General features: G+C 67.8%; 60 protein-coding genes and 1 tRNA gene (2 of these 61 cut by a window edge). 25 read left to right on the top strand and 36 right to left on the bottom strand.

Translation table 11 applies throughout. The features are described from left to right. The 5 genes from ACW171_RS02220 to ACW171_RS02240 form a co-directional block, all read left to right on the top strand. A protein-coding gene (locus ACW171_RS02220) for an efflux RND transporter periplasmic adaptor subunit (protein ID WP_492095478.1) crosses the window boundary here: on the top strand, positions 1–737 show its 3' portion. 442 nt of this gene lie to the left of the window's left edge; the window shows 737 of its 1179 coding nt (coding positions 443–1179); its start codon lies beyond the left edge, outside the window; it ends in the stop codon at positions 735–737. After that, on the top strand, positions 737–3964 hold the full coding sequence (locus ACW171_RS02225) for an efflux RND transporter permease subunit (RefSeq protein WP_492095479.1): 3228 nt from the start codon (positions 737–739) through the stop codon (positions 3962–3964). The genes ACW171_RS02220 and ACW171_RS02225 overlap by 1 nt, the downstream gene beginning before the upstream one ends. Before the next feature lie 94 nt (positions 3965–4058). Next, positions 4059–4343, top strand: coding sequence for a FeoA family protein (locus ACW171_RS02230; protein ID WP_492095480.1), 285 nt, complete (start codon positions 4059–4061; stop codon positions 4341–4343). Further along, complete coding sequence (gene feoB / locus ACW171_RS02235; protein WP_492095481.1) at positions 4343–6229, top strand: ferrous iron transporter B; 1887 nt, start codon at positions 4343–4345, stop codon at positions 6227–6229. The genes ACW171_RS02230 and feoB overlap by 1 nt, the downstream gene beginning before the upstream one ends. A 176-nt stretch (positions 6230–6405) precedes the next feature. Next, positions 6406–7164, top strand: coding sequence for a prepilin peptidase (locus tag ACW171_RS02240; protein WP_492095482.1), 759 nt, complete (start codon positions 6406–6408; stop codon positions 7162–7164). A gap of 155 nt (positions 7165–7319) precedes the next feature. Here the strand turns inward: ACW171_RS02240 and ACW171_RS02245 are convergent, their stop codons facing one another. Then, the gene (locus ACW171_RS02245; RefSeq protein ID WP_492095483.1) at positions 7320–7952 is read right to left on the bottom strand and encodes a TetR/AcrR family transcriptional regulator; all 633 of its coding nucleotides are present in this window, start codon (positions 7950–7952) and stop codon (positions 7320–7322) included. Between the two features lie 21 nt (positions 7953–7973). Beyond that, positions 7974–8049: transfer RNA gene (locus ACW171_RS02250), tRNA-Thr, on the bottom strand. 52 nt (positions 8050–8101) lie between these two features. Here ACW171_RS02250 and ACW171_RS02255 point away from each other — a divergent pair. Further along, positions 8102–8452, top strand: a complete 351-nt coding sequence (locus tag ACW171_RS02255) for a DMT family protein (RefSeq protein ID WP_492095484.1) — start codon at positions 8102–8104, stop codon at positions 8450–8452. A gap of 66 nt (positions 8453–8518) precedes the next feature. Here the strand turns inward: ACW171_RS02255 and ACW171_RS02260 are convergent, their stop codons facing one another. Together ACW171_RS02260 and ileS are read right to left on the bottom strand one after the other, a co-directional pair. Continuing rightward, positions 8519–8953 carry an HIT family protein gene (locus ACW171_RS02260; RefSeq protein WP_492095485.1) on the bottom strand — a complete coding sequence of 145 codons (435 nt, stop codon included), beginning with the start codon at positions 8951–8953 and terminating at the stop codon, positions 8519–8521. 64 nt (positions 8954–9017) lie between these two features. Then, entirely contained in the window at positions 9018–11936 is a 2919-nt protein-coding gene (gene ileS / locus ACW171_RS02265) for an isoleucine--tRNA ligase (RefSeq protein ID WP_492095486.1), read from the bottom strand. A 234-nt stretch (positions 11937–12170) separates the two neighbouring features. On the opposite strand from ileS, the gene ACW171_RS02270 reads away from it, so the two are divergent. Further along, complete coding sequence (locus ACW171_RS02270) at positions 12171–12716, top strand: DUF3828 domain-containing protein (protein ID WP_492095487.1); 546 nt, start codon at positions 12171–12173, stop codon at positions 12714–12716. A 15-nt stretch (positions 12717–12731) separates the two neighbouring features. Further along, positions 12732–13295 carry a DUF3828 domain-containing protein gene (locus ACW171_RS02275; RefSeq protein ID WP_492095488.1) on the top strand — a complete coding sequence of 188 codons (564 nt, stop codon included), beginning with the start codon at positions 12732–12734 and terminating at the stop codon, positions 13293–13295. Between the two features lie 4 nt (positions 13296–13299). On the opposite strand, the gene ACW171_RS02280 is transcribed toward ACW171_RS02275, so the two are convergent. The 6 genes from ACW171_RS02280 to ACW171_RS02305 form a co-directional block, all read right to left on the bottom strand. Next, the gene (locus tag ACW171_RS02280) at positions 13300–14235 is read right to left on the bottom strand and encodes a bifunctional riboflavin kinase/FAD synthetase (protein WP_492095489.1); all 936 of its coding nucleotides are present in this window, start codon (positions 14233–14235) and stop codon (positions 13300–13302) included. A gap of 9 nt (positions 14236–14244) precedes the next feature. After that, on the bottom strand, positions 14245–14700 hold the full coding sequence (locus ACW171_RS02285) for a MaoC family dehydratase (RefSeq protein ID WP_492095490.1): 456 nt from the start codon (positions 14698–14700) through the stop codon (positions 14245–14247). Between the two features lie 144 nt (positions 14701–14844). Beyond that, positions 14845–15093 (bottom strand): HepT-like ribonuclease domain-containing protein, encoded by a 249-nt coding sequence (locus ACW171_RS02290; protein ID WP_492095491.1) that lies wholly within the window; start codon positions 15091–15093, stop codon positions 14845–14847. Further along, positions 15083–15379, bottom strand: a complete 297-nt coding sequence (locus tag ACW171_RS02295) for a nucleotidyltransferase family protein (protein WP_492095492.1) — start codon at positions 15377–15379, stop codon at positions 15083–15085. Before ACW171_RS02295 ends, ACW171_RS02290 begins: the two co-directional genes overlap by 11 nt. Positions 15380–15421: 42 nt before the next feature. After that, positions 15422–16291, bottom strand: a complete 870-nt coding sequence (locus tag ACW171_RS02300) for a TIGR01459 family HAD-type hydrolase (protein WP_492095493.1) — start codon at positions 16289–16291, stop codon at positions 15422–15424. Between the two features lie 188 nt (positions 16292–16479). Continuing rightward, on the bottom strand, positions 16480–17583 hold the full coding sequence (locus ACW171_RS02305) for a DUF2855 family protein (RefSeq protein WP_492095494.1): 1104 nt from the start codon (positions 17581–17583) through the stop codon (positions 16480–16482). 113 nt (positions 17584–17696) lie between these two features. On the opposite strand from ACW171_RS02305, the gene lspA reads away from it, so the two are divergent. The 3 genes from lspA (at position 17697) to ACW171_RS02320 (ending at position 19426) form a co-directional block, all read left to right on the top strand. Further along, a complete protein-coding gene (gene lspA / locus ACW171_RS02310; protein WP_492095495.1) occupies positions 17697–18203 on the top strand; it encodes a signal peptidase II in 507 nt (168 codons plus the stop codon). Between the two features lie 72 nt (positions 18204–18275). Further along, positions 18276–18857, top strand: coding sequence for a DUF3035 domain-containing protein (locus tag ACW171_RS02315; protein WP_492095496.1), 582 nt, complete (start codon positions 18276–18278; stop codon positions 18855–18857). Between the two features lie 116 nt (positions 18858–18973). After that, the gene (locus tag ACW171_RS02320; RefSeq protein ID WP_492095497.1) at positions 18974–19426 is read left to right on the top strand and encodes a PaaI family thioesterase; all 453 of its coding nucleotides are present in this window, start codon (positions 18974–18976) and stop codon (positions 19424–19426) included. Between the two features lie 368 nt (positions 19427–19794). Here ACW171_RS02320 and tipF read toward each other — a convergent pair whose 3' ends face one another. After that, positions 19795–21069, bottom strand: a complete 1275-nt coding sequence (gene tipF / locus ACW171_RS02325; RefSeq protein ID WP_492095498.1) for a flagella assembly cyclic-di-GMP phosphodiesterase TipF — start codon at positions 21067–21069, stop codon at positions 19795–19797. A 109-nt stretch (positions 21070–21178) separates the two neighbouring features. On the opposite strand from tipF, the gene ACW171_RS02330 reads away from it, so the two are divergent. After that, entirely contained in the window at positions 21179–21949 is a 771-nt protein-coding gene (locus tag ACW171_RS02330; RefSeq protein ID WP_492095499.1) for an SDR family NAD(P)-dependent oxidoreductase, read from the top strand. Then, positions 21939–22871 (top strand): lysophospholipid acyltransferase family protein, encoded by a 933-nt coding sequence (locus ACW171_RS02335; RefSeq protein ID WP_492095500.1) that lies wholly within the window; start codon positions 21939–21941, stop codon positions 22869–22871. The genes ACW171_RS02330 and ACW171_RS02335 overlap by 11 nt, the downstream gene beginning before the upstream one ends. 3 nt (positions 22872–22874) lie before the next feature. Here ACW171_RS02335 and ACW171_RS02340 read toward each other — a convergent pair whose 3' ends face one another. The 4 genes from ACW171_RS02340 to xseA form a co-directional block, all read right to left on the bottom strand. Next, positions 22875–23408 carry a response regulator gene (locus tag ACW171_RS02340; protein WP_492095501.1) on the bottom strand — a complete coding sequence of 178 codons (534 nt, stop codon included), beginning with the start codon at positions 23406–23408 and terminating at the stop codon, positions 22875–22877. Positions 23409–23506: 98 nt separating this feature from the next. Next, positions 23507–24361, bottom strand: coding sequence for a M23 family metallopeptidase (locus ACW171_RS02345; protein WP_492095502.1), 855 nt, complete (start codon positions 24359–24361; stop codon positions 23507–23509). Beyond that, positions 24358–24552, bottom strand: a complete 195-nt coding sequence (locus tag ACW171_RS02350; RefSeq protein ID WP_492095503.1) for a DUF2093 domain-containing protein — start codon at positions 24550–24552, stop codon at positions 24358–24360. The genes ACW171_RS02345 and ACW171_RS02350 overlap by 4 nt, the downstream gene beginning before the upstream one ends. 41 nt (positions 24553–24593) lie before the next feature. Then, positions 24594–26186, bottom strand: a complete 1593-nt coding sequence (gene xseA, locus ACW171_RS02355) for an exodeoxyribonuclease VII large subunit (protein ID WP_492095504.1) — start codon at positions 26184–26186, stop codon at positions 24594–24596. A gap of 59 nt (positions 26187–26245) precedes the next feature. On the opposite strand from xseA, the gene ACW171_RS02360 reads away from it, so the two are divergent. From ACW171_RS02360 to ACW171_RS02380, 5 genes are all read left to right on the top strand, one after another. Beyond that, on the top strand, positions 26246–26407 hold the full coding sequence (locus tag ACW171_RS02360) for a hypothetical protein (RefSeq protein ID WP_492095505.1): 162 nt from the start codon (positions 26246–26248) through the stop codon (positions 26405–26407). Positions 26408–26426: 19 nt separating this feature from the next. Further along, complete coding sequence (locus tag ACW171_RS02365) at positions 26427–26858, top strand: hypothetical protein (protein WP_492095506.1); 432 nt, start codon at positions 26427–26429, stop codon at positions 26856–26858. 69 nt (positions 26859–26927) lie between these two features. Continuing rightward, entirely contained in the window at positions 26928–28205 is a 1278-nt protein-coding gene (gene purD / locus ACW171_RS02370) for a phosphoribosylamine--glycine ligase (RefSeq protein ID WP_492095507.1), read from the top strand. 21 nt (positions 28206–28226) lie between these two features. After that, positions 28227–28424: a CopG family transcriptional regulator gene (locus ACW171_RS02375; protein WP_492095508.1), complete on the top strand. Its 198-nt coding sequence runs from the start codon at positions 28227–28229 to the stop codon at positions 28422–28424. Next, on the top strand, positions 28412–28687 hold the full coding sequence (locus ACW171_RS02380) for a type II toxin-antitoxin system RelE/ParE family toxin (protein ID WP_492095509.1): 276 nt from the start codon (positions 28412–28414) through the stop codon (positions 28685–28687). The genes ACW171_RS02375 and ACW171_RS02380 overlap by 13 nt, the downstream gene beginning before the upstream one ends. Positions 28688–28691: 4 nt before the next feature. Here the strand turns inward: ACW171_RS02380 and ACW171_RS02385 are convergent, their stop codons facing one another. Beyond that, positions 28692–29366 (bottom strand): murein L,D-transpeptidase catalytic domain-containing protein, encoded by a 675-nt coding sequence (locus ACW171_RS02385; protein WP_492095510.1) that lies wholly within the window; start codon positions 29364–29366, stop codon positions 28692–28694. Between the two features lie 127 nt (positions 29367–29493). Between ACW171_RS02385 and ACW171_RS02390 the strand changes: the two genes are divergently transcribed. Continuing rightward, a complete protein-coding gene (locus tag ACW171_RS02390; RefSeq protein WP_492095511.1) occupies positions 29494–30813 on the top strand; it encodes a metal-dependent hydrolase family protein in 1320 nt (439 codons plus the stop codon). On the opposite strand, the gene lpxK is transcribed toward ACW171_RS02390, so the two are convergent. From lpxK to ACW171_RS02415, 5 genes are read right to left on the bottom strand one after another with little or no spacing between them, the layout of a single operon-like run. After that, on the bottom strand, positions 30798–31805 hold the full coding sequence (gene lpxK / locus ACW171_RS02395) for a tetraacyldisaccharide 4'-kinase (RefSeq protein WP_492095512.1): 1008 nt from the start codon (positions 31803–31805) through the stop codon (positions 30798–30800). The two genes, ACW171_RS02390 and lpxK, sit on opposite strands and share 16 nt — an antisense overlap. After that, a complete protein-coding gene (locus ACW171_RS02400) occupies positions 31802–33085 on the bottom strand; it encodes a 3-deoxy-D-manno-octulosonic acid transferase (protein WP_492095513.1) in 1284 nt (427 codons plus the stop codon). Before ACW171_RS02400 ends, lpxK begins: the two co-directional genes overlap by 4 nt. Beyond that, entirely contained in the window at positions 33082–33768 is a 687-nt protein-coding gene (locus ACW171_RS02405; protein WP_492095514.1) for a lysophospholipid acyltransferase family protein, read from the bottom strand. The genes ACW171_RS02400 and ACW171_RS02405 overlap by 4 nt, the downstream gene beginning before the upstream one ends. 1 nt (position 33769) lies before the next feature. Continuing rightward, positions 33770–35596, bottom strand: a complete 1827-nt coding sequence (locus ACW171_RS02410) for an ABC transporter ATP-binding protein (RefSeq protein WP_492095515.1) — start codon at positions 35594–35596, stop codon at positions 33770–33772. 39 nt (positions 35597–35635) lie between these two features. Continuing rightward, complete coding sequence (locus ACW171_RS02415) at positions 35636–36193, bottom strand: COG3650 family protein (RefSeq protein WP_492095516.1); 558 nt, start codon at positions 36191–36193, stop codon at positions 35636–35638. An 83-nt stretch (positions 36194–36276) separates the two neighbouring features. Here ACW171_RS02415 and ACW171_RS02420 point away from each other — a divergent pair, with 83 nt between their 5' ends. Beyond that, entirely contained in the window at positions 36277–36942 is a 666-nt protein-coding gene (locus ACW171_RS02420) for a fused DSP-PTPase phosphatase/NAD kinase-like protein (RefSeq protein WP_492095517.1), read from the top strand. 14 nt (positions 36943–36956) lie between these two features. Here ACW171_RS02420 and ACW171_RS02425 read toward each other — a convergent pair whose 3' ends face one another. The 15 genes from ACW171_RS02425 to folE form a co-directional block, all read right to left on the bottom strand. Then, the gene (locus ACW171_RS02425) at positions 36957–37166 is read right to left on the bottom strand and encodes a hypothetical protein (RefSeq protein ID WP_492095518.1); all 210 of its coding nucleotides are present in this window, start codon (positions 37164–37166) and stop codon (positions 36957–36959) included. Beyond that, positions 37163–37420 carry a hypothetical protein gene (locus ACW171_RS02430; protein WP_492095519.1) on the bottom strand — a complete coding sequence of 86 codons (258 nt, stop codon included), beginning with the start codon at positions 37418–37420 and terminating at the stop codon, positions 37163–37165. Before ACW171_RS02430 ends, ACW171_RS02425 begins: the two co-directional genes overlap by 4 nt. A 75-nt stretch (positions 37421–37495) precedes the next feature. Next, positions 37496–37741, bottom strand: coding sequence for a DUF4170 domain-containing protein (locus ACW171_RS02435; protein ID WP_492095520.1), 246 nt, complete (start codon positions 37739–37741; stop codon positions 37496–37498). Between the two features lie 25 nt (positions 37742–37766). Further along, positions 37767–38561 (bottom strand): 3'(2'),5'-bisphosphate nucleotidase CysQ, encoded by a 795-nt coding sequence (locus tag ACW171_RS02440; protein ID WP_492095521.1) that lies wholly within the window; start codon positions 38559–38561, stop codon positions 37767–37769. After that, entirely contained in the window at positions 38558–39904 is a 1347-nt protein-coding gene (locus ACW171_RS02445; RefSeq protein WP_492095522.1) for a TldD/PmbA family protein, read from the bottom strand. Before ACW171_RS02445 ends, ACW171_RS02440 begins: the two co-directional genes overlap by 4 nt. Before the next feature lie 187 nt (positions 39905–40091). After that, on the bottom strand, positions 40092–40505 hold the full coding sequence (locus tag ACW171_RS02450; protein ID WP_492095523.1) for an MAPEG family protein: 414 nt from the start codon (positions 40503–40505) through the stop codon (positions 40092–40094). 5 nt (positions 40506–40510) lie between these two features. Then, positions 40511–42331 (bottom strand): M14 family metallopeptidase, encoded by a 1821-nt coding sequence (locus tag ACW171_RS02455; protein WP_492095524.1) that lies wholly within the window; start codon positions 42329–42331, stop codon positions 40511–40513. A gap of 42 nt (positions 42332–42373) precedes the next feature. Beyond that, positions 42374–43000, bottom strand: coding sequence for a hypothetical protein (locus tag ACW171_RS02460; RefSeq protein ID WP_492095525.1), 627 nt, complete (start codon positions 42998–43000; stop codon positions 42374–42376). Positions 43001–43069: 69 nt separating this feature from the next. Further along, positions 43070–43405 (bottom strand): hypothetical protein, encoded by a 336-nt coding sequence (locus ACW171_RS02465; protein WP_492095526.1) that lies wholly within the window; start codon positions 43403–43405, stop codon positions 43070–43072. A gap of 161 nt (positions 43406–43566) precedes the next feature. Continuing rightward, positions 43567–45096: a UbiD family decarboxylase gene (locus ACW171_RS02470; RefSeq protein WP_492095527.1), complete on the bottom strand. Its 1530-nt coding sequence runs from the start codon at positions 45094–45096 to the stop codon at positions 43567–43569. A gap of 9 nt (positions 45097–45105) precedes the next feature. Then, on the bottom strand, positions 45106–45771 hold the full coding sequence (locus tag ACW171_RS02475; RefSeq protein ID WP_492095528.1) for a Pr6Pr family membrane protein: 666 nt from the start codon (positions 45769–45771) through the stop codon (positions 45106–45108). Further along, the gene (locus tag ACW171_RS02480) at positions 45771–46019 is read right to left on the bottom strand and encodes a helix-turn-helix domain-containing protein (protein WP_492095529.1); all 249 of its coding nucleotides are present in this window, start codon (positions 46017–46019) and stop codon (positions 45771–45773) included. Before ACW171_RS02480 ends, ACW171_RS02475 begins: the two co-directional genes overlap by 1 nt. A gap of 39 nt (positions 46020–46058) precedes the next feature. Further along, the gene (locus ACW171_RS02485; protein WP_492095530.1) at positions 46059–46904 is read right to left on the bottom strand and encodes an aldo/keto reductase; all 846 of its coding nucleotides are present in this window, start codon (positions 46902–46904) and stop codon (positions 46059–46061) included. Between the two features lie 134 nt (positions 46905–47038). After that, complete coding sequence (locus ACW171_RS02490) at positions 47039–47479, bottom strand: biopolymer transporter ExbD (protein WP_492095531.1); 441 nt, start codon at positions 47477–47479, stop codon at positions 47039–47041. 183 nt (positions 47480–47662) lie between these two features. Beyond that, entirely contained in the window at positions 47663–48280 is a 618-nt protein-coding gene (gene folE / locus ACW171_RS02495) for a GTP cyclohydrolase I FolE (RefSeq protein ID WP_492095532.1), read from the bottom strand. Positions 48281–48435: 155 nt separating this feature from the next. On the opposite strand from folE, the gene cysS reads away from it, so the two are divergent. The 5 genes from cysS to metG form a co-directional block, all read left to right on the top strand. Further along, entirely contained in the window at positions 48436–49845 is a 1410-nt protein-coding gene (cysS, locus tag ACW171_RS02500) for a cysteine--tRNA ligase (protein WP_492095533.1), read from the top strand. 67 nt (positions 49846–49912) lie between these two features. Then, positions 49913–51898 (top strand): acetyl/propionyl/methylcrotonyl-CoA carboxylase subunit alpha, encoded by a 1986-nt coding sequence (locus tag ACW171_RS02505; RefSeq protein WP_492095534.1) that lies wholly within the window; start codon positions 49913–49915, stop codon positions 51896–51898. 8 nt (positions 51899–51906) lie between these two features. After that, the gene (locus tag ACW171_RS02510) at positions 51907–52305 is read left to right on the top strand and encodes a DUF1489 family protein (RefSeq protein ID WP_492095535.1); all 399 of its coding nucleotides are present in this window, start codon (positions 51907–51909) and stop codon (positions 52303–52305) included. Positions 52306–52514: 209 nt separating this feature from the next. After that, the gene (locus ACW171_RS02515) at positions 52515–53870 is read left to right on the top strand and encodes an MATE family efflux transporter (RefSeq protein ID WP_492095536.1); all 1356 of its coding nucleotides are present in this window, start codon (positions 52515–52517) and stop codon (positions 53868–53870) included. A gap of 83 nt (positions 53871–53953) precedes the next feature. Further along, positions 53954–54149, top strand: the 5' end (the start) of a protein-coding gene (metG, locus tag ACW171_RS02520) for a methionine--tRNA ligase (protein WP_492095537.1). It continues 1508 nt past the right edge of the window; the window shows 196 of its 1704 coding nt (coding positions 1–196); the start codon lies at positions 53954–53956; the stop codon falls past the right edge of the window.

The raw sequence follows: 54149 nt of genomic DNA on the forward strand, positions 1-54149 counted from the left end.
CCGAGGATTCCGAGACTGCTCTGGAGACCGCGCGGGCGACCCTGGCGGCCGCGGAAGCGCGTCGGGGCGACCGCCTGATCCGCGCGCCCTTCGCCGGGACGCTGGGCCTGACGACGGTGACGGCGGGGACGCTGATCAGCCCTGGAGCCGTGATCGCAACGCTGGACGACACCTCGGTGATCCGCGTCGACTTCCCGGTGCCGGAACGTTACCTCGGCGTGCTTCGTCAGGGTCTGCCGATCGTGGCCACGGCCGATGCCTATGGTTCGGAGCAGTTCTCGGGTCGGATCGCCCTGGTCGATACCCGGATCAACGAAACCACCCGCGCCGTCACGGCCCGCGCCGAGTTCCCCAATCCAGGCGGTCGCATCCGCCCCGGCATGCTGATGCGTGTGGGCATCCAGCAGGGTCAACGCCAGACCCCGGCCGTGCCCGAGTCCGCCATCCAGTACGAAGGCGACGGGGCCTTCGTCTATCGCATCGCTGGAGGCGAGCGGGGCTCGACCGCCCAACGTGTGACCGTCGAGACGGGCGCGGTCGAAAACGGCTTCGTGGAGATCGTGTCGGGCCTGAGCGCCAACGACCGCGTCGTCGGCACCGGCCTGAATCGCATCCAGCCCAATGCGCCCGTCACCGTGGCGGGCGCAGGCGCGAGGGCGCCGGCCGGCGAACGCGCTGCCGCACCGCAGGCGGCCGCGCAGGTTGCCGGCGCGTCACCGCAGGCGGCGACGCGATGATGCTCTCCGACGTTTCCGTCCGGCGACCGGTCTTCGCGGCGGTGGCCGCGATCGTGCTGTGCGTGATCGGGGCCGCGGCCTTCTTCTTCCTGCCCGTGCGCGAGTTGCCGGACGTGGACCCGCCGATCGTCTCGGTTTCGACCTCCTATGCCGGAGCGTCGGCCGAGGTCATCGAGAACCGGATCACCGAGCCGATCGAGCAACAGGTGGCGGGCGTCCAGGGGATCGAGCGGATCACCTCGTCCAGCCGTGACGGCCGATCCAATGTGACCATCGAGTTCGCCCTGGACCGCGACATCGACGTCGCCGCCTCGGACGTGCGCGACCGCGTCAGCCGGGTGCAGGGACGTCTGCCCGATCAGGCCGATCCGCCGGAAGTCGCCAAGGCCGATTCCGACAGCCAGCCGATCATGATCCTGTTCCTCCGTTCCACGACGATGAACCGGCTGGAGCTGACGGACTATGCCGACCGGACCCTGCTGGACCGTCTGGCGACGGTGCCGGGCGTGGCCCAGGCCCAGATCTATGGCGAGCAGCGCTACGCCATGCGGATCTGGCTGGACGCCGCTTCCATGGGCGCGCGTGGGCTGACCGTCTCGGACGTCGAACAGGCGCTGACCAGCCAGAACGTCGAACTGCCGGCCGGCGCGCTGGAATCGACGGACAAGGATTACACTGTCCGCGTGGCCCGCACCTATGCGCGGGCTGAGGACTTCGCCCAACTACCCATCGGCACGGCTGGCTCGGCCTCCATCGGATCGGCCGGCGCATCCGGCGCCGTCTCGACCGGGTCCATTCCCAACGGCTCGGGCGCCAGCGGCGCCCTGCAGGCCCGCGCAACCTATGTCACGCGATTGGGCGACATAGCCCGCGTTGAGGAAGGCCCGGAAGAGAGCCGGCGCCTGTTCCGAGGCAACGGCCTGGACCAGATCGGTCTGGCCGTGACCCGGCAGGCCCAATCGAATGACCTTGAAATCTCCAAGGGTGTCGAGGCTCTTGTCGAAGACCTTCAGGGAAGTCTGCCGCCGGGAACCGAACTGGTCGTCGGCTCCGACAATTCGGTCTTCACGTCCCACGCCATCGACGAGGTGTGGATCACGATCGGCATCTCCATGGTGCTGGTTGCGCTGGTCAACTTCATTTTCCTGGGCAGTCTGCGCGCCGCCCTGATCCCCTCGATCGTGGCTCCTATCTGTCTTCTGGCGACCTTCATGGTCCTGGCGCCGCTCGGGTTCTCGCTAAACCTGCTGACCCTGCTCGCCCTGGTGCTGGCCATCGGTCTGGTGGTGGATGACGCCATCGTGGTGGTCGAGAACATCCAGCGTCGACTGGACCACGGGGAGCCGCCTCTGGTCGCCGCCGAGCGGGGCGCGCGACAGGTCTTCTTCGCCGTCATCGCCACGACCATCACCTTGCTGGCCGTGTTCGCGCCGCTGTTGTTCCTGCCTGGATATGTGGGCCGCCTGTTCGTCGAACTGGCGGCGACGATCGCGGCGGCCGTGGCCTTCTCCGCCTTCCTAGCCTTGAGCCTGTCGCCGATGCTGGCGTCCAAGATCCTGAAGCCTGCACAGGGTGGGGGCTGGATCGCCCGCAAGGTTGACTGGGCCATGGACGCGCTCAAGAATTCCTATGCCAATTCTCTGAACGCCATGGTCGGCACGCGCGTGGCCGTCATCGGCATCGCGGCCTTGATACTTGTGGTCGGCGGGGGTTCGGCCCTCATGTTCGTCACCCTGCCGGACGAGCTGGTTCCCCCCGAGGACCGTGGCCGCGTCGGTGTGCGTGTCGCCGGGCCGGAGGGGGCGGGCTTTGAATACACCCGCGAGATCATGCTCGGTCTGGAGCCCATCCTGGCTGAATACAAGGACGCGGGAGAGGTCGAGAGCTTCCTGATCTCCGCGCCTGGCTTCGGCGGCGGCAGCTTCAACACCGGCAACGCCTCGCTGATCCTGAAGGACTGGTCCGAACGCGAACGCTCGGCCGACGAGATCGCCCAGGAACTGAACGGCAAGCTCCGATCCCAGACGGACGCCCAGGTCAACGCCTCGACGCCCGGTTCCTTCCAGCGAGGCGGCGGCGGCAACTCGATCGAACTGATCGCGACAGGCGCCGAGTACGAGGAAATCTACGCCTGGCTGCAGCCTCTTCTGGCGGCGTCGCTGGAGAACCCCGGCTTCTCGCGTCCGCGCCTGAACTATGAGCCAAATGCGCCGCGACTGCTGGTCGATGTCGACCCTCAGAAGGCCGCCGCGTTGGGCGTTTCTGCGCAAGAGATCGGCCGCACCCTGGAGACCATGTTCGGATCTCGCCGGGCCACGACCTACATCCGGGCGGGCCAGGAGTACGATGTGATCCTGCAGACGGATCTGTCGCGCCGCACCTCGGTCAGCGATCTGGAGCAGCTTTATGTAGGGGCGGGATCCGGCGCTCTGGTGCCCCTGTCTTCGGTGGTGACGACCGAGACGTCCGGCGATACGCCCGACCGTCGTCGTCTGGACCGTCAGCGCGCCATTACCCTGTCGGCGGATCTGAACCCCGGCATGACCATCGCCGACGCGGTCACCTTCATGGAGGAGCAGGCCGCGCAGCAGCCCCAGGGCGTCGTCACCCTTCAGTACGGCGGCGCGGCGCGCGATCAGCAGGAGGCCGGCGGCGCCGTGGCCTGGGCGTTCGGTCTCGCCCTGCTGCTCGTCTTCCTGGTGCTGGCGGCCCAGTTCGAAAGCTGGATCACGCCGGCGGTGATCATGCTGACCGTACCTCTGGCGGCAGCCGGCGGCCTGTTCGGCCTGTTGATGGCCGGCTCAAGCCTCAACATCTACTCGCAGATCGGGCTGATCATCCTGATCGGGGTTGCGGCCAAGAACGGCATCCTGATCGTGGAGTTCGCCAACCAGCTGCGAGATCAGGGTCGGTCGATCAAGGAGGCCATCGTCGAGAGCTCGTCGCTGCGCCTGCGTCCGATCATCATGACCTCGATCGCCACGGCCTTCGGCGCCCTGCCGCTGATGCTGTGGCAAGGCGCAGGGGCGGGTAGCCGCCAGACGATCGGCGTGGTGATCTTCACGGGCGCCATGTTCGCGACCCTGCTGACCCTGTTCGTTGTGCCGGTGATCTATGGCGCGCTGGCTCGCTTCACGCGGTCGCCGGAATATACGACCCGCAAGATCGAAGAGTGGGAGGCGCAGGAGGCGGCCGCCAACGACCCGATCCCTGCGGCTGCCGAATAGGTCGCACTGGACGGGCCGTCATCGCGCCTGATAAGCGTTCGCAGGTAACGGACCGCTCCCTTGGGGCGAGCGGTCCGCAGCCTGTGAGCGTCGAATGTCCAATGTCATCAAGCTGAGCGACGCCCGTGTGGGCGATCGCGGAACCATCGTCTCGGTCGGGGCCCATTGCCACCATCAGACCGAGGAGATGGAGCTGGAGCGCAGGCTGCTCGAGCTCGGCCTGGTCGAGGGCGCGAACATCGAACTAATCCACGAGGGCCTGTTCGGCCGCGATCCGATGGCGCTGAAGGTCGACGACATGCGCGTCGCCCTGCGTCGCAAGGAGGCCGCCAGCCTGTCGATCGAGCTGGCAGGCGAACTGGCCCAGGCGGCCGAATAATGGACATCGCTGTACGGCCCGTGCGGGTCGCTCTGGTCGGCAATCCGAACTCGGGCAAGACCGCCCTGTTCAACGCCCTGACCGGCGCCCACCAGAAGGTCGCCAACTACGCCGGCGTCACCGTCGAACGGAAAGAAGGCCGGATACAGTCGGCGACCGGCCGATCGATGTCGGTGCTCGACCTGCCGGGGACCTATTCGTTGCGCGCGCGCAGCCCGGATGAGGAGGTCACGCGCGACGCGGTGCTGGGCCGGCTGAAGGGCGAGACCCCGCCGGATGTGATCGTGGCTGTCGCCGATGCGACCAACCTGCGGCTGGTGCTGCGGCTGATCCTGGAGCTGAAGGCCGTGGGGCGGCCGATGGTTCTGGCGCTCAACATGTACGATATCGCCCAGCGTCAAGGGCTGCGTATCGACCTGGACAGGCTGCGCGCCGAGCTGGGCGTGCCGATCGTGACGACGGTGGCGACGCGGAAACGCGGAATCGACGAGCTGGTCGCCGAGATCGATACGGTGGCCGGTGCGAGCTGGACGTCGGAGGGCGAGGCCTGGACCGCGCCGGACGCCGCGGCGATCCGGACCGCGCACAGCCGGGCCGAGCAGATCATGCGCGCGACGGTGCGTCCGCCCGAGCGGCCGGATACGCTGACCGGCAAGATCGACGGTGTTCTGCTGCATCCGGTGGCGGGTCTGGTCATCCTGATGGCCCTGCTCTTCGTCATGTTCCAGGCGGTGTTCGCCTGGGCCACGCCGGCGATGGATATGATCGAGGCGGGCTTCGGCCTCTTGGGTTCGGGCGTGGCGGCGGTCGTGCCGGACGGCGGGCCCGTGTGGCCGCTGGTCGAGAGCCTGATCGTCGATGGCCTGATCGCGGGGGTCGGTGGCGTGCTGGTCTTCCTGCCGCAGATCGTGATCCTGTTCGCCTTCATCATCCTGCTGGAAGACTTCGGCTATATGGCCCGGGCCGCCTTCCTGATGGACAGGATCATGGGCGGAGCGGGGCTGCACGGGCGGGCCTTCATTCCGCTGCTGTCCTCCTTCGCCTGCGCCATTCCGGGCGTGATGGCGGCCCGGGTGATCGACGCCAAGCGGGACCGGCTGACGACCATCATGGTCGCGCCCCTGATGACCTGTTCGGCGCGCATCCCGGTCTACACCCTGATCATCGGAGCCTTCATTCCGCAGGAGACGGTCTGGGGCTTCGCCAACCTGCAGGGGCTGGTGATGTTCGGCCTCTATGCGGCGGGGATCGTGTCGGCGCTGGCGGTGTCCTTCGTCATCCGCAAGATCTTCTGGAGAGGGGCGGTTGAGCCCTTCATGATGGAGCTGCCGGCCTACAAGACGCCGGATGCCAAGTCCGTGCTGCTGAACCTGTGGCTGCGGGCCAAGATCTTCATGGAGCGGGCGGCGCGGATCATCCTGCCGCTGATGATCCTGGTCTGGGCCGCCTCGACCTTCCCCTATCCGCCCGAAGGCGCGACGCTGCCGGCCATCGACTATTCCTTCGCCGGAATGATCGGCCATGCGCTGGAGCCCCTGTTCGCGCCCATCGGCTTCAACTGGCAGATGGTCGTGGCCCTGGTGCCCGGGATGGCGGCGCGCGAAGTCGCGGTGGCGGCGCTCGGCACCGTCTATTCGGTGGCGGATGCGGAGAGCGCCGGTAGCCTGCTGGGTGCGACCCTGGCGGCCCAGTGGTCGCTGGCGACGGGGCTGGCCTTCCTGGCCTGGTATGTGTTCGCGCCTCAGTGCGTGGCGACGCTGGGGGTGGTGAAGCGGGAGCTGAACAGCTGGAAATGGATGTGGGTCATGGTCGTCTACATGTTCGCCCTGGCCTATCTGGCGTCGTTCGCCACCTATCGGATCGCGGTGGCGCTGGGCGGCGGCTGATCCCCTTTCCTCCGTGCATCCCGGCGAAGGCCGGGGCCCAGAGGGGCATATGCTGACGCTTCAGCTCTCTGTGCCGACACCCTGTCTGTAAAACTGGATCCCGGCCTTCGCCGGGATGCACGGTGAAAGGGGCCGGGCTCTCGGGACAAGGCCGAGGGTGCCGGGTATGGGGAGGGATGAGCATTGCGTTTGCCTCCATCGTCATGGGCCTTATGGGCCTGATCTTCGGCAGTTTCATCGCCGCGGTGACCGTGCGCATGCCGAGGGAGGAGGACATCGTCTTCGGCCGCTCGCGCTGCATGAGCTGCGGCGAGACGCTGAAGCCCTGGCAGCTGGTTCCGGCGGTCAGCTGGCTGGTGCAGCGGGGGCGGTGCGCCCTGTGCGGGGCGGCGGTGTCGCCGCGCTATATCCTGATCGAGTGCGGGGCGGCGGCCATCGGGGTCTGGGCCGCGCTGTGGGGCCATGACGGCGGCTGGCTGATGGTCGGGGCGACGGCGGTCCTGGGGTGGCAGCTGCTGCTCATCGCCCTAATCGACGCCGAGAATTTCTGGCTGCCGGATGAGCTGACCCTGCCGCTGATCGGGACGGGGCTGGTGGCGGGCGGGCTGCTGGCCTGGGGCTGGCCGATCCCGCAACTGATCGGGGCCGGGGCCGGGTTCGGCATCCTGTGGCTGCTAGCCGAGGTCTATCGGCGGCTGCGGGGGCGCGAAGGTCTGGGCGGGGGCGATCCGATCCTGTTCGCGGGAGCGGGGGCCTGGGTCGGGTGGACGGGCCTGCCGACGGTGCTGCTATGGGCCTGCGCGGCGGGGTTCAGCATCGTCCTGACCCTGCTGATCACGCGGCGAAAGGTGGGGATGACCGACAAGCTGCCGTTCGGGACCTTCTTGGCGATCGGGATCTGGCTGACCTGGCTCTATGGGCCGATCGGGGGCTGACGATCAGACTCCGGCGAAACGGAGTCCAAGTCGTCCACTGAGTCCCGTCGGTCCCGGAAACGGAGTCCAGATCGTCCACTGAGTCTTGCCTGCAATGTCAAAGACCAACGATATTCAGCCCCGCATGTGGGTGCGTCCGCAGCCGACGCAAGGGTTCAGCGGCCTGTCACCAGTTTCACGACGATGTGGGCGGTGGTGTCGATGATGGCGTCGGGCGGGGTGTCGCCGCGCCGCATCAGGTCGAAGCCCGCTGCGACCGATTCGACCAGGTTGGCGACCTCGTAGGAGGTCAGGCGCGGGTCGAGGCCGGGGGCGTGGTAGCCGGTGGCGTGGGCGACGGCGATGCGGCGTTCCAGCGACAGGTGGACCCGGCGCAGGCGGCGGATGCGGGCCTCGACAAAGCCTTCCTCGCCCTTGTCGGCCAGCATGTGTTCGATGCGCAGCACGGGGCCATGGTCACGCCAGATCAGCAGCACGTCCATGACATAGGCGCGTGCTGCGGCGAAGGCGTTCTCCGTCGACCAGTCGCCTTCCAGATGGCGCGACAGGGGGGCGAAATCGACGGCTGCGGCTTCGCATAGGGCCAGAACCGGCTCCTCCACCGTCTTGAAATAGGTGTAGAAATTCGAGGGCGAGACGCCGGCTTCCAGCGCGACGTCGGCGACGCGGATCTCGCCCAGATGCTGGCGATCCAGCAGGCGGCGGGTGGCGTCCAGGATCGCGGCGCGCGTCTTTCCCCCGCGCGCGCCGATGCGGTGTCCCAGCTTGTTGATCGCGCGTTCGGCCATGGGGAGGCGGCCCGGAGAGAGTGGTGCCGGCTGCAGGAATCGAACCCGCGACATCCAGTTTACAAAACTGGCGCTCTACCAACTGAGCTAAGCCGGCCGTCACGAGGCTTTAACTGGCGGGCGAGGTTCGGCGCAAGCTATGAAAGCGGATGCCGAACGCCTCCTACATCCTGCCTGTGGTCATGCTGGCGCTGTCGAACGTCTTCATGACCTTCGCCTGGTACGGGCACCTGAAGTTCGGGTCCAAGCCGCTGTGGATCGTGGTCATCGTCAGCTGGGGCATCGCCTTCTTCGAATACTGCCTGGCGGTGCCGGCGAACCGGATCGGGCATCAGGTCTATTCGGCGGCCGAGTTGAAGACGATGCAGGAGGTGATCACGCTTCTGGTGTTCGCGGTGTTCTCGGTGACGGTGCTGGGGGAGAGGCTGACGCTGAACCACGCCTGCGGTTTCGCGCTGATCTTCGCCGGAGCGTGGTTCGTGTTCCGGGGGCCGTTCTAGCCTTCGTCATCCCCCGGTCTGCGCCGCCCAGCGGCGGCTTGCCGGAGGATGACGAGAGAAAGAAGGTTACAGCGCCGCCGCGATCTTCGCCGCCGTCGCCTTCAGGTTTTCGACGTCGGCCATGGCGGCGTGGGCGTGGCCCTTCATCTCGCGGTCGGACCAACGGGGGATGACGTGGAAATGCAGGTGGAAGACGGTCTGGCCGCCGGCTTCGCCGTTGAACTGCATGATCGAAAAACCGTCGGGCGACAGGGCCTTTTCGACCGCGCGGGCGGTGCGCTGGGTGGCGGCAACGAGGGTGGCGAGGACGTCCGGCTCGATCTCCAGCAGGGTCCGAGCGGTGGAGGTCTTGGAGATGATCAGGACGTGGCCCTCGCTTTGCGGGAAGACGTCCATGAAGGCGAGGACGGCGTCGTCCTCCCATACGGTGACCTTTGGGATCTCGCCGCGAAGGATCTTGGCGAAGATGTTGGACGGGTCGTAGGGGGCGTGCAGGGTCATCAGCGACGAATATCCCTTCTCCCCCTGACGGTCGACGAACGATCGCAGGGGGAGAGGGGCTTGGTCAATGCGTCGCGTCCCAGGCCCTGACCGCATCCGCATCACGGGCGGACAGATCGGGATATTCCGCGTCCAAACCGACGTCCGGCACCCGGCGCCAGGAGCGGGCGCATTTCGGATAGTCGGCGAGATTCACCGTGACCGAGAGGGCGTCGCCGCCCTCGACCAGTTCGGCGCCCGAGGTGCGGAAGACCTCGGCCGGGTCGAGGCCTTCGAAGGCCGCGAACGAACCGGCGGGGCCGGTGACGGTCGGCCAGGCGTCGAGGGCGCCGCCGATGGTCTTCTCGCGGCGGGCGCCTTCCAGGGCGTCGTTGACGACCTCGAGCACCGTCTGAACCGAGGCCCAGCGCGCGGCTTCTTCAGGGTTCTTCCACTGGTCCGGCGTCTGCGGGATCACGCGGGCGCAGTTGGAACCGCCCTGCGGATAGAGGGTCGTCCAGGCCTCTTCCATCGTGAAGGGCGTCAGCGGGGCGAGCCAGGCGGTCAGGCGCACGAAGACCTCGTGCATCACCGTGCGGGCCGCGCGACGACGCAGGGCGTCCGGGCGGTCGCAGTAGAGGCTGTCCTTGCGGATGTCGAAATACAGGGCCGAGAGGTCGTTGGAGCAGAACTCCAGCACCGGACGGACGACGTCCTGGAAGCGGTAGGTGTCGTAGGCCGCGCGGACCTGGCCATCCAGTTCGTGCAGGCGGTGGAGGATGAACCTCTCCAGCGGCGGCATGTCGGCGTAGGCGACGCGCTCGGCCTCGTCGAAATCGGCCAGGGCGCCCAGCAGGTAGCGGACGGTGTTGCGCAGCTTGCGATAGGCGTCGACCGTGGTCTGGAGGATCTGTTTGCCGATCCGCTGGTCGTCCGAATAGTCGACCAGGGCGACCCACAGACGCAGGATGTCGGCGCCCGATTCCTTGATGATGGTCAGGGGATCGGTCGTGTTGCCCCGCGACTTCGACATCTTCTCCCCGTTCTCGTCGAGGGTGAAGCCGTGGGTCAGGACCGCCTTGAACGGAGCGCGACCACGCGTGCCGCAGCCTTCCAGCAGGGAGGACTGGAACCAGCCGCGATGCTGGTCCGAGCCCTCCAGATAGAGGTCGGCGGGCCAGTGGGCCGGGCGGTCGCCGGTATAGCCGTGCTCGGGCAGGCGCGGGTCCAGGGTGAAGGCATGGGTCGAGCCGGAATCGAACCAGACGTCGAGGATGTCCTCGACCTTTTCGTAGCGGGCCGGATCATGCTGTCCGAGGAAGTCCTCGTCGGGGGCGGTGAACCAGACGTCGGCGCCGCCTTCGGAGACGGCCTTGACGATGCGGGCGTCGACCTCTGCGTCATGCAGGGGCTGGCCCGTCTGCTTGTCGACGAACATGGCCAGAGGCGTGCCCCAGGCGCGCTGGCGGCTGACCAGCCAGTCGGGGCGGCCCTCGACCATCGAGCGGATACGGTTCTTGCCGGCGGCGGGGTGGAAGGCGGTGTCGTCGATCGACTGCAGGGCCGTCTCGCGCAGACTGTCACCGGACTTCAGAGGCTGATCCATGCGGATGAACCACTGGGGCGTGTTGCGGAAGATGACCGGCGCCTTGGAGCGCCATGAGTGGGGATAGGAGTGCTCCAGACGGCCGCGCGCCAGCAGGTTGCCGGCCTCGATCAGTTTCTCCATGACCGCGCCGTTGGCGGGGCCGAACTTACCGGTCTTCTTGCCCTCGGTTTCCAGGACCTTGAGGCCCGCGAACAGGGGGACGCCGGGGTAGTAGGCGCCGTCGGGGTCGACGGTGTCGGGCACCTCGTGATGACCGTGGGCCTTCCACACCTCGAAGTCGTCGGCGCCGTGGCCGGGCGCGGTGTGGACGAAGCCCGTACCCGCGTCGTCGGTGACGTGGTCGCCGCTGAGCAGGGGCACGGAGAAGCCGTAGCCGGGATCCAGCGCCGCCAGCGGGTGGGCGCATTCCAGGCCCGAGGGGTTCAGGTCCGACAGGCGGGTCCAGGTCGCGATCTTGGCGGCCTTGAAGACCTCTTCCGCCAGCTTGTCGGCGACGATCAGGCGGTCTCCGGGCGCGGCCCAGGGTTCGAACTCCAGGCCCGTCTCCATGGCCGTGACCTCGTACAGGCCATAGGCGATCTCGGGGCCGTAGCTGATGGCGCGGTTGGCCGGGATGGTCCAGGGCGTGGTCGTCCAGATGACGATCGACGGCGTCGGATTGCGGAAGGCCAGAAGGTCGTCGTCATGGTCGTCCGACGCCGCGATGACCGGGAACTTGACCCAGATCGTGGGCGAGACGTGGTCGTGGTATTCGATTTCGGCGTCGGCAAGCGCCGTGCGCTCGACCGGCGACCACATCACGGGCTTGGAGCCGCGATAGAGCTGGCCCGAGTTCTTGAACTTGTGGAACTCCGCGACGATGGCCGCCTCGGACGTGAAGTCCATGGTGGCGTAGCGGTTGGCGAAGTCACCGACGATGCCCAGGCGTTTGAACTGGTCGCGCTGAAGGTCGATGTATTTGCCGGCGTAGGCGCGGCAGGCGGAGCGGAACTCGGCCTTGGAGACCTCGTCCTTGCGACGGCCCTTGGAACGGAACTCTTCTTCGATCTTCCACTCGATCGGCAGGCCGTGGCAGTCCCAGCCGGGGACGAAGTCGACGTCGTAGCCCAGCAGGAAGCGCGACCGGACGACGAAGTCCTTCAGCGTCTTGTTCAGGGCATGGCCGATGTGGATGTCGCCGTTGGCGTAGGGCGGACCGTCGTGGAGGACGTAGAGCGGGGCGTTCTCGGACTGACGCTGGGCGCGGAGCTTGCCGTAGAGGTCGCCCCACTGTTCCAGGATCAGCGGCTCCTTCTGAGGCAGGCCGCCGCGCATGGGGAAGGGCGTCTCGGGCAGGAAGACGGTGTCGCGATAGTCGCGCGAGGTCGATTCGGGAGTCTGGGCGTCGTCAGCCATGGTCTTGTCTCGGGCAATCGTGTGGGCGTCGGGTGAGATAGTCAGGCGGTCCCGGCGTAAGCGGAGGCGATGAGGCCCCGTCGGCGCTACGCCGGGCGGCTAATCTCGATCGGAATGATCCGGCGCGCGTCCATGGGCCATCGTCCTATCAGGGCGCGGGGGCTGGGAAAAGCGCGGGCTTGCGGTAACGTCGCTTTGAAGCGGCGCTTTTCGGGTCGCGAGAGGGAAGACCGGATGCGTACGATCCTGATGCTGGCGGCAGCGAGCCTGGCGCTCGTCGCCTGCGGCCAGCCTGCGGAGACGGCCGAGGCCGCGCCCAAGGCCGAGACCCAGACCGTCCAGCCGTCGCTGACGCCGGAAGCCTTCATCCGCAGCCTCTATGGCGAGTCACCGGACCATGTGGAGTTCGTGGAAGAAAGCCCGATGTGGTCGGCCCGGACGCGCGCCCTTCTGGACGAGACCGTGCGGCTGACCCAGCAGGGCGACCAGGGGTTCTTCGACGCCCAACCGATCTGCGACTGCCAGGACGGGACGCCCGTCTTGCAGTCGGCGACCGCGACCTCGACCGGTCCGACCACAGCCGACGTGGCGACCGTCCAGACCTTCGCCGAGCCGGGCAACGCCGTTCACAACAAGACCTACAAGCTGGTGCTGGAGGACGGTCGGTGGAAGATCGACGACATCACCTATCAGGACATGGGTGACGCGTTCGAACGCGAGCCGCTGGTCCAGCGACTGACCGCCTGGATCGCCGAGGCCAGGACCCAGCCTGCAACCTGATAAGGGACGATGACGATGCGCAGTTTGATGATGATTTCGGCCGCGGCCCTGGCGCTCGCGGCGTGTTCGCAGGAGCCGGAGGCCAAGGCGCCCGAGACGGCTTCGGCGTCCGCCACGGCGCAGGCCCCGGCGCCGACCGGACCGGTCTCGCGCGATCAGGTCTATGCGGCGGCGGGCGAGGGGCCCGAGGCCTTCGTGCGGACGATCTACGCCCAATATGTGAACGGCGGACCGCAGGGGGAGCCGCCGGCGCCGGGGCGGGATCCGATGTTCTCGCGCACGATGAACGCCTTGATCGGGACGGACTTCCGGGCCGCGAAGGGAGAGGTTCCGACCCTGAACTACGACCCGTTCTGCGGCTGTCAGGATCAGGGCGACTTCGTCGTCACGGCGACGGCGGTGGCGCAGGCGGACGCGAACACCGCCGAGGCCGATGTCGCCTTCACCAACATGGGCGAGCAGAAGTCACTGAAGCTGAAACTGGTGCGCGAAGGGCCGAACTGGAAGGTCGACGACATCATCGACGGCACGACCTCGCTGCACGACACCCTGATGGCGGTGGCCGAGGCGGCGGGGTGATCCGTCAGGCGGCGAGGATGGCCCTCGCCGCCGCCGCATCGGCGTCGATCTGGACCTTGAGGGCGTCCAGACCGTCGAAGTTCATCTCGCCACGCAGGAGGGCGACGAGCTCGGTCTCGATGGTCTGGCCGTAGACGTCCTCGGCGAAGTCGAACAGCCAGACCTCGAGCAGGGGCTCGGCGATCTCGAACATCGGGCGGACGCCGAGGTTGGCGACGCCGGCGATGAGGCGGCCGTCGGGAAGCCGGGTCCGGGTCGCGTAGACGCCGTAGGCGGGGCGCATGTAGTCCCCGAGGCGGACGTTGGCGGTCGGGATGCCGATCGTGCGGCCGCGCTTGTCGCCGTGCACGACCTCGCCCTCGATGGCGAAGGGACGTCCCAGGATCGCGGCGGCGCGGGTCATGTCACCGGCGTTCAGGGCCTCGCGGACGGCGCTGGAAGACAGTTTCAGGCCGCCGACGTCGTCGACCCGCTCCGTCACGGAAACGGAGAACCCCAACTGACGGCCGATGCGGGCGAGGGCCTCGGGCGACCCGGTCCGGCCCTTGCCGTAGGTGAAGTCGAAGCCGACAGAGGCGTGTCTCAAGCCCAAGCCATCCGAAATGACGTGGGTGGCGAAGGCCTCGTCCGACATGGCGGCCATGTCGGCTTCGAAGGGCAGGAGGTAGAGGCGGTCGACGCCGAGCGGCTCCAGAGCACGCGCCATCTGAGCCGGCGTCATCAAACGGAAAGGCGCGGCCTCGGGCTGGAACCAGCGGCGCGGGTGCGGGTCGAAGCTGACCACGGCGAGGGGGGCGTTCAGCCGGTCGGCGGCCTCGCGCGCCGAGGCGATTACGGCCTGATGGCCCCGGTGAACGCCGTCGAAGGCCCCGAGTGCGGCGGCGCCGCCCTTCTGCGAGGCGGGCAGGTCGCGCCAGTCTCGGATGATATCGATGGGCACGACCGGCTGTCAGTCCTTGGCGGGGCGGCGGCGGCGGGGGACGCGGACCACGGCCTCGCCCTCCATGATCATGTCCTCGCCGACATAGCCCTCGGTGCGCAGGGTCACGCGGGCCGACTCGGGATCGACGGCGGCCACGGTGATCTGGGCCCGGACGATGTCGCCGATGCGGACCGGCTTGTGGAAGGCCAGCGATTGCGAAAGGTAGATGGCCCCGGCGCCCGGCAGGATGGTGCCGACGACGGCGGAGCCGAAGCTGGCCGACAACAGGCCGTGGGCGATTCGGCCGCGATAGGCGGTCTTGGAGGCAAAGGCCTCGTCCATGTGCACCGGGTTGAAGTCGTCAGACGCCTCGGCGAACTGTTCGATACGGGCCTCGGTGACCTCGACCTCCTTGATCGCCACCATGCCGGGCGAGAGTTCTTCGAGGATATAGCCGCCCGAGGGGTGAGGTCCGGTGTTCATCCGCCGGTGTTAGCTGCGCCGCACTGATTTGGCGATAGCGACGCGGCTTCAGTCGAGCCGCGCAAGTTCAGCACGCGCCATCGACAGGATGGCCGTCAGATCGTGCGTCGTCGTCCGATAGACGAACTCGGCCGCGACGTTGTCTTACTCGTGGCGATAGATGTTTCCCGCGTCGGCGATATCGCGCCACGGCAGATGCGTATGGCGGGCCTTGAGATCGTCCGGCAGGCGCCGCGTCGCTTCGCTGATGACTTCGAGACACCGAGTGACGGCGTGATAGGTTTTCCGGTCGTTCCGAAAGGTCGTCTGATCGATATCGACAACAAACGCCTGGGCTTCCTGTGCGTGCAATTCAATCGCAGCCAACGCCCGCGCGACGCGATCAGAAGGCATAGATGGCGTCACGTTCCGCCGAAGGCCGAACATGGGGTTGGAGCGTCGCGCGATTGGCGACGTCGACCTTTACGGGGAAGAGCCCGCCGAGGAAGCGGGTCAGGGCGACGTACTGATAAACGCCCAGCTCGGCCGCTGGATCAATCTCGACAAGTAGGTCGAGGTCGCTGTCAGGGCGATTCTCTTGCCGAGCTGTTGAGCCGAACACAGCCGCATGCGCCACCCCGCGCCTTTGCAACTCGGCGCGGTGTCCAATCAGAATGGCGATCGCTTGGCGACTGTCCATGCGACCAGCATAGCGCAGACCCGCGAATTTCGCATCAGGTCCTCACCACTTCAGTTCCAGCGCGGCGTAGCGGGCGTAGGCGGTCTCGGGTGTGAGGAGGGCGGCGGCGCGGGCGGGGTCGATCAGGCCGTCGTCGCCTTGGGCGGCGTCGCCGTGGATGCCCTGGGCGATGAAGAGGCAGTCGAGCGCCTGCTGATTGGCGCCGAGGACGTCGGTGATGACGCCGTCGCCGATGCACAGGACCCGCGAACGGTCCACGGGCCGGCCCAGCAGAGTCTCCGCCTCAATCAGCGACAGGGCGTAGATCGGGGCGAAAGGCTTACCGGCCATGGTCACCCGACCGCCCAGCGATTCGTAGACATCGGCCAGGGCGCCGCCGCAGTAGATGATCTTGTCGCCGCGCTGGACGATCCGGTCGGGGTTGGCGCAGATCAGCTCCAGACCGCGCGCGGCGGCCTCGGACAGCTGTTCGACATAGTGCTGGGGCGTCTCGGTCTCGTCGTCGATCATGCCGGTGACGGACAGGAAGGCGGCGTCGGCGACGGTGTCGGCGCGCTGGAGGTCGAGACCCTCGTAGAGGATGTCGTCGCGGGCCGGGCCGATGATCAGGGCCGGCCCGGGTGCGCGCCGGGCCAGTTCCATTCGGGTGGCGTCGCCGGAGGTCACGAAGGCCTTCCAGCTGTCGCGCGGAACGCCGAGGGCGTCGAGCTGGGCGATGACGTCGTGCGACGGGCGCGGCGAGTTCGAGATCAGGACGACGTGGCCGCCCTGTTCATTGAACTTCGTCAGGGCCTCGCAGGCTTCGGGCCAGCTTTCGCGGCCGTTGTGGATCACGCCCCAGACATCGCACAGCAGGATGTCGTAGTAGGCGGCGACGGACGACAGGCCGGGGAGGGCATGGGGAAGTGTCATGCCCTGCATATGGCCCGGTGAGGCCGTGAGGGCTAGCTTCGCTCGACCAACTCCGTTCACCCCGGCGAAGGCCGGGGTCCAGATCACGGACGCGGGCGTCGGGGATCGCTCACCGACTTCACTCCTCCAACCAACGCATTCGCCATCTGGACCCCGGCCTTCGCCGGGGTGAACGGTGAGAAAGAAGATTAGCGGATGATGCGGACGATCGCCCCCTCCGCCGGGTCGGAGACGCCGTCGGCCAGGTCGCGGACGACAGCGGCGGCGGCCTCCAGCCCGTGATGTTCGACAATGCGGATCCAGGGCGAGGCCGGATCGACGACGCGTTCGAAGAAGGTCTTCTGGTCGGCGAGGAAGCGGTCGTAGAAATCGTGCAGGGTCCCGCGTTCGCGATGCTGGTCCAGGCAGGTGGCGGCGAAGAAGAAGACGGGCCTGGGGCCGATCAGCTGCGGGTCGTCGGCGGTGAACCCGTCGCTCTGGGTCGAGCCGACCAGGCAGTCGTATTTCAGCGCCTCGCCGAAGCGCGCGTGGACCCGGCGGCGAAGCTCCGCGTCGCCCGCCAGGTCGAGATAAAGGGTCGGGATCCCGGTCGGCAGGGTCTGCACCGCGTCATAGCCGTGGACGGCGTCATAGGCGCCCAGTCCCTCGACGAAGGCACGGTTGCGGTCGCCGGTCAGGCCGATCACCTCGACGTCGTCGTTCGCCAGACACCAGGCCGAGCCATAGGCGGTCTTGGACGAGGCGCTGGAGATGACGATCCGCTTCGCGCCGAAGAAGCCGTTGTCACGCAGGAAGTCGACGGCCGTGTAGGAGGTGATGAACAGGGGGCGGAACAGGGCCTCGGCATTCTCGAGCTCGGACGCATAGTTGCGGTCGGCGGCGCACAGGACATAGCGGTTGTAGATGTCGGGCACGGCCTTTCGCCACGGCGAGGCGTCGGCGAACCCGCCCCGGCTGATCTTCTCGGCCTGGACCAGGAGCGAATCGGCCATAGGGAAATAACCGAAGACGCGCGCGCCGACCTCGACGCCAGGTGCGCGAGAGGCGGCCACGTCCGCGAAGCCCCAGACAGGCATCATGCCGTAGGCCGTGTCGTCGGTGGGGAAGACCTTCCAGTAGCCGATGGCGTCGCCATAGGCGGCATAGGTGATGTTGTTGGTGGTCAGGGAGAAACGATCCAGCGCCAGAAGAACCTCGCCCTCGGCCAGATCGGGCGGCGTCGGATCTGGCGAAATACGGGTCTCGCGCGGGGACGACTTCAGGCTCATCAAGCGGTGGTCGACGTCGGACATCGAAGGGCTCCCTGGCGATTTTCCGGACAGACTAACCCCATCCACGGTTGACGTAGGAGAAGCCTGGAACAGCAGCGTTGGCGGGGCGCGCCGAGCCTGCTAACCGGACGCGCATGAAGATCCCTCGCATCGCCTGGGCGGCTTACGGATTCGCCGTCGTCGTCATCGTCCTGGACCAGCTGACCAAATACTGGATGCTGGATGGCCTGAGCCTGCGCGAGGTCGGTCGGGTGCTGGTCTGGCCCCCGATCCTGAACTTCTCCTATGTCGAGAACACGGGCGTCAGTTTCGGCCTGTTCGGCGGCGGCGCGGCGCGTTGGGCGCTCAGCGTCTTCTCGATCATCGTCGCGGCGGCCCTGGCCGTCTGGGCCCTGAAGGCGGAGCGGCGGATGCTGGTCTCGGCCATCGGCCTGGTCATCGGCGGGGCGATCGGAAACGCCATCGACCGCATCCAGTACGGCTATGTCGTCGACTTCATCGATTTCTCGGGGACCGGGGTATTTCCCTGGGTCTTCAACATCGCCGACAGTGCGATCACCATCGGCGTCATCCTGCTGATTCTCGACAGTGTGATGTCGGAGCGGAAAGCGACCGTTGGCGCGGCCCCTGAAAAGGCGTAATCACCCGCTCTTTCCTTGAGTATTCTCACCGTCCGACCTGGGCGCCCAGCCGCGCCGGAGCCGAACCGACCCATGCGAACTGCCCCAATCCTTACGTCACGTATCCTGACCGTTTCCGCCATCGCCGTTTCGGCCGTCGCCCTGACTGCCTGTGGAGGCATGCGCCAGTCCATCGGCCTGACCAAGGTCGTCCCGGACGAGTTTCTGACCGTGTCCTCGGCCCCGCTGACCGTGCCGCCTGAGTACGGCCTGCGTCCGCCGGCGCCGGGCCAGCCGCGCCCGCAAGAGCTGGCGCCGGAAAGCGCCGCCCGCCAGATCCTGTTGGGTCAGCGTCAGGCCGTGACCCGCACGCCGGGTGAACAGGCCCTGGTCACCGCCGCCGGCGCCGACCGCGCCGACCCCCTGGCCCGGTACGTCGTCGACGACGAGTTCGGCGACCTGGCGCACAAGGAAGAAAGCTTCGCCAACCGCGTCCTGTTCTGGCGCCGCGACGATACGGCCTCCCAGGCCCCGACCCAGACCCAGACCGCCCAGGGCGCCGTGACCATCGACGCCGCCAGCGAGAACGCGCGCCTGCAGGCGCTGACGGGCAGCCAGAGCACGATCGTGATCGCGCCTCGCCGTTCGGGCGGGTTCAAGCTGCCGGGCCTGTAAGGACGACAGAGCCTGTGATTTTTGAGGGGCGCGCCGGCGACGGCGCGCCCCTTTTGCTTGCGCGGAGACGGAGACCGTCCTTATTGTAGACGGACCCGTTTCAAGGACCGTTTCCGATGACCGATCTCCGTGCGCTCAGCCACCTGTCCGGCGTCGAACAGCTGCGGCTGGGTTTCCAGAGCGACGATGCGGCGCCGATCGCCAGGACGCTCGACTACCGCATCGTCGAAATCGAGGAAGGGCGGGTGGTGTTCGAGGGCACGCCGACGCGGGCGGTCTACAACCCCATCGGCACGGTCCACGGCGGCTGGATGGCGACCCTGCTGGACTCCGCCTGCGCCTGCGCGGTGCATTCGATGCTGAAGCCTGGGCAGGTCTATACGACGCTGGAGATTAAGACGGTCTTCCACCGCGCCCTGACCGAAGGCGTGCCGGTCAAGGCCGAGGGCCGCATCGTGCAGATCGGCCGCCGCGCGGGCTTCGCCGAGGCGGACCTTAAGGGCCTGGACGGCAAGCTCTATGCGACGGCGACCTCGACCTGTCTGGTGATGGAGGCGAAGCCCGCCTAGCGCGGTGCTCGTATCGCCGGAGCACCGCTACGGACCGGCCAGAACAGGCGGAAGCTTAGCCCACCCCATATTAGTGCCGCCCCGTATGCAAGTGCCCAAAGGAGCGCGGCACCTGAGGACCCGACGGTGATCACCGGGGCGAACAGAAGGACGACAGCGATCAAAGCCACGGCTCCAGGCAGCGGAGCAATGATCCTTCCGCGACGCCACCAAGCGAGGATGAAGAAGGCAACGACCACTGCCGGTGCGATGCTCCATACCCAACCGGGTCGATACAGCAGGAACACGAATGTAAGCAGGCTAGTCAGCGCCAGTGCACATCCGAGACTGATCAAACCGAGTGTAAACCGCATCACGCTCAACCAGGTTTAAGCGAACCGCCGCCGCTTCTCTGCACTGATCAGCGTTGACCGCACGAAGTCCGCCGGCGGATCGGTTTCGGCCAGGACGGCTTCCTTGATGGCGCGGGGCTCTCCGAACAGGTGGCCCTGGCCCATGGAGATGTCGAGCTCGAGGATGTCGACGATCTGGCGCTCCGATTCGCACTTCTCGGCGATGACCTCGATGCCGTAGCGGCGGGTCAGCTGGGCGAAGTCGGCGGCCTGGATGTCGCGCAGCGACGGGATCGGCGAGCCGCCGTCCAGATCTAGCAGCTGTTCGATCAGCAGGTCCGCCGCGACCTTGATGAAGCGCACGTCCGAACGCTGCAGGTCGTTGAAGTCCAGGTCCAGGGTCTGGACCTTGTCGATCGAGAAACGGAAACCGAGGTCCGCCAGCTTGGCCATGTTGCGGGCCTCGACCGCGCCGCGCGCGTCGAAGGTCGCCTGACCCAGTTCGAAGATCAGCGCCTGGTTCAGGTCGCGGTTCTCGGACAGGAACTCCAGGAACTGCGGGAAGAAGGTCTCGTCGCCCAGGGACGACAGGGCGACGTTGCAGAAGACGCCGACCTTGCGGTCCTGGCGAGCCAGACGCCGCACGATCTGGGCGCAGCGGAACAGCAGCAGGTTGTCGATGGCGGGGACCAGGCCTTCGCCCTCGGCGATGGACAGATACTCGGCCGGCATCATGACCCGGTCGGTCGAATCGCGCAGGCGGGTGAAGCTCTCGTAGAAGACCGTGCGGCGCTGGGGCAGGGTGACGACGGGCTGCAGATACAGGTCGACGCGGTTGTCGGAGAGGGCGTCGTGGACGGTCTTGAGCAGCAGGTTGGACTGCTGGTGACGGCGCGCTTCGACGCTGTCGGGCGCGACCATGGGGGCGACCTTCAGTCGCTCGTCGATGGACAGGCTCATCTGCTGGATCAGGTCTTCCAGCATGCGGACTTCGCCGGTCAGTTCGTCGGTGCGCGACAGGGCGCCCGCTTCGATGGCGGTGGCCAGGTCGCCGAGCGCGGTCTGGGTCTGCTCCATGGCATCCGCGAGCAGGCGATGGGCCTCACGGACCTGGCCGATCTCGGCGCGCAGGGCCTTGCGTTCGCCGATGCCGGTCAGGATGGCGTGGGCCGAGCCCAGTACGCCGAGCACGCCGAGCGTCGCCGCCACGCCCGGGCCGATGCCGAGGCCGGCACGCCACAGGAAGGCGCCGACCGTCATCGCCAGGAAGACGTAGCCGAAGAACAGAAAACCGTTGGTCAGTGCGCGCATGGGAACGGCTTTGTCCGTCTTCCCGGATGGAATCGTCCGAGTATCGGGGTATCAGAACCAAACAGCTAGGGCGTGGCGGAAGAAACCGCGCCGATAACAGGGGATACGCATGGAATTGTTCGATCTGACCGGCAAGGTCGCCGTCATCACCGGCTCGTCGAGGGGGATCGGCAAGGCCATCGCCGAACGGATGGCCGAGCATGGCGCGAAGGTCGTCATCTCCTCGCGCAAGGCCGGGCCCTGCGACGAGGTCGCCGCCGAGATCAACGCCAGGTATGGCGAAGGCCGCGCCATCGCGATTCCGGCCAGTATCTCATCGAAGGAAGAGCTCCAGCGGCTGGTGGACGAAACCAACGCCGCCTTCGGCAAGATCGACATCCTGGTCTGCAACGCCGCGTCCAACCCCTATGCCGGGCCGATGGCGGGGATCGCCGACGAGCAGTTCGAGAAGATCTTCCACAACAACGTCTTGGCCAACCACTGGCTGACCCAGATGGTCTCGCCCCAGATGCTGGAGCGTAAGGACGGGGCGATCGTGATCATCTCCTCGATCGGTGGGCTTCGCGGCAACGGGATGATCGGCGCCTACAACGTGTCGAAGGCGGCGGACATGCAGCTGGCGCGGAACCTGGCGGTCGAGTGGGGACCGTCGAACGTGCGGGTCAACTGCATCGCGCCCGGCCTGATCCAGACCGACTTCGCCCGCTACCTGTGGGAGAACGAAGAGGTGCTGAAGGTCACGGTCGAGCCGAATCCGATGAAGCGCATCGGTCAGCCGGACGAGATCGCGGGCACCGCCGTCTATCTGTGCTCCAAGGCGGGCTCCTATGTGAACGGCCAGACCCTGGTGGTCGACGGCGGGCTGACGATTGCCTGGTGACGGCGACAAAGGGCCGGGCCTGCGCCAAGACCTGATCTGGCGGCTGGAGGCGGCGGCGTTTGCGGGCTTCATCGGCCTGATGCGGCTGATCGGGCTGGAGGCGGCGTCGAACTTCGGCGGCTGGGTGCTCAAGACACTCGGGCCCATCACGGGGACGCAGAAGACCGTGCTGAGGAACCTGCGCATCGCTTTCCCGGAGATGGGGGAGGACGAGCGTCGGCGTCTGGCGTTGGAACAGTGGGAACAGACCGGGCGGACCTTCGCCGAGACAGCGGTCATGGACCGGCTGACGCCCTCATCCGGGCGTATCGACGTCGTGGGGGCCGAGCGGCTGGAGGCCATCCGCGCGTCGGGCAAGCCGGTGGTGTTCGTGTCCGGCCACATGGCCAATATCGAGACGATGGCGGCGGTGCTGGTCGCCTCTGGCGTGCCGGTTCAGGTGACCTATCGCGCGGCCAACAACCCCTATGTCGACGCCCAGATCATCGCGGCGCGAGCGCGGTACGGCGTCAAGCTGTTCGCGCCCAAGGGCGGGGACGGTGCGCGCGAACTGCTGGCGGGCCTGGGGCGGGGCGAGAGCGTCGCCCTGATGAACGATCAGAAGTTTTCAGAGGGGCCCGAGGTGATCTTCTTCGGTCAGCCGGTGAACGCCGCCCCGGGACCCAGCCGGCTGGCGCTGCGGTTCGGCACGGTGCTGCAGCCGATGTCGGTGGTGCGGTTGCCCGGCGTGCGGTTCCGGGTGACGGCGCACGAGCCGATCGAGGTGGCCGACACAGGCGACCGCCAGGGCGACATCGCGCGCGGGGTCCAGTCCGTCACCACCTTCGTCGAGGAACGCGTGCGCGAAAATCCGGTGGACTGGTTCTGGGTCCACAAGCGCTGGCCAGACAAGGTCTACCGCGCGCTCGAACAGCCCGACTGACGGTCAGACCTCGTGCGAGGCGGACCGCTGTTCGGACAGCGCATCGGCCGCATCGGTGGATCGCCGCCTGGGACCGCTGTAGCCGACGGCGGTCGCGGTCCGTCGCCGGTCGGGGCCGAAGTAGCCGTTGGTCTTCACGAACGGGCGAGGGCGCAGAATGACCGCCTGGATACGGTCGAACACGGCCTTTGCGGTGATCGGCTTGACCACGAACTCGGTGACGCCGGCGTCGCGCGCCTCGACCACACGATGCTTCTCGGAATGGCCGGTCATCATGATGATGGGCAGATAGGGATTGGCGCTGTCGGAGCTGTTGCGGACCAGGCGGGTGAACTCCACCCCGTCCAGCGGAAACATGTTGAAGTCGACGATGGCCAGATCGACGGCATGATCGCGCAAGACGTCGAGCGCCATGGCGCCGTCCGAGACTTCGCGGATATTGCGAATTCCGGCGGACTGGAGAATCGCGGACGTGATCGTCCGCATATGCTGGTTGTCGTCGGCCAGCAGGATGTTCAGTGATTGAAGGGCAGACATTGAGCAATGGGCCGACGCCGCCCCCACGGCGGTCAAGCAAATCCTCTATGAGGAAACAGCAGCCTGGTCCACGCGGAACAAAAGCTTAGCCATAAGAACTAGGCGTTTTCCGGAGCGATCCGGCCGATCAGCAACGACGGGTCACAGTTCCGGTCGCGCCATTTCATCCGCCAGCACAGATGCGGTCCGGTCGCCCGGCCGGTCATGCCGACACGACCGATGATCTCGCCGCGCGTGACCCTCTGCGTCGGCAGGACGTCGATGCGCGACTGATGCAGATAGGCGGTGATCAGGCCCTGGCCGTGATCGATCAGGGTCAGGCCGCCTTCGAAATGCATGCCGGATCGGGCGAAGGTGACGATGCCGTCGGCCGGGGCGCGGATCGGCGACCCTGCAGGCGCAGCCAGATCGATGCCGTAGTGAGACCGGGCGGGCGTGCCGTTCAGCACGCGCTGGGAACCCCACCGGCTGGTGACGCGGTAGCTGTCCAGCGGCCAGGCGAAGCCCAAACGGAAGTCGTCGGCATCGGTGCGGCTGGCGAAGCCTTCGGTCTTGAGCGCGATTTCCTGCTGGATCCGAGCGAGCAGGGCGGGGTCGCTCGGCTGGACGGTCGACTGAGGCAGGCCGTTGATGCGGGTCGAGGGAAAGTCGCCGGCCGCGATCGACAGGGTGCGCCGCGCGACGCGGCCGCGGTCGCGGTCGCGGACCTCTATGTCGACATAGGGCGGCGCATCCCGGTCGAAGCCGACGACGAACAGACCGGAGGCCGAGGCGGTGGTCAGGGCCTCCCCGTTGACGAAGACCATGGCGCGGGCCGCGGCCCGACCCATGGCGAACCCGCCCTGGACGAAGCGACCGTTCAGGGCGAGGCCGTCACTGGCCTGGCCCAGGGCTGGGCCGGAAAGGCTGGCGGCCCCGGCCCCGAGAATCAGGCCGCGCCGCGATGGGGTCACTGATCGACCATCCGCGACAGGGCTTCGGTCGGGCCGGCGTAGGGCTCCTGATGCTCGACGGACCAGTAGCGCAGGATCTCGAGCGGGATCGGCTTGCCGGAGACGGCGCACAGCACGAACGGGCCGGGTTTCAGCACGGCGAATTCGCCGTCGCCATAGTGGAGGGTCGCGGGGGAGGGGGCGGAGGTCATGGGCGGGAGGATAGCCTGATCCCTCTCCCGGCGGGAGAGGGTCAGAACAGATCGCCCTGTCCGGCGGGCGTCGCCTTCGGTTTGACGACGGGCTTGGGCCGCATCGGCGCGTCGCCGTCGATCCGCGCGCCCTTCGAACCATCGGGGAAGACCAGGGTCACGGCCTGCCCCGGCGACAGAGCCGCCGCCGACGACACCATGGCGCCGGTCTCGTCGTCGATCCGGGCGAAACCGGGCTTGGGCCGTTTCGGGTCGAGAGTGGCGAGGGCGCGGGCGAGGGCGGCGAGCCGGGCCTCGGCCCGTTCCAGCGATTGCGGTATCGGGCGGGACAGGCGGGCCGAGACGGTCTCAAGCCGGGCGACGCGCTGGTCCAGGCGGCGATGGATCGGATCGAGCGACAGGCGGCCTGCGACTCTCAACAGGCGACGCTCATGGACGGCGGCATTGGCGCCCAGGGCCGCGCCGAGCCGGGCGGACTGTCCCTCCAGCCGCGCGGTGCGCTGTTCGAGCGCGCGATCCAGGAGGGCGGGAGAGAAGCGGCTGCCCGCCGTGACCAGTCGGCGATGGTGCAGTTCGGTGTTGCGGCTGAGGCCCGAGGCGAGGCGGCTGGACGCGTGGTCGAGGCGCTGCTGGGCCAGGGCGACCAGTTCCTCCGGTCGAGCCGGCAAGCCCCGCGCGACCGCTCGCAGACGGACGCGACGGTCCTCCAGCAGGCGGGCGCCCGCGCGGTCCAGACGACGCTCCAGATCGCTGACGAAGGCGCGCAGGTCCGCCAGCACAGGCGTGGCGAGTTCCGCTGCGCCCGTCGGCGTGGGCGCACGACGGTCGGAGACGAAGTCGATCAGGGTGGTGTCGGTCTCATGCCCCACGGCCGAGATGATCGGGATGGTCGCCGCCGCGACCGTGCGGGCCAGCCCCTCGTCGTTGAAGCACCACAGGTCCTCCACCGACCCGCCGCCGCGCGCGACGATCAGCAGGTCGGGACGGGGAATCACCCCCTCCCGCGTCATGGCGTCGAACCCGCGGATGGCGTTGCCGACCTGACCGCAGGCCGCGTCGCCCTGGACCACCACCGGCCAGACGATGACACGGCACGGCCAGCGCTCGGCGACCCGGTGCAGGATGTCGCGGACCACGGCGCCGGTCGGGCTGGTGATGACGCCGATGGTGCGGGGATAGAGGGGGATGGGCTTCTTGCGGGCCGTATCGAACAGACCCTCGCCCGACAGTTTGACCTTCAGCCGTTCAAGCTGGGCCAGAAGGGCGCCGGCGCCGGCCGCCTCCATCGATTCGATGACGATCTGATACGACGACCGGGCCGGGTAGGAGGTGATTTTGCCGGTGACGATGACCTCAAGACCGGTTTCCGGCTGGACGCCGAGGCCGCGAGTCGAGCCCTTCCAGACCACGCCGTCGATGGCGGACTTGTCATCCTTGAGCGTCAGATAGATGTGGCCCGAGGCGTGGCGGTTGACCTTGGACACCTCGCCCCGCAACCGGACATGGCCGAACCGGTCCTCCAGCGTGCGCTTCAGGGCGAAGGACAGCTCGGAGATCGACAGGGGCGGATTGTTGTCGCGTGCGGGGGCCGGCTCGGGGTCGGCGGGGCCGGCAAAGACGTAGTCGTCGGTCATTCGCCCAGCATAGGCTGCGTCATCAAGGACGGGAACGGGCCAACAGACGCATCGTTGTCATGATCATGCCCGCCCCCGAACCGATCCATGACGACACGCCGGACCCGCGCGAACAGGATCTGTCGCGCCGCAGTCGGACGCCGTCCGTCGGCATCTGGCTGATCGTGGCGTTGATCCTGATCGGTGCGGCGGTGGTCTACGGCGTCTCCGCCATCCTCTAGAGAAATGAAGAGAGTTCCGATGAACCGACTGTTCCTGCTGCCCCTGATGTCCGCATCCATGATCGGCCTGGCCGCCTGTGGAAGCCCGGAGCCGGAGGCCGTGGAGGTCGCGCCGGGCGCCGCTCCCGCCGTCGTCAGCGACACCCGCGCCGAAGTCGCCACGACCCAGACGGCTCTGGCGCTCGGCCTGACGCGCGACGAACTCGAGGATGCCGACCTCGTGTCGCCGGCGCCGGCCTTTACCGATCTGGGCGACGTGGAAACCCTGGTGCTGGACGCTGCGGGCCAGGTCACGGGCCTGGTGATCGATCTCGAAGGCGTGGACAAGGACGTCGTCGTGCCGATCTCCGACGTCACGTCGCTGCGTCGCAACGACGACGTCGACCTGAGCACGACCATGACGGCTGCCCAGTTGCAGGCCTTGCCGGCCTACACCGGCCCGGGCGCCTAACCTGCGCTAAACCACGCTTGAACCGCGCCGGGCCTTGACCATCAGGCCCGGCGCGGCCATTCCGCGCGCATGGACATATTGCTGGTCGGAGCGGGAGGGCGCGAACACGCCCTGGCCTGGAAAATGCGGCAGTCGCCGCTGGTGGACCGGCTGTTCTGTGCGCCTGGAAACCCCGGCATCGCCCGCGTCGCGGAGTGCGTGCCCGAGGTGAACGCCGACGACGCCGAGGGCCTGGCCCGTCTGGCCCGCGAACTGAAGGTCGGACTGGTGGTCGTGGGGCCTGAGATGGCTCTGGCGGCGGGTCTTGCCGACCTGTTGGCTGCGGCCGGCATTCCCTGTTTCGGCCCCAGCGCCAAGGCGGCGCAGTTGGAAACCTCCAAGGCCTTTTCCAAGGCGTTTCTGGAGCGGCACGAGATCCCGACGGCTCACTACGGCGTCTACGATCGTGTCGCCGACGCCAAGGCCGCCCTGTCGGTCTTCAAGCCCCCCTATGTGATCAAGGCCGATGGACTGGCCGCCGGCAAGGGCGTCGCCATCAGCCCCGACCGCCACGACGCCGAGGCCGAGATCGAGCGGATGCTGGGCGGCCGTTTCGGCTCGGCCGGATCGCGCGTCGTGATAGAAGAATTCATGGAAGGCGAAGAGGGCTCGCTCTTCGCCCTGTGCGATGGCAAGCGCGCCGTCCTGTTCGGCGGAGCACAGGACCACAAGCGCGCCTTCGACGGGGACCTGGGCCCCAATACGGGCGGCATGGGCGCCTATTCGCCGGCGCCGGTGTTCGACGAGGCCCTGGTCACTGCGGCGGATCGCCTGATCGTGCAGCCGACGCTGGCGGCGATGGCGGCCGAGGGGGCGCCCTACAAGGGGGTCCTCTATGCCGGACTGATGGCGACCGAGGACGGCCCCAAGGTCGTGGAGTTCAACGCCCGCTTCGGCGATCCGGAATGCCAGGTCCTGATGATGCGGATGGCCGGGGACATCGTGCCCTATCTGCTGGCCTGCGCGCGCGGGGACGTGTCGCGCCTGCCCGAGCCCGAGTTCAAGCCGCAAACGGTGATCTGCGTGGTCATGGCGGCGCGCGGCTATCCCGACAGTCCGATCGAGGGTTCGATCATCCGCGGCGCGGATCAGGACTTCGGCCCTCATGTCCAGGTCTTCCACGCCGGGACGAAGAAGCGCGACGACGGCACCCTGGTCGCGGCCGGCGGGCGTGTTCTGAGCGTCTGCGCCGAGGGCGACGACATCGCCGAGGCGCGCGAGCGGGCCTATGCGGCGGTACGCAAGATCGACTGGCCGGGCGGCTTCAACCGCACCGACATCGGCTGGCGCGCGTTGGATCGCGACTGAAGGTTGTGTTAGGGTTGGGTCATGGCAAACCCGGCGATCCAGCCTGAAGACGACGAAGACCTGTTCGCTACGCCGGATACGGCGGCGGACGAAGCCGCGATGACGCGTGCGGAGGCAGACTTCGCTGCGGGGCGGTTTGTCAGCAACGACGCTGTGATGCGTTGGGTCGGATCTTGGGGAACCGACAATCCGCTGCCTCCGCCGAAATGCGGCGACTGATCTGGTCACCCGATGCGATCAACGATCTGATCGACATCGAGCGCTATATCGCCGAGTTCAATCCGGCTGCCGCCCGGCGCTTCTTCATTCGCATCCAGGCCTGTGCACAGGGATTGGTCGAGTTTCCCGAGAAGGGCCGACCGATCGGTCGAGGCCGCCGGGAGCTGACGCTAGTGCGCCCCTACGTCATTCGTTACATCGCGGTAGACAGCGAGGTGCGCGTCCTGTCGATCCGGCATTCGGCGATGCGCCCCGAACGCTGACGCCTCAGGCGTAGGCGAACAGCAGCCGGCCTTCGCCCATGCGCTCGCGCAGCATCGGCAGGTCGGTGTGGGCAGTGGAGAAACAGCCGTAGCTGCGGCCCAGCTTGCCTTCGCGAGCCAGGAAATCCGGGTCCGCATAGTCGGCGCCGTGGATGATGATGGCGCGGTCGCGCGCCATGTTGTTCGAGTATTCCAGCCCATCCAGCAGCACGTTCGGCCCCTGTTGCGCGCCCCAGCCCGCACCGGCGGTGGCATAGGCGCCGACCGACGACATGTAGCTGTCCGGCGTGTTCGAGAAGCGACGGGCGAAGCCTGAGTGTTCCGGATCCGAGCCACGGCCGTGGCAGGTGCGGAAGGCGGTGACCCGGCCGCCGATCAGGTCGACCTCATACAGACGCTGGTCGCCTGAGAATTTCTGGAAATCGACCAGATACATCCGGTCGCGCAGGGTGATCTTGTGGCTGTGCACGTCCAGAGCGGCCATGGCCCGGCTCATCAGCTCGGGACGGACCAGCCGTTGCGGATCCAGCGGCGGCGGGGTGATCTGGGGAATGTGCGGCAGGGGCGGCGGCGGCGCGGCGGCGGCCAGCACGATCGGCGTCACGGCGGCGGGTGCGGAGGCGCAGCCGGCGAGCAATGCCGAACCGCCCAAAATCATGCCCCGTCTCGATAGCCGCATGCGACGCCCTTCGTATCGGTTTGCCGAAGTCATGGCTTGTTTCACAAATACGCCGCCCGGTTCAACCGGAGCCTTGGCCGAAACTCGCTGACGCGTATGGTGACGCCAACGTATCAGGGAGAGGTTTATGAAGTTCGTCGCACTGGCCGCAGCCGCCGTTCTGGCGCTCGCCACGCCTTCGCAGGCGCAACAGGGCCCGGCCTCACAGGCTTTTCCCGCGAACGGAGAAACCACGTTCGTTCACGCCGGGCGGCTGTTGGCGGACCCGGAATCGGGCGTTGTGCTGCGCGATAAAACTCTCGTGATCGTGGGGAACCAAATCACGGAGATACGCGACGGCTTCGTCGGCGAGGGGCCGAACGTGGTCGACCTGCGCGATTCCTTCGTGCTTCCCGGACTGATCGACAGCCATGTGCACCTGACGTCGCAACAGAGCCCGACAGGGCGGCTCGACGCGGTCACGCGCGATCCAGCGGACAGCGCAATGGTCGGCGCAGGCTTTGCCCGGAAGACCCTGATGGCCGGCTTCACAACCGTGGCCGACCTGGGCGGCGACAACGACGCGGTCTTCGCTCTCCGAGACGGGATCCGTCGCGGCGACGTCGCCGGGCCGCGGGTGATCGCCTCGGGATCATCCGTGTCGATCCATGGCGGGCACGGCGACGTCAACGGCTATCGCGACGACATCATGCACCTGTTGTCATCCGAGAGCGTCTGTTCGGGGCCAGAGGACTGCATGCGGGCCGTGCGGACGCAGGTTCGCTCCGGCGCGGACATCATCAAGATAACCGCGACTGGAGGCGTGCTGTCGAACACGGCGGCGGGCCTGGCCCAGCAGTTCACCGACCCCGAACTGGCCGCCATCGTCGAGGTCGCCCACCGGATGGGGCGCCAGGTGACGGCGCACGCCCACGGCGTGGACGGGATCAACGCCTTCCTGCGGGCCGGCGGCGACTCGATCGAGCACGGCACCTATCTGGACGACGAGTCCATCCGGTTGTTCCGCCGTGAGGGGACCTATCTGGTGCCGACCCTGCTGGCCGGCGACTTCGTGGCCAGGGTGGCGTCGAGCCCGGGCAACTTCTTCACCCCGGCCCAGACGGCCAAGGCGCTGGAGGCCGGACCCAAGATGCTCGACATGGCGCGGCGGGCGCATGAGGGCGGGGTGCGGATCGCGTTCGGGACGGATACCGGCGTCTCGGCCCACGGCGACAACGCCCAGGAGTTCGCGCTTCTGGTCCGCGCGGGCATGACGCCGCTCGAGGCAGTCCAGGCGGCGACCGTCGTGGCGGCCGAGCATCTGAGGATCGCCGATCAGGCCGGCCTGATCGCGCCCGGACGTCCCGCGGACATCGTGGCGGTCGAGGGCGATCCCCTGACCGACGTCACGGCGCTTGAGGACATGGCCTTCGTGATGAAGGGCGGCGTCGTCTACCGCAACGACTGAGCCAGGAAGGCCGCAAACGCCGCCTCGTCCTCGAACCGGGCGGCGACGGGCCAGGAGACCACACGGGTCCGCCAGTCGGGAGGCAGGCGGACCCAGTCCTTTTCGGTCGTGACCAGACCGGCGTCGAAGACGGCGGCGCGGTCGACGAGGAAGGCGAGGTCTGCGGGCCTGTATTCCGCATGGTCGGGGAAGGGGACGAAGTCGGCGAGCTCGCACCCGGCGGCGATCAGGGACCGCTCCACCTTCCACGGCTTGGCGATGCCGGCGAACCCGACCTGTGGGCCGGGCGGGGGCGCGTTGGCGGGTTCCAGCCGGGCGATGAAGGTCGGCAGGCCTTGGAACACCTCCAGCAGGTCAGGATCCGCAGGCGGGGCGTCGGCGGGCAGCAGGACGATCACGGCGTCGGCGCGGGCCAGACCGGCCTTCAGCGGCTCGCGCATCGGGCCGGAGGGGAAGACCGAGCCGTCGCCGAAGGGCCATTCGTCTCCGCGAGTCTCCCCGTCGACGACGATCAGGCTGAGGGTCTTCTTCAAGGCCGGGTTCTGATGCGCGTCGTCCAGAACGAGGGCCTGTGCGCCGCCCGCCACCGCCGCCTGAGCGCCTGAAACGCGGTCCGCGCTGATCCAGGCGGGGGCATCTCCCGACAGCATCAGGGGCTCGTCGCCGACCTCGGCGGCGGTATGGACGGTCGGATCGACGCGAAGCGGTCCAGTCAGTTTGCCGCCGTAACCACGCGATAGCGCGTGAGCTTCGACGCCGCTCCGATGCAGCAGGCGCAGGACCTCGCGGGCCACCGGCGTCTTGCCCGAGCCGCCGACGGTCAGGTTGCCGATGGAGATGACCGGAACGCCGACCGCGACGGGGGCGGCCCTGGCGATGCGGCGCGCGGTGGCGGCGGCCCAGATCCAGGAGGCGGGTTTCAGGAGGGTGCGGACCACGCGGCCGTGGCGACCGTCGCGTTGGTACCACCAGCGGGGCGTCCCGAGCTTCATCGGCGGATCGGCGGCAGCAGGGGCTGAAGCGCGTCCCACAGCCGATCCAGACCGGCGCCCACATCTGCGGCGGCCCTGCGGGCGCGCTCGCCCATGGCCTGGGCAGCGGCGGGGTCGCTCAGCAGGGGGGCGACGACGGCGGGCAGGTCGCCGGGCGAGGCGACCAGGCTGAGCCCTCCGGCGGACACCAGATCGCCGGTGACGGCCAACCAGTTCGAGGCGTCCGGGCCGGCGACGGCGGGCTTGCCGAGACGCGCCGGCTCCAGCGGGTTGTGCCCGCCCCAGGGTTCGCGGCCGAGGAAGGATCCGAACGAGCCGCCCATGACCACGACATCGGCCAGCCGCAGGAACAGGCCGAGCTCGCCCAGGGTGTCGGCGACATAGATGTCGGTCTCTGCGTTCGGCTGGGCGCCGCGCGACCGCAGGGCGAAGCGGTAGCCGTCGCGGGTCAGGGCGGTGGCGATCTCGGACCCGCGCTCCGGGTGGCGTGGGACGAGGATCAGGCACAGCCGCTCGGTTAGGTGATCCAGCGCGCGGACGATGGCCATCTCCTCACCCTCGTGCGTGCTCGCCGCCACCACCACGGGGCGATCGCCGATGGCGGCGCTGAGCGCGGTGAAGGCCGAGGCGTCGTGAGGCAGGGGCGCGCCGGACAGCTTCAGGTTCACCAGACCGTCGACCCGGCCGCCCATGGCCTGGAGCCGGTCAGCCGAGACGATGTCCTGAGGCAGGACGCAGTCGAAGGATTCCAGCAGCTTGCTGGCGGATTTTGGAAAGCGGGCCCAGCCTGCGGCGGTCTTCTCGGTGATGCGGGCGCTGACCAGGGCGAGCGGAATCTTCCGTTCACGGGCGGCGAGGATCAGGTTGGGCCAGAGCTCGGACTCGACGAAGACGCCCAGCGACGGCCGCCAGTGATCGAGGAAGGCGGCGACCACGCCCGGCGCATCGACGGGAGCGAACTGGTGGATGACGCCGGGCGGGAGGCGGCGGGCCAGCAACTCAGCGGATGTCAGAGTGCCGGAGGTGACGAGGACGGTCAGGTCGGGGCGGGCCTTCACGATCCGCTCGACCACGGGCAGCAGGGACAGGGTCTCGCCGACGCTGACCCCGTGCAGCCAGATCAGGTCGCCGTCGGGACGAGCGACGCCCGGCATGCCCAGACGCTCATCGACGCGGGCGGCATCCTCCTTGCCCTGTTTCACACGGGCGTCGAGGAAGCGCGGCGCCAGGGGCTCCAGCATTCGGGTCAGCAGGCGGTAGGCCAGAAGGGGCAGGGTCACAACCGCTCCAGCCCCGTGATCGCATCCGCGCGCGCCTCGACCGCGGTCAACAGATCGGCCCAGGGACCGGTCACCTCGGCCAGGTCGGCGCCCTCGGGATAGCGGCGCACGTCGTAGACGATGGCGCCCTTGCCGAAGGGCAGGGGCAACACGGCGCGGTCCCAGCTGTTCAGGCGGACGGCCGGATTGCAGCTCATGCCGATGAACAGCACAGGCGCGCCGGACATCCGCGCCATCAGGGGCATGCCCTCGGCCATGACGCGGACCGGGCCGCGCGGGCCGTCGGGGGTGATGGCCAGGGCGCCGATCTTGAGCTGTTTCAGACCGTCGCGCAGCGCGCGCGAACCGCCCTTGGCGGCGTCCGCCTTGTCCTTGTTGGCTGAGGAACCACGCACGGCCGGGAAGCCCTGCAGAGCCACGGCCTTGGCGATGAACTGGCCGTCCGGGCTGAGTGATATCAAGGCCTTGGCGGGCTGAGCTAAGTCGAGCGGCCAGCAGGCGGGGGACAGGCCGATGCGCGAATGCCAGAAGGCGCAGATGACGCCGCCGCCGTCGGACCAGACCTGTTCGGCATGCTCGCGGCCCTCACAGGTCCAGCGGATGGTGGCGAAGCAGAGCTTCATCCAGGCGGCCAGAACGGACGACAGGATGGACTGGATGAAGGGGTTTCGGAGCGGCCTCACGTCAGGCGACCGTGGCGACGGGCGGCGTTCCGTCCAGCGACTGCCGTTTCGCCAGTCGGCTGTATAGACCGCCCTTCTTGACGAGGGCCGCATGTGTCCCGGTCTCGACAATGCGACCCGCCTCCAGCACCACGATACGGGTCGCATGCCGGACCGTAGACAGTCTGTGGGCGATCATCAATGTTGATCGACCCTCCATCAAGCGCTCCAACGCGGCCTGAACCAGGGCTTCGCTCTCGGTGTCGAGCGCCGAGGTGGCTTCGTCGAGCAGCAGGATCGGCGCGTCTTTCAGGAAGGCGCGGGCAATGGCGATGCGCTGGCGCTGGCCGCCGGACAGACGCATGCCTCCCTCTCCGGCGCGGGTCTGATAGCCGTCAGGCAGGGCGGTTATGAAGTCGTGGGCGGCGGCGGACCGGGCGGCGTCGGCGATCTGTTCGGTCGTGGCGTCCGGACGGGCGTAGGCGATGTTGGCGGCGATGGTGTCGTCGAACAGGAAGGGCTCCTGGGTCACCAGGGCGATGCGCGCGCGCAGGTCCGACAGCGACAGTTCCCGCAGGTCGGCGCCGTTGATCGTCACCCTGCCCGAGGTCACGTCGTAGAAGCGCGGCAGCAGGCTGAGCAGCGTCGACTTGCCGCCGCCGGACGGACCGACGAGGGCCACGGTCTCACCGGGCTTCACCGTCAGGGAGACCTCGCTGATCGTCGGCGCCGAGCCATAGCTGAAGGTCACGTCGTCGAAGGCGATCGTCGCCGGGCCCGGCGGCAGGGGCCGGGGCGCGGCGGCCTCGCGAATCTCCGGCGCAATGTCGAGGGCGGCGAACAGGCGCCGCGCGGCGGTCAGGCCCTCGGCCATGACGGTCTGGAGGTTGGTCACCTGACGCAGCGACTGTCCCGCGGACATCAGCAGGCCGACATAGGCCGCAAAGGCACCGACCGTCATCTCGCCCTGGCGCGCCTGCCAACCGGCATAGGCCATGACGGCGGCGACGATCAGCATGGCGACCAGGTTGGAGAAGGGACCGGCGAAGGCCCGACTGTCGGCGGACTTGATGACATGGCGCTGGCGACGGTCGATGACCTCGGCGACGCGGTCCTGTTCGGCGGCCTCGCGGTTCTCGATCTTGATCAGGCGGACGCCGTCCAGGTTCTCCATCAGGGCGGTGGAGAGGTTCTCGGTCTCGACCATGGCGCCGGTCGTGGCCTTCCTCATCCGCTTGCCGAAGCGACGGATGACATAGGCGATCAGGGGGGCGCCCAGCAGGACGATCGTCGTCAGCTTCCAGTCCGACCAGGCCATATAGAGGATGACGGCGACCAGGGTCAGGCCGTGCTGGGTATAGTTGACCACGCCGTTGGTGAAGGCCTCGCGCACCAGGTTGGCGTCGAACAGGACGGACGAGACGAAGGCGCCGGAGTGCTGGCTGCGCAGGCGGGCGAGGTCGGCACGGATCATGGCGCCGAACAGTCGGACCTGGATGTCGCCGACGATGCCGTGGCCGATGCGGTTGACCAGAGCCGCCTGGCCCAGGGCCGCCGCCGTCCAGATCAGGCTGATGCCGACGATGACCGCCGGGATGGCGATGAGGGCGTTCTGGGGCTGGACGACGAAGAACCCGGCGATGGTCACGGGCTTGGACTGGAACATGCTGTCGATGGCCGGCTGCAGCATCTGCAGGATGGTGGCGTTGCTGATCCCCGCGATCGCAGCGCAGACGAGCGACAGGATCAACGGCGTCTTCCGCGCTGACAGGTAGTCGCGCCAGATGCGGCCGATCAGGGAACGCGAAGCGGCGTCCTCCTGCGGGACTGGCGGGACGGGCAAAGTCATCCGCACGAGGTCGGACGACCCGCTCTCCAAGTCAAGCCGTCAGACGACCGGCGGGATGTCGGCGTCGGTGATCACCACGGTCCCCTCGGCGCTGACCAGGGGTTCGTCGGACGGGAAGCGAGGGTAGTTCTGACCGTCGAACGCCATCTTCGCCTCATAGGCCGGCGGGCCGCCGCCGCCGGACACGGTCACGCCGATATCCGGCAGGCCGTTGCTGGAGGTGGTCAGCAGGCGCACGGGATTGCTGACGCGCGAAACATTGCCGACCTGTTCCCAACCGGCCGCGCCGGGACGCAGGATCAACAGGTTGCAGCCGCCCGAGCCGCACCAGTTCATCCCCACCAGATAGACCAGGGCGACCCGACCTTCCCCCTCGCCGACGATTCGAACGACGGTGCGCGTCGAGTCGGCGTTCTCGCCCAGGAAAGCCGCGATGGCGGTTCCGAGAGCGGGGTCGATCTGGTTCGCGGGGCGCGCGGGCGCCACGGGCGCGGCCGGAGCTTCGGCCTCCACCGGCGCGGAGACCGGGGCCTCGGCGGGCGAACAGGCCGCGAGGGTGAGCGGCGCGAGGATCAGGACGAACGGGTTCAGGCGCATCGGGGACACTCCGGCGGGACGATGGTTCGTCATTGATCCTGCACGGGATGACGTAGCCTGTCGCCCCCACTATGTGTGCGGCCATGACGCGTTTCGATGTGAGCACGGAGGCTGGTCGCAAGGCGGCCGAGCGGGACTTCTTCTGGAACGACCACGCCTTCCTGCGGCTGGCCTTCTCGAACGCCCACTGGCTGGGACCCGACCTGGTGCGGACCAATCAGCCGTCGCCGCGCCAGCTCGAGGGCTGGGCCATGCGCGGGATCAAGACCGTCATCAACCTGCGCGGCGAGCGGGACGAGGGCTACTACTGGCTGGAGAAGGCAGCATGCGAGCGGCTGGGCCTGACCCTGATCGACGCCCCGCTCGATTCGCGCGATCCGCCCGAGAAGTCGCGCATCCGGCGCGCTCGCGACCTGTTCAAAACCATCGAATATCCGGTGCTGATCCACTGCAAGTCCGGGGCGGACCGGGCCGGGCTGATGGCCGTCTTCTATCGCCATTTCCATCTCGGCGAGCCGATCTCGCGGGCCATGACCGAGCTGTCGAAGAAATACCTGCACAGCCGCGAGGGGCTGACGGGCGTGCTCGATCATTTCCTCGAGACCTATGTGAACGAGGTCGAGCCGACCGGCGTGGGCTTCATGGAATGGGTCGAGTCTGACGCCTATGACCCCAAGGCGATGCGTCAGGACTTCCGGGCCAACTGGTGGGGAACCCTACTGACCGAGAAGCTGCTCAGGCGGGAATAGTCAGCCCCCGGATCTTAGCCCCAGGGGCCCGTCGGGTCGCGCTTGGGCTCCGTCTCTCCGCGTTCGGCATCGAGACGCGCCTTGCGGTCCGCCTCCCACTGGCGAAACCATTTCGCATAGCCGCGCTCGCGACCCAGGATGACCAACCACAGGGCGAGGGTGGCCAGGAGGCCGACCAGACCGGCGATCTGGGCGCCGTCCAGCGTGGTTCCGAACAGGGTCACGAGGCACGCTCCATCGGGAAGGGCTGGATTCGATCCGCCTCGTCGTCATCCCCGACGGTCGGCGGTGTCAGGTCAGGCGCATGGGCGAAGGGGTCCTCGGCGACCGGTTCGTCGGGGGTCGAGGGCACAGGCGCGGTCCAGGCGGTGTCCTGGTCGACGAGGACATCCTGGCGGGTCGCTGGACGCCGGGTGGCGAAGGCGACGATGCCGACGCCCAGCGCCAGCAGGCCCAATACGATCAGGGTTGGGATCATGGAGCGCTCCTTCTTTCACGCGCAGCCTAGACCGCTAAAGCGTCTGCGTCGCGATGAGGGTTCCGCCTGCGACGATCAGGCGTCGCCGCGCGGGTCGATCATGCGGTGGGCGTGCAGGATGAAGAAACGCATATGGGCGTTGTCCACGGTGGCCTGGGCGCGGGCTTTCCAGGCGGCCTTGGCCTCGGCGTAGTTGGGGAAGGCGCCGACGAACTCGACCTGGGACAGGTCGCGGAACACCGGGGCGTCCAGGTGACGCAGTTCTCCGCCGATCACGATGTGAAGCAGTTGCGGGTCGGCGGCGTTGGGGGCGTCGGTCATGGGGCGTATCCGGGAGGAGCGGGGGTCAGGTCGCCAGCGGGATAGGCGTTGTGCGCCTCAGGATCAACGGGTGGAGCGCCGGGGCGGAGCAGACGAGGCTGGCTTGACGCGGGTCCGGGCGGTTGAACGCCCAGGGATGACCGTGGTGATCCGAGACCCTGGCGCCGGCTTCGGTGGCAATCAGGGCGCCCGCGCAGACGTCCCAATCCCATTTCGGCGTCAGGGCGATGGCCGCATCGAAGGCTCCGGAGGCCACCAGGGCCATGCGGTAGGCGAGGGCGTTGCGCTTCTCGTACCGCATCGGCGGCCAGGGCTCGGGCCAGTGCGGCCCCTCCATCAGCCGGGCGTCGGCCAGGACGGCGGCGTCCTCCAGCGTATCGACGTCGGAGGCCGTGATCGGGCGGCCGTTCAGACGCGCGCCGCCGCCGAGCGTGGCCTCATAGGTCTCGCCGGTGGCCGGAACGTGGATGACGGCGGCGACGGGCCGGCCGTCCTCGACCACGGCGATGGGGACGCACCACCAGGGCTGGTTCTTCATGAAGGCGACGGTGCCGTCGATGGGGTCGACGACGAACAGGCGGCGGCGCGACAGGCGGTCGGGCGTGTCCGTCGTCTCCTCCGACAGCCAGCCGTAGTCTGGCCGGGCGCTCAGCAGCCCGTCCTTCAGCATGGCATCTACGGCGAGGTCGGCGTTGGTGACCGGGGAGCCGCCGTCCTTGTGGGTGATCTTCAGCCCCCGCTCGCGCTCGGCCTCGGCCAGGGCACCGGCCGCGAGCGCGGCGTCCTTGATCAGGGCGAGGTCGGCTGCGAGATCGATCATTTTCCGGCGATGGCCACGCCGTCGAACAGCAGGGACGGACTGTTGAACCCGCCCCGGAACTCCAGGTCCGAACCCGGCACCAGCCGCATCCACAGGTCCGCGAGGTTTCCTGCGACGGTGATCTCGCTGACCGGATAGGCGCGCTCGCCGTTCTCGAACCAGAAGCCGGAGACCCCGGCGGACCAGTCCCCGGTGTTGGCGTTCAGCGAGGGGCCGAACATGCCGGTGACGACCAGACCGGTTCCCGCCTGACCCATCAGGCCGTCCAGGTCCGCCTCGCCGGGCGTCAGATGCAGGTTGTGGGTCGAGACGCCCGCCGGGCCGACGAGGCCGCGCGAGCCATGGCCGGTGGTCTTCAGACCCAGCTGGGCGGCGGCGGAGTGGTTCAGCAGCCATGTGGTCAGCACGCCGTCGTCGACCAGGTTGCGGCGCTCGACCGGCGAGCCCTCGTCATCGAAAGGCGTGGAGGCCATGCCCCGGACGCGGAACGGGTCGTCGATCAGGCTGAGCCCCTTGGCCAGCACCGGCTGGCCCATCCTGTCCTTCAGGAAGGACTGGCCGCGCGCGATGGACGGCCCGGAGATGGCGCCGAGCAGGGGCGACAGAACCTGGGCCGCAACCCGGCGCTCGAAGATGACGGGGGCCGTGGTCGAAGCGATCTTGCGGGGGCCGAGCTTCTCGACCGCGCGGCGTCCGGCGATCTCGCCGATGCCGTCGGGACCGGGCAGGTCTTCGAGCCAGCGGGTCGAGCGGCTCTCGCCGCCGCGCTCCATGGCGCCGTCCTTCTCGGCGATGACGCCGACGCCGAGCGAAAACCCGGTCGAGGCATAGGCGCCGTCGAAGCCTTCCGACGTGACCAGACGCCAGTGGGTCGAGCCGGTCCCGGCATGGCCGCCTTCGGACTTGGAGACGCCGGGGACGGCGAGGGCGACGGCCTCGGCCTCGCGGGCGACCTGTTCCAGCTCGGCGGCGGTGCGCTCGGACGGGTCGGACAGCTGCAGGTCGGGGAAGGGGCCGCGCGCCAGCTCTGCGGCGGAGACGAGGCCAGCGTAGGGATCTTCGGGGGCCAGACGGGCCATGGCGACGGCACGCTCGATCAGGCGGGCGCGGGTGGCGGGGCTGAGGTCCGAGGCGGAAACCGTCGCCTGCCGCTTGCCGATGAAGACGCGCAGGCCGAGGTCGCGGCTTTCCTCGCGCTCGACGTCTTCCAGCGCGCCGTTGCGGACGCCGACGGACAGGGAGGCGCGCTCGGCGGTGGCGGCCTCCGCGCCGTCGGCCCCGGCCTTCAGGGCGGCGGCGACGATCTCGTGGAGCAGGTCGGAAGCGGGGAGGCTGTCAGGCATGGCCCGATATGGCGGACCGGGGGCCGTGCCGCAATGCAAGGATGCCCCTCTCCCGGCGGGAGAGGGCTTGAGGTCCGCAGAGCGAAGCGATGCGGCTTGGCCGAAAGGGTGAGGGGCAGCCCTCACCGGCGAAGCCAACCGCTCAACCCTTTCGCGCCGGAACTCCGGCTGCGCCGTCGCATGAAATTTAGCCGTGCGGCGAGCCCACGAAGGCATGCACCATCAGCATACCGGCGGCGGCGATCAGGGCCAGATAGGTCAGGATCATGCCGATCAGCCGCCCCGGCGTCGGCTTTCCGGCCGTCAGCCCCGTCGCGTGCAGCACCCGGCCGAGGAACATCACACCGCCCACCGCATGGATCGTATAGGCGGGCAGACCCAGCAGGGTCAGCACGGCCAGGGCGCCGACGCAGACCGGGATATATTCGACGGCGTTGCCGAACACGCGCCCGGCCAGGGTCAGGTCGGCGTTGCCGCCGTCGCCCAGTACGACGCGATGCTTCTGGCGCTGCAGGACGACCCGCACCGAGAGAATCACGAGCAGCAGGATCAGCAGGCCGCTCCACAAGGCGGCGGCCTGAGCGGGGGTCATGTCCGGCATGGTGTCTAGTTCTCCCGTCCGACCGGATACAGCCGGTAGCGGTCATCATAGAACGGAGTTCGTTCGTAGAACCATGCCAGACGCGCATCGCCGTTCGCGGCGAACTCGGGCTCTGCGGCCAGCTTGGCCTCGAACTCGGCCTTCAGCGCCGGATCGGCCGCTATCATGGCCTCCGCGAGCGGGGCGATGGCATAGCCCTCGATGTATTCGACGCGGCTGAGAACCTCCGGGAACAGGCCCCAGGCGAAGAAGCTCTCGGACGATTGGGGCTCCAGCAACAGGACGGCGATGTCGCCCAGCGGCTGGTCCGTCGGCACGCGGACCGAACCGGGCGCATAGGTCCAGTCGCGGCGTTCTGCGGTGACGTCGGTGACGCTCGCCTGGACATGGCCTTCGTTCGGGCGGGGTGCCAGCGTCGGATTGACGAGGCGCAGCATCTCGACCGGCACAGACCGCGGGGCGTCCAGCGTCTCCATCGTCAGGCCATGGATGCGCAGCCGCTCGATGATGTCCGTCCGATAGGCAGGGACCCAGTAGGCGGTCGGACGCCGCAGGCGCAGCCCTGCGCGCGAGCCGTAATAGGGCAGTTGCCACAGTTCCGGGTCGGGACGGCCCAGCCAGCGGATTTCCCGACGGCCCGAGGCGGGGCTGTCGTAGGTCTCGTAGAGCACGCCCTTGAAGGCGCGGGTCTGGTGCGCGACCGGATCGGAGCCGAAGTTCGTCAGCACCTCGGCCGGACGCAGGGCGCGGTCGGCGGTGATCGCCGCGCGCAGCGGTGCCAGGTTCTCGGCCAGAATACGCATAGAGGCTTCGAGGAAGACATAGGTCCCCAGCACCCGCTGTTCATAGGGCTTGAGGCTGTGGTTCTCGATCAGGATGGTCGGGACGTGGGCCGCGTCGCCCCAGCCGTTCGAGAACCGTTCGCCCAGGCCGCCGTCGTTCAGACCTGCGCGGGGATTCTGGTCGTCGATGCCGAAGACGAGCGGGCCGGGGATGTGGCCCTGGTCCTCGAGCGCCGCGTTCATCGCGGGCTTGAAGACGCCATCCAGCCAGCGAGCGCTCGACGGCGAGCGGCTGAAGGCATCGAATTCACCGTTGAATCCGTAGGTTATGTCGTACTGATAATCCATCCCATCGGTGACGTGGATGTCGAGATAGAGGTCGGGTTTCACCGCGTTGATGAAGGTGCGCAGCGCCTGCATCTCCGGCTGGTCCAGCTTCATGAAGTCGCGGTTCAGGTTCTGGTTGGTGCCCGTATTACGCCAGCCCTGGACGCGCGGCCCGCGCTGGTTCGGACGGCTGTAGGGCGAGGCACGCTCATGGCCATCGACCGACAGGATGGGGATCAGCACCAGGTTGGCGTGGTCCAGAAGGTCGCCCTTGTCGCCGAACGCCATGTCGCGCAGCAGCATCATGCCCGCGTCCTTGCCGTCGATCTCGCCCGGATGGATGCCGGCCTGGGCCAGCAGGACGGGCTTGGCCGGGTCGAGCGTCGCGCCGTCCCTGGAGGCGATGACGGCATAGATCGGCCGGCCTTCGGGCGAGACGCCGAACTGTTCGATGCGGATCAGGTCGGACGCCGCGTCCAGCCGGTCGAACCAGGCGCGGGTCGCGGCATAGTCGGGGCTGAAGTCATGCACCGGATCGCGCTCGAAGTCGGTGATCCAGGGGTTGGAGGCGTCGGCCAGTAGGGCGCGGCTGGCGCCGTTCCACTCCAGCGCGGGCGGCAGGAAGGCCTGGTCCCAGGGGGCGGTGTTCGGAACGGACTGGGACATGGCGGGGCTCGCGAAGGCCGCAAGGGCGGTCAGGATGAGGACGTGGCGCATGGCCCGTTCATCCTCTCTCGCCTCCAGACTGGCAAGCCGTGATCAGCTTCCGGGCGCCGGCAACGACCATCCACCCTCTGCGACCAGCACGGCGGCCGAACGCGCCACGTTGAAGAGACTATAGGCCACCAGCACGATCAGGGCGCTGATCGCGATTCGTCGCCAGGGCGCGAACGCCGCCACCGCGGTGCCCAGGCTGAAGACCGCGAACCCTATCCACAGCCGTGGTTTCGACAGCGTCGCGAAACTGGCATCGGCGAGCATCAGGCTGATGAAGATCGTCACGACGATCAGATTGGCCGCCAGGATGCAGGTGAAGATCAGGCGCCGATGCGCCCAGAAATGCGCGTCGAGATCGATTCGCTTCTCGACCCCCTCGGCCGTGACGCGCGGAAAGGTCACGCTGGCGGCGACATAGAAGGTTGCGGCGACGACCAGACCCACGAACAGCAGGGCCAGGCTGAACGGCGCGCCCCGGAAGATGGTCCAGGCCTGGCTCCAGAAGGTCGCGACGTCCATGGCCACGAACAGGGCCAGCAGAGGCGTCAGCCAGCCGAAGCGGACCCTCTGGCGCTCATGCAGCACGCGCGAGAAGCCGCCCACCAGTTCGGCGACGGACAGGCCGAGCAGCAGGCCGTAGAAGCTGAAGAAGAACTCGAACGCGCTCAATGATCGTCCCCCGAAGCGTGGCTGTGGACGCTATCGAAGGCGCAGAGCGCGGTCACCCCCGCCGGGCGACTAACCGCGACGGTCGCGCTTGCGTTGCAGGCGATCGACCGTGCCCTGTTCGTCCTCAAGCCGTTCGCGCAGATCCGCGAGGCTGGCGGTCTGGGCGGCAGTGGGTTCGGCGACGGCTTCCATCTCTTCGATCTGCTGCGTCAGTTCGAACACGGCCTCCTCGGCCGCGAACAGGCGGTCCTCCTCGCGAGGGCTCAGGGGCGGGCGCGGGGCCTCGCGAAGCCGGCGGGTGTCGCCGTTGCGACCGGCCAGAACCTGGGCGTCGGCGGGCGCGGGCACAGCTGCGGCCATGGGGGCGGCGAAGGCGATGGCCAGGGCGACAGCGGCGAATTTCATGGGATGGCTCCGGGGTGAGAAGCCGACGCTATCTGCAAGATCCCGACCGTGTCATGCAGAAATCGCAATCCGGACACATTTTGTGTTGCGGCGCACCATTCGCGCGCCAGTGGCGCGTCAGAAGGGCCTCAGAGAGAGCGGACGACCGATCGAAGGCCATCCTATTTCCAGATCGGCGTCCCGTCTCCCGGCAGGCCCAGCCGGTCCCACATATCCGACACCCGCTCGACGACCTCGGCGTCCATGCGGATTTCCTCGCCCCATTCACGCTTGGTCTCGGGCGGCCATTTGTCGGTGGCGTCCAGGCCGATCTTGGAGCCCAGGCCGCTCTCGGGCGAGGCGAAGTCCAGATAGTCGATCGGGGTGTTCTCGATCAGGGTGATGTCGCGGGCAGGGTCCATCTTGGTGGCCATGGCCCACATGACCTGTTTCCAGTCGCGGGCGTCGATGTCGTCGTCCACGACGATGACCCACTTGGTGTACATGAACTGGCGCAGATAGCTCCAGACGCCCAGCATCACCCGCTTGGCGTGGCCCGGGTAGGCCTTCTTCATGGACACCACGGCGATGCGGTAGCTGCACCCCTCGGGCGGCAGCCAGAAGTCGGTGATCTCCGGGAACTGGGCCCGCAGCAGCGGGATGAAGACCTCGTTCAGCGCCTCGCCCAGCACCGATGGCTCGTCCGGCGGACGGCCGGTGAAGGTGGTCAGATAGATGGGATCGCGGCGCATGGTGATGGCGCTGACCTGGAAGACCGGGAAGGTCTCAACCGAGTTGTAGTAGCCGGTGTGGTCGCCGTAGGGGCCTTCGGGCGCGTGTTCGTCCAGCAGGACATGGCCCTCGAGCACGATCTCGGCCTGGGCCGGGACCATCAGGGGAACGGTCTTGCAGGCGACCAGCTCGGCCTTGGCCCCCCGCATCAGGCTGGCGAACTGGTACTCGCTGAGGGTGTCCGGCACCGGCGTCACGGCCGCCAGGATCGTCCCCGGATCGGCGCCGAGCACGACGGCGCAGGGCAGGGGCTCGCGCTTCCCGGCCTTCTTGTGCCGCGCATAATGCTGGGCACCGCCGCGATGGGCCAGCCAGCGCATGATGGCCTTGTCCTTGCCCAGGACCTGCATCCGGTAGATGCCGAGGTTGAAGTCGTCCTCGCGGTCGTCGCTGGGGCCCTTGGTGACGACCAGACCCCAGGTGATCAGGGGCGCAGGCTCGCCGGGCCAGCAGGTCTGGATAGGCAGGCTGGTCAGATCGATCTGATCGCCCTTGAGCACCACGTCCTGCACCGGCGCCGACTTCACCACCTTGGGCCGCATGGCCATCACCGATTGCGCCAGAGGAAGCATGTCCATGGCGTCGGACAGACCGCGCGGCGGCGTCGGGTTCTTGAGGAAGGCCAGAAGCTCGCCGACCTCGCGCAGTTCTGCGGCCGTGGTGCGGGCCTTCTTGTCCAGGGTCACGCCCATGGCGACCCGCTTCACTGTGCCGAACAGGTTGGCGAGGGCCGGGATGGGGCTGATCGAGCCGTCGGGCATGACCGGCTTTTCGAACAGGACCGCCGGGCCGCCGTTCCTCAGCAAGCGCGTCTGGATCTCTGTCATCTCCAGCACGGTGGAAACCGGCTCGGACACGCGCACCAGTTCGCCCGAGGCCTCCAGCTGGGCCATGAAGTCGCGCAGGGATTTGTATGCCATGCGGCCCGATTAGGACGGCGTGAGGGAGCTGTCACCCTTGCCGAGCGCCGAGAGGGCGCGGTCCAATGCCGCGACGATCAGGCCGAGGACCAGGAAGAAGGCGAGCAGGGCGCCGAAGTTGACCATGGCCGGTCCCCAGCCGAGCGCACCGATGTCGATGAACCAGTAGGGATACCAGCCGATGATCTGGCCGTGGATCACCGTGAACACGCCGTAGGCCAGCGGATAGGCCAGCCATTTCACCGGATCGATCCAGCGCAGCCGCCCCTTCGGCACGAACAGCAACCAGTCCAGCACGAAGGCGATCGGCATGACGGTGTGCAGGATCTGGTTGACGTAGAACAGCAGCCCCTGAGGGTTCCAGGTCGCGTCCAGCAGGGTGTGATAGATGACCCCGACGACCGCGATATACATGGCCACGGCGGCGCGGACGCCCTCGGTCGCGGTCCAGCGACCCAGCCTGGTGTCCGGAAACAGGGCAGGCGCCGTCAGGGCCAGGGCGACCAACACATTCGTCAGGATGGTGAAATAGCTGAAGAAGACCACGGTCGAGCCCAGCGCCGACCGCGTCCCTTCGCCCATCAGAAGGACGTATTGGGCGATCAGCCCGCCCCAGCCGACGACGGCGAACAGGATGCGCCAGCCGCGCGCGGCGCCGTGCATCCTCTGGATCATCAGTAGGCCGGCCTGTCGGACACCAGCGCCCACATCGGCAGATGCAGGGTCCGGGTCGCGGCGGCGATCTGGAGCGTCGTCAGATGCGCGCGGCCGGCTTCTGCGCGTCGCTCTTCTTCCGGGGTGATCTTCAAGGCGGCGGCGACGGCGTCGATGTCCATGCCGCGCTCCTCACGCCATCGCTTCAGTCGAGCGCCGACCGCCGCGTCGGTCGGATCGATGCCGGGGAAACCGAGGACAGAACCCATAGCGAACCTCCCTGCGCGGTCTGATCGCCGCGTCTGGCCCTATTCTTGATCCCAGACGAAGTCCTTGTCGATCCAGTCCCCGAGACGGCCGTCCGGGCGGGCGAGCGCGTCGATGCGTGCCATCTCCTCGTCGGAGAGCTGGAAGTCCCAGATGTCGAAATTCTCGGCGGCCCGCTCGGGCTTGGTCGTGCGGGGAATGGCGATGACCCCCTGTTGCACCAGCCAGCGCAGGGTGACCTGACCGTTGGACTTGCCGTGGGCGCGAGCGATCTCGCCGATGACCGGATCGTCGGCGATCTGGCCCTGGGCCAGGGGCGACCAGGCGGTGATCGACGAGCCGAGCGCGGCGGCCGTGGCGCGCAGGGTCTTCAGCGACAGATAGGGATGGTATTCGACCTGGTTGGTGATCAGGCGGGCGGGGGACAGGCCTTGCGCCTCCCGGAACTCGGCCGACGGGAAGTTCGAAAGCCCGATCGCGCGGGTCAGTCCCTTCGCCTTGGCCTCGTTCAGCGCGCCGAGCGTCTCGGCGAAGCTCGGGGTCGCCTTGGGCCAATGCAGCAGCAGCAGGTCGGGCGTGAAGCCGAGGCTGTCCGCTGATTCCCGCGCCTGGCGCAGCAGGGCGTCGTGCTCGAAATGCTCGACCCAGATCTTGGTCGTCAGCCAGATGTCGTCACGGGCGACGTGACCGGCCTCGATGGCGTCGCGGATGCCGTCGCCGACCGCCGCCTCGTTCTTGTAGATCCAGGCCGTATCGATGTGGCGATAGCCGATCCGCAGGGCCTCCGCGACCATGCGCCGCGCGTCGGCGGGCTCAAGCTGCCATGTGCCGAATCCCAGTTGCGGGATCGTCAGACCATCGACGGTCAGGGACAGCTGTTCGGACATGGGGGGCTCCAGGCAAGGTTCGGGCGAACGACCGATATGGGGGCCTCTGGCCACGACGCCATCCCGTCGCGCGAATGAAAAAGGCCGCGTCCCTTGCGAGACGCGGCCCTGATCGGTGTGAAGAGGGCAGAACCCTATTCGATGTCTTCGTTCAGCAGGCCGACCTTGTAGAAGCCGTTCGACTGCAGGTCGTTCATGACTTCCATGAAGGCGTTGTAGCGGACTTCCGGCTGGGCGCGGACGAAGACGCGCTCTTCTTGGCAGGCCGGCGATCCGCCGCCCAGAGCGGCGCAGACGTCAGCGGCCAGGGTTTCGATCGTGGTCTGCTGCTCGGCGATGAAGATCGAGCCCGAGTCCTGGATGGTGATGTAGACCGGTTCCTTGGGCTCTTCGCCGGTCGGCGGCGTCGCCGGCGGCAGGTCGAGGCGGATCGAGACGGTCGCGAGCGGGGCGGCGACCATGAAGATGATCAGCAGCACCAGCATGATGTCGACGAACGGCGTGACGTTGATGTCCGCGTTCTGAGAGATGGTCTTGCCACCTTGTCCGGCGGGACCTGCGAGCTTGGAGCCCATGCGTTGTTTCTCCATGGAGGCTCGGGCGCAGGGCCGGAGCGACGCGTTACGGTTCGGACGGTTTCTTGGCGTCTGCCGCGAGGCTTGTAAAGCGGTCTCGGAACGAAGTCGGTTCCCTGGCGGCGCTTTTCGCTCGAACGGGGAGAAATCCTCCTCCGCACGCGGCGAAGGAGGATTTATTCGTCAGCCCTTGGCCAGCTTCAGGAACCGCTCGACCAGGGCCGGGTCCGATTTGAACTGGCCCGTGAAGCGGGTGGTGATGGTCGAGACGTGGCGGTGATGCACGCCGCGCGTCGTCATGCACTGGTGCTCGGCGTCGATCAGGACGGCCACGCCGGCGGGGGTCAGATTGTCTTCCAGCGCCTTGGCGATCTCCTGGGTCAGGGTCTCCTGCGTCTGCAGACGCTTGGAGAAAATCTCGACCACGCGGGCGATCTTGGAGATACCGACAACCTTGGCGGTCGGCAGATAGGCGACATAGGCCTTGCCCAGGAAGGGGGCCATGTGGTGCTCGCAGTGGCTCTCGACCTCGATGTCGCGCAGCAGCACCATGTCGTCATAACCCTGCACGTCCTCGAACGTGCGGCTCAGTTCCTTGGCCGGATCGGCGTCATATCCTTCGAACCATTCGGAATAGGCGTCCACGACGCGCTTGGGCGTGTCGAGCAGCCCCTCGCGATCGGGGTTGTCGCCGGACCAGGCGATCAGGGTCCGCACGGCGGCCAGGGCCTCGTCGCGGCTGGGCTTGGCCAGTGCGGAATCGTTGCCGACCCGCAGGGCGTTGGAAACTTGGGCGTCCATGAACTGTTTTAAGCGGCTTAGTAGCGCCGGAACGATGGTTCCGGATTGACGCGTGCCGCCCTCCCTTTTCGTTGCTGAAGCCTGTTCGGCGCAGCAGCACGGCTATATGGGACGCGTAGCCTGTCCCGCAAGAAAACCGACTGCACCGCGATCAAATGACACTGTACCTGCACGACACCCTGCGCCGCGAGAAGCGTGAGTTCACGCCGCGCGACCCCGATCGGGTGACGCTCTACGTCTGCGGACCGACGGTCTATGACTATGCCCACATCGGCAATGCGCGTCCGCCCGTGGTGTTCGACGTCCTGGTGCGGCTGCTGCGGCGCGAGTACGGCGCCGAGAGCGTCATCTATGCCCGCAACGTCACCGACGTGGACGACAAGATCAACGCCAAGGCCCATCGCGAAGGCGTGCCGATCGGCGAGGTCACGGCCCGCTACGAGGCCGCCTATCTGGCCGACATGGCGCTGCTGAACGTCTCGCCCCCAGACCTCGCGCCGCACGTCACCGACCATATGGACGCGATCATCGAACAGATCGGCCAGATCGTGGATCAGGGATGCGCCTATGCGGCCGAGGGCCATGTCCTGTTCGACGTGTCGAGCTATCCCTCCTACGGCGCTCTGTCCGGCCGGAACCTGGACGACATGATTGCCGGCGCCCGCGTCGAGGTCGCCCCCTACAAGAAGAACCCGCACGACTTCGTCCTGTGGAAGCCGTCCAAGCCGGAGGAGCCGTCCTGGGCTTCGCCGTGGGGCGAGGGGCGTCCGGGCTGGCACATCGAATGCTCGGCCATGATCGAGAAGACCCTGGGCCTGCCGATCGACATCCACGGCGGCGGCATCGACCTGGTCTTCCCCCACCATGAAAACGAGATCGCGCAAGGCGTCTGCGCCCACGGCCACGCGCACGGCGACCACGCGCATGAGGAATACAGCCGCTACTGGATGCACAACGGCTTCCTGACCGTCGACGCGGAGAAGATGTCCAAGTCGGTCGGCAACGTCCTGCTGCTGCACGACCTGGTGCAGTCGATCCCGGGCGAGGTCGTCCGCTGGGCCCTGCTGAGCGCCCATTACCGTCAGCCGCTGGACTGGAATCAGGCGCTGCTGGACCAGTCGCGCAAGAACTTGGACCGGCTGTACGGGGCGCTGCGGCGTGCCGATTCGGTCGATGCCCTGGGCGACATGCCGTCGCCGGCCTTCCTCGACGCCATCTCCGACGACCTCAACACCCCGGGCGCCATGGCGACCATGTTCGCCCTGTCGAGCGAGATCGAACGCGCCATGACCGCCGGCGACCACAAGGCGGTCGGCATCGCCAAGGCCGAACTGATGGCGTGCGGACGAATCCTGGGTGTGCTGCTGGCCAGTCCGGATGCCTGGTTCGAGGGCGGCGCCGACGACGCCCTGAAGTCCGAGGTCGAAACCCTGCTGGCCGAACGCGTCACCGCGCGGGCGGAGAAGAACTGGCCCGAGGCCGATCGCATCCGCGACCGCCTGACCGCGCTCAACGTCGTGGTCATGGACGGCCCGACGGGCGCGACCTGGCGGCTGAAGGACTGATCCGTCCTCCGGTCGCGTCCCTCTCACAGGAGGAGACAATCGGCCTACGCCGATCTAAACCGGGCCCATGTTCAAGTCCGTCCTGGTCGCCAATCGCGGCGAGATCGCCTGCCGTGTCTTCCGCACCGCCAAGCGGATGGGGATTCGCACCATCGCCGTCTATTCGGAGGCCGACGCCCAGGCCCTGCATGTGCGAGAGGCCGATGAGGCCGTCCTGATCGGCCCGGCGGCGGCCCGCGAATCCTATCTCGTCGCCGAAAAGGTCCTGGCCGCCGCCAAGGCCACGGGCGCCGAGGCCATCCACCCCGGCTACGGCTTCCTGTCCGAGAACGCCGAGTTCGCTGAGGCCGTGATGGCGGCCGGCATCATCTGGATCGGCGCCCCGCCGGCCTCGATCCGCGCCATGGGCCTGAAGGACGCGGCCAAAAAGCTGATGGTCGAGGCCGGCGTGCCCGTCACCCCCGGCTATATGGGCGAGGACCAGTCCCCCGACCGTCTGAAGGCCGAGGCCGACGCCATCGGCTATCCGGTCCTGATCAAGGCCGTCGCGGGCGGCGGCGGCAAGGGCATGCGCCGCGTCGATGCGTCCGAAGCCTTCCTCGACGGCCTGGCCTCGTGCCGGCGCGAGGCGGCGTCCAGCTTCGGCGACGACCGGGTCCTGATCGAGAAATACATCCTCTCGCCCCGCCACATCGAGGTTCAGGTCTTCGGCGACTCGCACGGCGAGGTCGTCCACCTCTACGAACGCGACTGCTCCCTGCAACGCCGCCACCAGAAGGTCATTGAGGAAGCCCCGGCCCCCGGCATGGACGCCGCGACGCGCGAGGCGGTCACCTCGGCGGCGGTGAAGGCGGCCAAGGCCGTGAACTACATCGGCGCCGGCACCATCGAGTTCATCGCCGACGCCTCCGAGGGTCTGAAGGCCGACCGCATCTGGTTCATGGAAATGAACACCCGTCTCCAGGTCGAACACCCGGTCACCGAGAGCATCACCGGCGTCGACCTCGTCGAATGGCAGTTCCGCGCGGCCGCCGGCGAGCCGGTCCCGCTGAAACAGGCCGACATCCCCCTGAACGGCTGGGCCATGGAAGCCCGCCTCTACGCCGAGGACCCCGCCAACGGCTTCCTGCCGTCGATCGGTCGGCTCGACCATTTCGTCCTGCCGGACGACATCCGCATCGACACGGGCGTCGAACAGGGCGGGGAGGTCAGCCAGTTCTACGACCCCATGATCGCCAAGCTGATCGTGCATGAGGATACGCGCGAAGCCGCCGCCGAACGGCTGGCTGACGCCTGTGGCGAGGTCGAGGTCTGGCCGGTCAAGACCAACGCCGGGTTCCTGACCCGCTGTCTTGAGCATCCCCGTTTCGTAGCGGGAGATGTTGATACCGGCTTCATCGGGATGGAGGAGGCGGCGCTGACAGCCGCAGATTTGAGCGTGGAAGTGCAACTCGCCGCTCTGGCTGTCGAGAGCGCTGGCATTCATGAATCAGCCCTGTCCGTTTCACCGTCTAGAGGTGATATTTGGTCTCCGTTTGACCCACTCTTTGGCCTCAGCGGTTTTCGGCTCAATCGAGAAAGCTCCCCAACATTCCGAATCTGGGTCGATGGCCAGAGGGTGGATGGCGGGGTGAGCCTCAACGGCAGCCATTACGAGATCACTGTGAACGGGACCGAAGATTCGGCTCTCGTCTATGGCCGGAAGGTTGAACTGGCCGCCCACAACGCAGTGGTTGGTGTTGCGAGCCGAAGCCAACCGATCCTTTTCTTCTGCGGCAACGCGCATCTGATGTCAGGCTACGCTTCAATAGCAGCCGGTACCGCCGCCTCCGACGGCTCCCTCCGCGCCCCAATGCCCGGCAAGATCGTCGCCACCCCCGCAAAGGCCGGCGACACGGTCACCAAGGGCCAGCCGATCATCGTGCTGGAGGCCATGAAGATGGAGCACGCCCTGACCGCGCCCTTCGACGGCGTCGTCGGCGAGATCGGCTTCGCGGTCGGCGATCAGGTCACGGCCGACGCCGTCCTGGCCAAGGTCGAGGCGAGCACCTAAGTCCGCCCATGCCTCTCCATATGATCAAGCTCTGCGTCGGCGTCTCCGAGGTCGAGACGCTGGAGCGCCGCGCCGAAAAGAACCAGTGGCTGACCGTCCACACCCGGATGACGCCCAAGCGCGCGACCGAGATCGAGGACGGCGGCTCCCTCTACTGGGTCATCAAGGGCTCGGTCGCCTGCCGCATGCCGATCACGGACATCAAGACCGAGGGGGAGGGCAAGGCCTCCCAGTGCCTGATCACCCTCGCGCCCCAGGTCATCCGCACCGCGCCCCTGGCCCGTCGCCCCTTCCAGGGGTGGCGCTATTTCGACCCCAAGGACGCGCCCGCCGACCTGTCGACCCTCGACGCCGGCGACATGCCCGAGGATCTGGCGAAACAGCTCCGCGAAATGGGGGCGTGGTAAAGAAACCCTTCTCCCCTTGCGGGAGAAGGTGGCAGCCGAAGGCTGACGGATGAGGGGTCACACCGGCGGCCGGAATGACGGCTGGCCGGGCTGACTTCCGCCGTCAGCATGACCCCTCATCCGACCTCGCTTCGCTCGGCCACCTTCTCCCGCAAGGGGAGAAGGATCGTGTTGACCTTCCTGCGCCGACGTGGTCTCCGCCGCCTCCCATGCCCTTCCTCAGCCCCGCCACCCGCTCCACCACCAAGGCGCTTCTGACCCTGGCCTGGCCGGTAGTGCTGGCGCGGATCGGCATCATGACCATGGGGCTGACCGACGCCATCGTGGTCGGCCGATACGCCTCGCGCGAACTGGCCTTCCACTCCCTGGCCTGGGCTCCCCATTCGGTCATCGTCGTCACCGCCGTCGGCCTGCTGTTCGGGGTCCAGGTCATGACCGCCCGGATGCTGGGCGAAGGTCGGCGCGCGGAGGTCGGCGCGGTCCTGCGGCGCGGCTTCGCCTATGCGCTTCAGATCGGGATCGCAGCCTGTATCGCCCTGATCGTCACCGGCCCCTGGTTGCTGCGTCAGATGAATCTCGACACCGGCCTGGCCGAGGGCGCCGGTCCGGCCCTGATCGTCCTCGCCCTGTCCATGCCCGCCTATTTGATCTCGGTCGCGGCTCAGTTTTTCCTCGAGGCGCTCGGCAGGCCCAAGCCCGGCATGGTCGCGATGTGGGTGGCCAACGCCGTCAACCTGGCGCTCAACCTGCTGCTGGTGCCCGACATTCTCGGCATCGGTCTGAACGGCGCGACGGCCTCGTGCTGGGCCACCTTCGCGGCGCGCGCGGCCCTGGCCATCTTCCTGGTCGTCTACATCGTCCGCCTGCCAGAGGCGCGGGCGCTCGGCATCTTCACCAAGCCGAAGCCCGATCCGAAGGCCGCCGCCGAACAGCGCAAGATCGGCTACGGCGGCGGCTCCTCCTATTTTATCGAGGTCGCGGCCTTCGCGGCCATGACCTTCATCGCCGGCCAGATCGGCACGAACGAGACCGCCGCCTGGGCCGTGGTGCTGAACATCTCGGCCATCGTCTTCATGATCCCCATGGGCCTGTCCTCGGCGACTGCGGTGGTGGTCGGCCGGGCCTATGGAAGCGGAGATCGCACAGCCGTCCTGCGCGCCGGCCTCGTCGGCATCGGCGTGGTCACCGCCCTGACCCTGGTCGTCGCCCTGGTCGTCTGGCCCAGTTCGCATCTGCTGGTCGGGGCCTACAATCGCGATCCGCTGCTTCTGGCCATCGCCGCCCCGGCCGTGGTGCTTGCGACCCTGTTCTTCGTCGCGGATGGCATTCAGGTGGTGGCGGCCCAGGCCAACCGCGCGGCGGGCGACGTCTGGTGGCCGACCATCATGCATTTCGTCGCCTATGGCGGCATCATGATGCCGCTGGGCTGGGTCCTGGCGCACCAGATCGGCGTGGACGGCCTGGTCTGGGCCGTCATCATCGCCAGCCTGGTGTCGTCCACACTGCTGACGGGCCGCTTCGTGCGGGTGGCGCGGCGTGCCAAGGGCTTAGGGCTTAGGGACTAGGGAATGCAGGCATCGGGGTTGCGAACCGCGACGGCACTCGCCACTAACCCCTGCTAATCCCTAATCCCTAATCCCTCGGATCCATGTCCCGCATCCTGATCACCTCGGCGCTGCCCTACATCAACGGCATCAAGCATCTGGGGAATCTCGCGGGCTCCATGTTGCCGGCGGATGTCTACGCCCGCTTCAAACGGGCCCAAGGCCACGAGACCCTCTACATCTGCGCCACGGACGAGCACGGCACGCCGGCCGAACTGGCCGCCGCCGCCGCTGGCCAGG

It is taken from the genome of Brevundimonas sp. FV1ye28 (assembly GCF_058681135.1).

Excerpts from the sequence above, each read along its gene's own strand:
- ACW171_RS02390 (WP_492095511.1), top strand. The coding sequence starts at position 29,494 with ATGAAGTTCGTCGCACTGGCCGCAGCCGCCGTTCTGGCGCTCGCCACG.
- ACW171_RS02305 (WP_492095494.1), bottom strand. The coding sequence starts at position 17,583 with ATGTCCGACGTCGACCACCGCTTGATGAGCCTGAAGTCGTCCCCGCGC.
- ACW171_RS02275 (WP_492095488.1), top strand. The coding sequence starts at position 12,732 with ATGCGCAGTTTGATGATGATTTCGGCCGCGGCCCTGGCGCTCGCGGCG.
- ACW171_RS02415 (WP_492095516.1), bottom strand. The coding sequence starts at position 36,193 with ATGCGCCTGAACCCGTTCGTCCTGATCCTCGCGCCGCTCACCCTCGCG.
- ACW171_RS02330 (WP_492095499.1), top strand. The coding sequence starts at position 21,179 with ATGGAATTGTTCGATCTGACCGGCAAGGTCGCCGTCATCACCGGCTCG.
- ACW171_RS02320 (WP_492095497.1), top strand. The coding sequence starts at position 18,974 with ATGACCGATCTCCGTGCGCTCAGCCACCTGTCCGGCGTCGAACAGCTG.
- ACW171_RS02350 (WP_492095503.1), bottom strand. The coding sequence starts at position 24,552 with ATGACCTCCGCCCCCTCCCCCGCGACCCTCCACTATGGCGACGGCGAA.
- ACW171_RS02440 (WP_492095521.1), bottom strand. The coding sequence starts at position 38,561 with ATGATCGATCTCGCAGCCGACCTCGCCCTGATCAAGGACGCCGCGCTC.
- ACW171_RS02255 (WP_492095484.1), top strand. The coding sequence starts at position 8,102 with ATGCCGAACGCCTCCTACATCCTGCCTGTGGTCATGCTGGCGCTGTCG.
- ACW171_RS02455 (WP_492095524.1), bottom strand. The coding sequence starts at position 42,331 with ATGCGCCACGTCCTCATCCTGACCGCCCTTGCGGCCTTCGCGAGCCCC.
- ACW171_RS02435 (WP_492095520.1), bottom strand. The coding sequence starts at position 37,741 with ATGACCGACGCCCCCAACGCCGCCGACCCGCAACTGCTTCACATCGTG.
- feoB (WP_492095481.1), top strand. The coding sequence starts at position 4,343 with ATGGACATCGCTGTACGGCCCGTGCGGGTCGCTCTGGTCGGCAATCCG.
- ACW171_RS02515 (WP_492095536.1), top strand. The coding sequence starts at position 52,515 with ATGCCCTTCCTCAGCCCCGCCACCCGCTCCACCACCAAGGCGCTTCTG.
- ACW171_RS02315 (WP_492095496.1), top strand. The coding sequence starts at position 18,276 with ATGCGAACTGCCCCAATCCTTACGTCACGTATCCTGACCGTTTCCGCC.
- ACW171_RS02230 (WP_492095480.1), top strand. The coding sequence starts at position 4,059 with ATGTCCAATGTCATCAAGCTGAGCGACGCCCGTGTGGGCGATCGCGGA.
- ACW171_RS02360 (WP_492095505.1), top strand. The coding sequence starts at position 26,246 with ATGATCATGCCCGCCCCCGAACCGATCCATGACGACACGCCGGACCCG.
- ACW171_RS02290 (WP_492095491.1), bottom strand. The coding sequence starts at position 15,093 with ATGCCTTCTGATCGCGTCGCGCGGGCGTTGGCTGCGATTGAATTGCAC.
- tipF (WP_492095498.1), bottom strand. The coding sequence starts at position 21,069 with ATGCGCGCACTGACCAACGGTTTTCTGTTCTTCGGCTACGTCTTCCTG.
- ACW171_RS02475 (WP_492095528.1), bottom strand. The coding sequence starts at position 45,771 with ATGATCCAGAGGATGCACGGCGCCGCGCGCGGCTGGCGCATCCTGTTC.
- purD (WP_492095507.1), top strand. The coding sequence starts at position 26,928 with ATGGACATATTGCTGGTCGGAGCGGGAGGGCGCGAACACGCCCTGGCC.
- ACW171_RS02510 (WP_492095535.1), top strand. The coding sequence starts at position 51,907 with ATGCCTCTCCATATGATCAAGCTCTGCGTCGGCGTCTCCGAGGTCGAG.
- ACW171_RS02505 (WP_492095534.1), top strand. The coding sequence starts at position 49,913 with ATGTTCAAGTCCGTCCTGGTCGCCAATCGCGGCGAGATCGCCTGCCGT.
- ACW171_RS02480 (WP_492095529.1), bottom strand. The coding sequence starts at position 46,019 with ATGGGTTCTGTCCTCGGTTTCCCCGGCATCGATCCGACCGACGCGGCG.
- ACW171_RS02365 (WP_492095506.1), top strand. The coding sequence starts at position 26,427 with ATGAACCGACTGTTCCTGCTGCCCCTGATGTCCGCATCCATGATCGGC.
- ACW171_RS02465 (WP_492095526.1), bottom strand. The coding sequence starts at position 43,405 with ATGAAATTCGCCGCTGTCGCCCTGGCCATCGCCTTCGCCGCCCCCATG.
- ACW171_RS02385 (WP_492095510.1), bottom strand. The coding sequence starts at position 29,366 with ATGCGGCTATCGAGACGGGGCATGATTTTGGGCGGTTCGGCATTGCTC.
- ACW171_RS02470 (WP_492095527.1), bottom strand. The coding sequence starts at position 45,096 with ATGGCATACAAATCCCTGCGCGACTTCATGGCCCAGCTGGAGGCCTCG.
- ACW171_RS02490 (WP_492095531.1), bottom strand. The coding sequence starts at position 47,479 with ATGGGCTCCAAGCTCGCAGGTCCCGCCGGACAAGGTGGCAAGACCATC.
- ACW171_RS02270 (WP_492095487.1), top strand. The coding sequence starts at position 12,171 with ATGCGTACGATCCTGATGCTGGCGGCAGCGAGCCTGGCGCTCGTCGCC.
- ileS (WP_492095486.1), bottom strand. The coding sequence starts at position 11,936 with ATGGCTGACGACGCCCAGACTCCCGAATCGACCTCGCGCGACTATCGC.
- ACW171_RS02375 (WP_492095508.1), top strand. The coding sequence starts at position 28,227 with ATGGCAAACCCGGCGATCCAGCCTGAAGACGACGAAGACCTGTTCGCT.
- lpxK (WP_492095512.1), bottom strand. The coding sequence starts at position 31,805 with ATGAAGCTCGGGACGCCCCGCTGGTGGTACCAACGCGACGGTCGCCAC.
- ACW171_RS02340 (WP_492095501.1), bottom strand. The coding sequence starts at position 23,408 with ATGTCTGCCCTTCAATCACTGAACATCCTGCTGGCCGACGACAACCAG.
- ACW171_RS02285 (WP_492095490.1), bottom strand. The coding sequence starts at position 14,700 with ATGAACACCGGACCTCACCCCTCGGGCGGCTATATCCTCGAAGAACTC.
- folE (WP_492095532.1), bottom strand. The coding sequence starts at position 48,280 with ATGGACGCCCAAGTTTCCAACGCCCTGCGGGTCGGCAACGATTCCGCA.
- ACW171_RS02445 (WP_492095522.1), bottom strand. The coding sequence starts at position 39,904 with ATGCCTGACAGCCTCCCCGCTTCCGACCTGCTCCACGAGATCGTCGCC.
- ACW171_RS02430 (WP_492095519.1), bottom strand. The coding sequence starts at position 37,420 with ATGATCCCAACCCTGATCGTATTGGGCCTGCTGGCGCTGGGCGTCGGC.
- ACW171_RS02245 (WP_492095483.1), bottom strand. The coding sequence starts at position 7,952 with ATGGCCGAACGCGCGATCAACAAGCTGGGACACCGCATCGGCGCGCGC.
- ACW171_RS02450 (WP_492095523.1), bottom strand. The coding sequence starts at position 40,505 with ATGCCGGACATGACCCCCGCTCAGGCCGCCGCCTTGTGGAGCGGCCTG.
- cysS (WP_492095533.1), top strand. The coding sequence starts at position 48,436 with ATGACACTGTACCTGCACGACACCCTGCGCCGCGAGAAGCGTGAGTTC.
- lspA (WP_492095495.1), top strand. The coding sequence starts at position 17,697 with ATGAAGATCCCTCGCATCGCCTGGGCGGCTTACGGATTCGCCGTCGTC.
- xseA (WP_492095504.1), bottom strand. The coding sequence starts at position 26,186 with ATGACCGACGACTACGTCTTTGCCGGCCCCGCCGACCCCGAGCCGGCC.
- ACW171_RS02410 (WP_492095515.1), bottom strand. The coding sequence starts at position 35,596 with ATGACTTTGCCCGTCCCGCCAGTCCCGCAGGAGGACGCCGCTTCGCGT.
- ACW171_RS02225 (WP_492095479.1), top strand. The coding sequence starts at position 737 with ATGCTCTCCGACGTTTCCGTCCGGCGACCGGTCTTCGCGGCGGTGGCC.
- ACW171_RS02260 (WP_492095485.1), bottom strand. The coding sequence starts at position 8,953 with ATGACCCTGCACGCCCCCTACGACCCGTCCAACATCTTCGCCAAGATC.
- ACW171_RS02300 (WP_492095493.1), bottom strand. The coding sequence starts at position 16,291 with ATGACACTTCCCCATGCCCTCCCCGGCCTGTCGTCCGTCGCCGCCTAC.
- ACW171_RS02420 (WP_492095517.1), top strand. The coding sequence starts at position 36,277 with ATGACGCGTTTCGATGTGAGCACGGAGGCTGGTCGCAAGGCGGCCGAG.
- ACW171_RS02295 (WP_492095492.1), bottom strand. The coding sequence starts at position 15,379 with ATGGACAGTCGCCAAGCGATCGCCATTCTGATTGGACACCGCGCCGAG.
- ACW171_RS02485 (WP_492095530.1), bottom strand. The coding sequence starts at position 46,904 with ATGTCCGAACAGCTGTCCCTGACCGTCGATGGTCTGACGATCCCGCAA.
- ACW171_RS02380 (WP_492095509.1), top strand. The coding sequence starts at position 28,412 with ATGCGGCGACTGATCTGGTCACCCGATGCGATCAACGATCTGATCGAC.
- ACW171_RS02240 (WP_492095482.1), top strand. The coding sequence starts at position 6,406 with ATGAGCATTGCGTTTGCCTCCATCGTCATGGGCCTTATGGGCCTGATC.